59 protein-coding genes, 1 tRNA gene, 2 pseudogenes and 1 riboswitch (1 of these 63 only partly in view) are annotated in these 56,109 nt (G+C 45.5%); of the genes and pseudogenes, 33 read left to right on the top strand and 29 right to left on the bottom strand.

Features of this window, described 5'->3' with window-relative positions; all coding sequences use genetic code 11:
• Nucleotides 1-554 (top strand): hypothetical protein (locus tag ACQGQ5_RS04670; RefSeq protein ID WP_455735434.1); only part of this gene is annotated, 554 nt, incomplete at its 5' end.
• A 78-nt stretch (nt 555-632) separates the two neighbouring features.
• On the opposite strand, the gene ACQGQ5_RS04675 is transcribed toward ACQGQ5_RS04670, so the two are convergent.
• Both ACQGQ5_RS04675 and ACQGQ5_RS04680 read right to left on the bottom strand, forming a co-directional pair.
• The gene (locus tag ACQGQ5_RS04675) at nt 633-1,238 is read right to left on the bottom strand and encodes a hypothetical protein (protein WP_455735435.1); all 606 of its coding nucleotides are present in this window, start codon (nt 1,236-1,238) and stop codon (nt 633-635) included.
• 18 nt (nt 1,239-1,256) lie between these two features.
• Entirely contained in the window at nt 1,257-1,703 is a 447-nt protein-coding gene (locus tag ACQGQ5_RS04680) for a cell wall hydrolase (protein WP_275714745.1), read from the bottom strand.
• Between the two features lie 592 nt (nt 1,704-2,295).
• Between ACQGQ5_RS04680 and ACQGQ5_RS04685 the strand changes: the two genes are divergently transcribed.
• A tRNA-Ser gene (locus tag ACQGQ5_RS04685) sits at nt 2,296-2,384 on the top strand.
• Between the two features lie 160 nt (nt 2,385-2,544).
• On the opposite strand, the gene ACQGQ5_RS04690 is transcribed toward ACQGQ5_RS04685, so the two are convergent.
• The 6 genes from ACQGQ5_RS04690 to ACQGQ5_RS04715 all read right to left on the bottom strand — a co-directional run bounded on the left by ACQGQ5_RS04690 (nt 2,545) and on the right by ACQGQ5_RS04715 (nt 8,652).
• The gene (locus ACQGQ5_RS04690; RefSeq protein WP_040658479.1) at nt 2,545-3,792 is read right to left on the bottom strand and encodes a tyrosine-type recombinase/integrase; all 1,248 of its coding nucleotides are present in this window, start codon (nt 3,790-3,792) and stop codon (nt 2,545-2,547) included.
• Nucleotides 3,793-3,940: 148 nt separating this feature from the next.
• Nucleotides 3,941-4,159, bottom strand: coding sequence for a helix-turn-helix domain-containing protein (locus tag ACQGQ5_RS04695; RefSeq protein ID WP_040658478.1), 219 nt, complete (start codon nt 4,157-4,159; stop codon nt 3,941-3,943).
• Nucleotides 4,160-4,171: 12 nt separating this feature from the next.
• The gene (locus ACQGQ5_RS04700; protein WP_081579547.1) at nt 4,172-4,540 is read right to left on the bottom strand and encodes a type II toxin-antitoxin system PemK/MazF family toxin; all 369 of its coding nucleotides are present in this window, start codon (nt 4,538-4,540) and stop codon (nt 4,172-4,174) included.
• 647 nt (nt 4,541-5,187) lie between these two features.
• Nucleotides 5,188-5,607 carry a sigma-70 family RNA polymerase sigma factor gene (locus ACQGQ5_RS04705; RefSeq protein ID WP_455735436.1) on the bottom strand — a complete coding sequence of 140 codons (420 nt, stop codon included), beginning with the start codon at nt 5,605-5,607 and terminating at the stop codon, nt 5,188-5,190.
• Nucleotides 5,608-6,021: 414 nt separating this feature from the next.
• A riboswitch (cyclic di-GMP riboswitch) is annotated at nt 6,022-6,108 on the bottom strand.
• Between the two features lie 15 nt (nt 6,109-6,123).
• Nucleotides 6,124-6,291, bottom strand: a complete 168-nt coding sequence (locus ACQGQ5_RS04710; RefSeq protein ID WP_455735437.1) for a hypothetical protein — start codon at nt 6,289-6,291, stop codon at nt 6,124-6,126.
• Nucleotides 6,292-6,393: 102 nt separating this feature from the next.
• The gene (locus ACQGQ5_RS04715; RefSeq protein ID WP_455735658.1) at nt 6,394-8,652 is read right to left on the bottom strand and encodes an ATP-binding cassette domain-containing protein; all 2,259 of its coding nucleotides are present in this window, start codon (nt 8,650-8,652) and stop codon (nt 6,394-6,396) included.
• Nucleotides 8,653-8,750: 98 nt separating this feature from the next.
• Here ACQGQ5_RS04715 and ACQGQ5_RS04720 point away from each other — a divergent pair, with 98 nt between their 5' ends.
• Nucleotides 8,751-9,689, top strand: coding sequence for a helix-turn-helix transcriptional regulator (locus tag ACQGQ5_RS04720; RefSeq protein WP_455735438.1), 939 nt, complete (start codon nt 8,751-8,753; stop codon nt 9,687-9,689).
• 11 nt (nt 9,690-9,700) lie between these two features.
• On the opposite strand, the gene ACQGQ5_RS04725 is transcribed toward ACQGQ5_RS04720, so the two are convergent.
• Nucleotides 9,701-9,874, bottom strand: coding sequence for an amidoligase family protein (locus tag ACQGQ5_RS04725; RefSeq protein ID WP_455735439.1), 174 nt, complete (start codon nt 9,872-9,874; stop codon nt 9,701-9,703).
• 180 nt (nt 9,875-10,054) lie between these two features.
• Between ACQGQ5_RS04725 and ACQGQ5_RS04730 the strand changes: the two genes are divergently transcribed.
• From ACQGQ5_RS04730 to tet, 8 genes are all read left to right on the top strand, one after another.
• Nucleotides 10,055-10,252 (top strand): hypothetical protein, encoded by a 198-nt coding sequence (locus tag ACQGQ5_RS04730; protein ID WP_455735440.1) that lies wholly within the window; start codon nt 10,055-10,057, stop codon nt 10,250-10,252.
• Between the two features lie 22 nt (nt 10,253-10,274).
• On the top strand, nt 10,275-10,901 hold the full coding sequence (locus ACQGQ5_RS04735) for a hypothetical protein (protein ID WP_455735441.1): 627 nt from the start codon (nt 10,275-10,277) through the stop codon (nt 10,899-10,901).
• A 30-nt stretch (nt 10,902-10,931) separates the two neighbouring features.
• Nucleotides 10,932-12,698: a DUF262 domain-containing protein gene (locus tag ACQGQ5_RS04740; protein ID WP_455735442.1), complete on the top strand. Its 1,767-nt coding sequence runs from the start codon at nt 10,932-10,934 to the stop codon at nt 12,696-12,698.
• Nucleotides 12,699-12,716: 18 nt separating this feature from the next.
• Nucleotides 12,717-13,415: a hypothetical protein gene (locus ACQGQ5_RS04745; protein WP_455735443.1), complete on the top strand. Its 699-nt coding sequence runs from the start codon at nt 12,717-12,719 to the stop codon at nt 13,413-13,415.
• Between the two features lie 69 nt (nt 13,416-13,484).
• A complete protein-coding gene (locus ACQGQ5_RS04750) occupies nt 13,485-13,877 on the top strand; it encodes a hypothetical protein (protein ID WP_455735444.1) in 393 nt (130 codons plus the stop codon).
• Nucleotides 13,878-14,017: 140 nt separating this feature from the next.
• On the top strand, nt 14,018-15,079 hold the full coding sequence (locus ACQGQ5_RS04755; RefSeq protein ID WP_455735445.1) for a hypothetical protein: 1,062 nt from the start codon (nt 14,018-14,020) through the stop codon (nt 15,077-15,079).
• Between the two features lie 72 nt (nt 15,080-15,151).
• Complete coding sequence (locus tag ACQGQ5_RS04760; RefSeq protein WP_455735446.1) at nt 15,152-15,505, top strand: macro domain-containing protein; 354 nt, start codon at nt 15,152-15,154, stop codon at nt 15,503-15,505.
• 360 nt (nt 15,506-15,865) lie between these two features.
• Entirely contained in the window at nt 15,866-17,836 is a 1,971-nt protein-coding gene (gene tet / locus ACQGQ5_RS04765) for a tetracycline resistance ribosomal protection protein (RefSeq protein ID WP_455735447.1), read from the top strand.
• 24 nt (nt 17,837-17,860) lie between these two features.
• On the opposite strand, the pseudogene ACQGQ5_RS04770 reads toward tet, so the two are convergent.
• Nucleotides 17,861-18,204: pseudogene (locus tag ACQGQ5_RS04770) on the bottom strand (type IV secretory system conjugative DNA transfer family protein); the annotation flags it as partial.
• A 150-nt stretch (nt 18,205-18,354) separates the two neighbouring features.
• Here ACQGQ5_RS04770 and ACQGQ5_RS04775 point away from each other — a divergent pair.
• The 17 genes and pseudogenes from ACQGQ5_RS04775 (at nt 18,355) to phaZ (ending at nt 33,372) form a co-directional block, all read left to right on the top strand.
• Nucleotides 18,355-19,593, top strand: coding sequence for an MFS transporter (locus tag ACQGQ5_RS04775; protein ID WP_455735448.1), 1,239 nt, complete (start codon nt 18,355-18,357; stop codon nt 19,591-19,593).
• An 82-nt stretch (nt 19,594-19,675) separates the two neighbouring features.
• Nucleotides 19,676-20,020, top strand: a complete 345-nt coding sequence (locus ACQGQ5_RS04780) for a GIY-YIG nuclease family protein (protein ID WP_312644858.1) — start codon at nt 19,676-19,678, stop codon at nt 20,018-20,020.
• A complete protein-coding gene (locus tag ACQGQ5_RS04785) occupies nt 20,017-20,481 on the top strand; it encodes a DUF6530 family protein (protein ID WP_455735449.1) in 465 nt (154 codons plus the stop codon). Before ACQGQ5_RS04780 ends, ACQGQ5_RS04785 begins: the two co-directional genes overlap by 4 nt.
• Nucleotide 20,482: 1 nt before the next feature.
• Nucleotides 20,483-22,516, top strand: a complete 2,034-nt coding sequence (locus ACQGQ5_RS04790; RefSeq protein WP_455735450.1) for an AAA family ATPase — start codon at nt 20,483-20,485, stop codon at nt 22,514-22,516.
• Nucleotides 22,517-22,549: 33 nt separating this feature from the next.
• The gene (locus ACQGQ5_RS04795; protein ID WP_455735451.1) at nt 22,550-23,146 is read left to right on the top strand and encodes a helix-turn-helix domain-containing protein; all 597 of its coding nucleotides are present in this window, start codon (nt 22,550-22,552) and stop codon (nt 23,144-23,146) included.
• 607 nt (nt 23,147-23,753) lie between these two features.
• The gene (locus ACQGQ5_RS04800) at nt 23,754-23,960 is read left to right on the top strand and encodes a type II toxin-antitoxin system Phd/YefM family antitoxin (RefSeq protein ID WP_312644870.1); all 207 of its coding nucleotides are present in this window, start codon (nt 23,754-23,756) and stop codon (nt 23,958-23,960) included.
• A 212-nt stretch (nt 23,961-24,172) separates the two neighbouring features.
• Nucleotides 24,173-25,387: an MFS transporter gene (locus tag ACQGQ5_RS04805; protein ID WP_455735452.1), complete on the top strand. Its 1,215-nt coding sequence runs from the start codon at nt 24,173-24,175 to the stop codon at nt 25,385-25,387.
• Nucleotides 25,388-25,616: 229 nt separating this feature from the next.
• Complete coding sequence (locus ACQGQ5_RS04810) at nt 25,617-26,573, top strand: phosphotransferase (protein ID WP_455735453.1); 957 nt, start codon at nt 25,617-25,619, stop codon at nt 26,571-26,573.
• Nucleotides 26,574-26,664: 91 nt separating this feature from the next.
• The gene (locus ACQGQ5_RS04815; protein ID WP_081579546.1) at nt 26,665-27,663 is read left to right on the top strand and encodes a nucleotidyltransferase domain-containing protein; all 999 of its coding nucleotides are present in this window, start codon (nt 26,665-26,667) and stop codon (nt 27,661-27,663) included.
• A gap of 66 nt (nt 27,664-27,729) precedes the next feature.
• Nucleotides 27,730-28,203, top strand: coding sequence for a flavodoxin (locus ACQGQ5_RS04820; RefSeq protein ID WP_040658473.1), 474 nt, complete (start codon nt 27,730-27,732; stop codon nt 28,201-28,203).
• Nucleotides 28,204-28,229: 26 nt separating this feature from the next.
• Nucleotides 28,230-28,865, top strand: coding sequence for a Vat family streptogramin A O-acetyltransferase (locus ACQGQ5_RS04825; RefSeq protein WP_040658469.1), 636 nt, complete (start codon nt 28,230-28,232; stop codon nt 28,863-28,865).
• 49 nt (nt 28,866-28,914) lie between these two features.
• Nucleotides 28,915-29,280, top strand: coding sequence for a DUF4180 domain-containing protein (locus ACQGQ5_RS04830; RefSeq protein ID WP_040658467.1), 366 nt, complete (start codon nt 28,915-28,917; stop codon nt 29,278-29,280).
• A gap of 257 nt (nt 29,281-29,537) precedes the next feature.
• Nucleotides 29,538-30,767, top strand: a complete 1,230-nt coding sequence (gene mef(B) / locus ACQGQ5_RS04835) for a macrolide efflux MFS transporter Mef(B) (RefSeq protein WP_040658466.1) — start codon at nt 29,538-29,540, stop codon at nt 30,765-30,767.
• A 144-nt stretch (nt 30,768-30,911) separates the two neighbouring features.
• Complete coding sequence (locus ACQGQ5_RS04840; RefSeq protein ID WP_040658465.1) at nt 30,912-31,775, top strand: SDR family oxidoreductase; 864 nt, start codon at nt 30,912-30,914, stop codon at nt 31,773-31,775.
• A 48-nt stretch (nt 31,776-31,823) separates the two neighbouring features.
• A pseudogene (locus ACQGQ5_RS04845) lies at nt 31,824-31,991 on the top strand (CatA-like O-acetyltransferase); the annotation flags it as partial.
• A 4-nt stretch (nt 31,992-31,995) separates the two neighbouring features.
• Complete coding sequence (locus ACQGQ5_RS04850; RefSeq protein ID WP_243441733.1) at nt 31,996-32,466, top strand: GrpB family protein; 471 nt, start codon at nt 31,996-31,998, stop codon at nt 32,464-32,466.
• A 12-nt stretch (nt 32,467-32,478) separates the two neighbouring features.
• Nucleotides 32,479-33,372, top strand: a complete 894-nt coding sequence (gene phaZ / locus ACQGQ5_RS04855; protein ID WP_040658463.1) for an intracellular short-chain-length polyhydroxyalkanoate depolymerase — start codon at nt 32,479-32,481, stop codon at nt 33,370-33,372.
• 367 nt (nt 33,373-33,739) lie between these two features.
• Here the strand turns inward: phaZ and ACQGQ5_RS04860 are convergent, their stop codons facing one another.
• Both ACQGQ5_RS04860 and ACQGQ5_RS04865 read right to left on the bottom strand, forming a co-directional pair.
• Nucleotides 33,740-34,006 carry a helix-turn-helix domain-containing protein gene (locus ACQGQ5_RS04860; RefSeq protein ID WP_040658462.1) on the bottom strand — a complete coding sequence of 89 codons (267 nt, stop codon included), beginning with the start codon at nt 34,004-34,006 and terminating at the stop codon, nt 33,740-33,742.
• Nucleotides 34,007-34,017: 11 nt separating this feature from the next.
• Nucleotides 34,018-35,841 carry a VirD4-like conjugal transfer protein, CD1115 family gene (locus ACQGQ5_RS04865; protein WP_040658461.1) on the bottom strand — a complete coding sequence of 608 codons (1,824 nt, stop codon included), beginning with the start codon at nt 35,839-35,841 and terminating at the stop codon, nt 34,018-34,020.
• 153 nt (nt 35,842-35,994) lie between these two features.
• Between ACQGQ5_RS04865 and ACQGQ5_RS04870 the strand changes: the two genes are divergently transcribed.
• The gene (locus ACQGQ5_RS04870; RefSeq protein ID WP_040658460.1) at nt 35,995-36,507 is read left to right on the top strand and encodes a dihydrofolate reductase family protein; all 513 of its coding nucleotides are present in this window, start codon (nt 35,995-35,997) and stop codon (nt 36,505-36,507) included.
• Nucleotides 36,508-36,675: 168 nt separating this feature from the next.
• Here the strand turns inward: ACQGQ5_RS04870 and ACQGQ5_RS04875 are convergent, their stop codons facing one another.
• The 14 genes from ACQGQ5_RS04875 to ACQGQ5_RS04940 all read right to left on the bottom strand — a co-directional run bounded on the left by ACQGQ5_RS04875 (nt 36,676) and on the right by ACQGQ5_RS04940 (nt 51,818).
• Nucleotides 36,676-37,620 (bottom strand): DUF3991 and toprim domain-containing protein, encoded by a 945-nt coding sequence (locus tag ACQGQ5_RS04875; protein WP_455735454.1) that lies wholly within the window; start codon nt 37,618-37,620, stop codon nt 36,676-36,678.
• A gap of 147 nt (nt 37,621-37,767) precedes the next feature.
• The gene (mobP3, locus tag ACQGQ5_RS04880) at nt 37,768-40,662 is read right to left on the bottom strand and encodes a MobP3 family relaxase (protein ID WP_455735455.1); all 2,895 of its coding nucleotides are present in this window, start codon (nt 40,660-40,662) and stop codon (nt 37,768-37,770) included.
• Entirely contained in the window at nt 40,662-41,078 is a 417-nt protein-coding gene (locus ACQGQ5_RS04885) for a hypothetical protein (protein ID WP_312644922.1), read from the bottom strand. Before ACQGQ5_RS04885 ends, mobP3 begins: the two co-directional genes overlap by 1 nt.
• Before the next feature lie 390 nt (nt 41,079-41,468).
• On the bottom strand, nt 41,469-41,738 hold the full coding sequence (locus ACQGQ5_RS04890) for a DUF6103 family protein (RefSeq protein ID WP_455735456.1): 270 nt from the start codon (nt 41,736-41,738) through the stop codon (nt 41,469-41,471).
• Between the two features lie 69 nt (nt 41,739-41,807).
• Nucleotides 41,808-43,316, bottom strand: a complete 1,509-nt coding sequence (locus ACQGQ5_RS04895; protein ID WP_455735457.1) for a peptidoglycan DD-metalloendopeptidase family protein — start codon at nt 43,314-43,316, stop codon at nt 41,808-41,810.
• A 4-nt stretch (nt 43,317-43,320) separates the two neighbouring features.
• Nucleotides 43,321-43,824, bottom strand: a complete 504-nt coding sequence (locus tag ACQGQ5_RS04900) for a gamma-glutamylcyclotransferase family protein (protein WP_449290680.1) — start codon at nt 43,822-43,824, stop codon at nt 43,321-43,323.
• Between the two features lie 10 nt (nt 43,825-43,834).
• Nucleotides 43,835-44,872: an amidoligase family protein gene (locus tag ACQGQ5_RS04905; RefSeq protein ID WP_455735458.1), complete on the bottom strand. Its 1,038-nt coding sequence runs from the start codon at nt 44,870-44,872 to the stop codon at nt 43,835-43,837.
• 13 nt (nt 44,873-44,885) lie between these two features.
• Nucleotides 44,886-45,365 carry a hypothetical protein gene (locus ACQGQ5_RS04910; protein WP_449291312.1) on the bottom strand — a complete coding sequence of 160 codons (480 nt, stop codon included), beginning with the start codon at nt 45,363-45,365 and terminating at the stop codon, nt 44,886-44,888.
• A 20-nt stretch (nt 45,366-45,385) separates the two neighbouring features.
• Nucleotides 45,386-47,215 carry a VirB4 family type IV secretion system protein gene (locus ACQGQ5_RS04915; RefSeq protein ID WP_455735459.1) on the bottom strand — a complete coding sequence of 610 codons (1,830 nt, stop codon included), beginning with the start codon at nt 47,213-47,215 and terminating at the stop codon, nt 45,386-45,388.
• 84 nt (nt 47,216-47,299) lie between these two features.
• The gene (locus ACQGQ5_RS04920; protein ID WP_449291310.1) at nt 47,300-47,902 is read right to left on the bottom strand and encodes a hypothetical protein; all 603 of its coding nucleotides are present in this window, start codon (nt 47,900-47,902) and stop codon (nt 47,300-47,302) included.
• On the bottom strand, nt 47,890-48,147 hold the full coding sequence (locus tag ACQGQ5_RS04925) for a hypothetical protein (protein WP_455735460.1): 258 nt from the start codon (nt 48,145-48,147) through the stop codon (nt 47,890-47,892). The genes ACQGQ5_RS04920 and ACQGQ5_RS04925 overlap by 13 nt, the downstream gene beginning before the upstream one ends.
• A gap of 5 nt (nt 48,148-48,152) precedes the next feature.
• Nucleotides 48,153-50,510 (bottom strand): DNA cytosine methyltransferase, encoded by a 2,358-nt coding sequence (locus tag ACQGQ5_RS04930; RefSeq protein WP_455735461.1) that lies wholly within the window; start codon nt 50,508-50,510, stop codon nt 48,153-48,155.
• Nucleotides 50,510-50,893: a DUF7768 domain-containing protein gene (locus ACQGQ5_RS04935; protein ID WP_455735462.1), complete on the bottom strand. Its 384-nt coding sequence runs from the start codon at nt 50,891-50,893 to the stop codon at nt 50,510-50,512. Before ACQGQ5_RS04935 ends, ACQGQ5_RS04930 begins: the two co-directional genes overlap by 1 nt.
• Nucleotides 50,894-50,912: 19 nt before the next feature.
• Nucleotides 50,913-51,818, bottom strand: coding sequence for a conjugal transfer protein TrbL family protein (locus ACQGQ5_RS04940; protein WP_455735463.1), 906 nt, complete (start codon nt 51,816-51,818; stop codon nt 50,913-50,915).
• 197 nt (nt 51,819-52,015) lie between these two features.
• Here ACQGQ5_RS04940 and ACQGQ5_RS04945 point away from each other — a divergent pair, with 197 nt between their 5' ends.
• Nucleotides 52,016-52,183, top strand: a complete 168-nt coding sequence (locus ACQGQ5_RS04945) for a hypothetical protein (protein WP_455735464.1) — start codon at nt 52,016-52,018, stop codon at nt 52,181-52,183.
• Nucleotides 52,184-52,381: 198 nt separating this feature from the next.
• On the top strand, nt 52,382-52,825 hold the full coding sequence (locus tag ACQGQ5_RS04950; RefSeq protein WP_455735465.1) for a GNAT family N-acetyltransferase: 444 nt from the start codon (nt 52,382-52,384) through the stop codon (nt 52,823-52,825).
• A 127-nt stretch (nt 52,826-52,952) separates the two neighbouring features.
• Here ACQGQ5_RS04950 and ACQGQ5_RS04955 read toward each other — a convergent pair whose 3' ends face one another.
• Complete coding sequence (locus ACQGQ5_RS04955) at nt 52,953-53,885, bottom strand: helix-turn-helix transcriptional regulator (RefSeq protein ID WP_455735466.1); 933 nt, start codon at nt 53,883-53,885, stop codon at nt 52,953-52,955.
• A gap of 107 nt (nt 53,886-53,992) precedes the next feature.
• On the opposite strand from ACQGQ5_RS04955, the gene ACQGQ5_RS04960 reads away from it, so the two are divergent.
• Nucleotides 53,993-54,631 (top strand): type 1 glutamine amidotransferase family protein, encoded by a 639-nt coding sequence (locus ACQGQ5_RS04960; protein WP_455735467.1) that lies wholly within the window; start codon nt 53,993-53,995, stop codon nt 54,629-54,631.
• A gap of 317 nt (nt 54,632-54,948) precedes the next feature.
• Nucleotides 54,949-55,296: a hypothetical protein gene (locus tag ACQGQ5_RS04965; RefSeq protein WP_455735468.1), complete on the top strand. Its 348-nt coding sequence runs from the start codon at nt 54,949-54,951 to the stop codon at nt 55,294-55,296.
• Between the two features lie 110 nt (nt 55,297-55,406).
• Here the strand turns inward: ACQGQ5_RS04965 and ACQGQ5_RS04970 are convergent, their stop codons facing one another.
• Nucleotides 55,407-55,745, bottom strand: a complete 339-nt coding sequence (locus tag ACQGQ5_RS04970; protein WP_455735469.1) for a DUF3852 domain-containing protein — start codon at nt 55,743-55,745, stop codon at nt 55,407-55,409.
• 70 nt (nt 55,746-55,815) lie between these two features.
• Nucleotides 55,816-56,109 carry the 3' portion of a hypothetical protein gene (locus ACQGQ5_RS04975; protein ID WP_455735470.1) on the bottom strand. It continues 177 nt past the right edge of the window, so 294 of the gene's 471 nt are visible here — the last part of the coding sequence; its start codon lies off the right edge, out of view — the gene reads right to left on this strand; it ends in the stop codon at nt 55,816-55,818.

The raw sequence follows: 56,109 nt of genomic DNA on the forward strand, positions 1-56,109 counted from the left end.
TAACGGGCAGCAGCGTGTCCTACACCGTCACCGACAGCGACGGCGTATGGTTCTATTCAAACGCGGGCAGCGGCTGGCAGAAGACCTCCGCGGGGGGCGTCGCCCCCACCCCGCTGGAACAAATCGATATCCTGCGGCTTCTCGGCAGTGTTTCCGGGCAGAAATATGTACGGGAAACGGTATTGGATTCGCAGAAAGTACATAAAATAGAACTGACCTTCCAGAATGAAGTGCTGCGAAGTACGATTGAAAATATCGTCACCGCCACGGGCATGTCCCAGGGCTCCCGGACGGTCGTACAGACCCTGCTGGACAGCGCGCCCCCCATTTACGGCTACTGCTATGTCGACGAGGCTTCCAGCCAGATTGTGAGGGTGGAGCTTGACGCGACCGAAGCGGTCAACAGGATTTTTCAGAATATAGACGGAAGCGGTACCGCGGTGACTGTCTCCAAATGTGAGATCAGCGGAAATATCGAAGGCATCGGCAAGGCGCCCGCTGTGGAGCTGCCCGCCGACGCCTCGGCCGCCCGAACGGTGCAAGCCGCCGGTTAGAGCAATCGCCGGTTTCACTCCCTTTTACGGGCCCTGCGGCTTGCATGGGCCCGTGAAGGGAGACAAAACACTTCCGAATTAATAGTAGAATCTGATAAACTTGATATTGTAGAAATCGCACGCAAGAATATCGTCGGTCCGGGTCTCCCGGATCAGAATATAGTTGATACCGACCCCCAGCAGGGTACCGGTCCGGTCCGTCAGCGTATTGGTTCCCACCAAAAAAGTAACGAGTACCGGCCGGCCGATCTGCGTTCTTAAAAAACCGTTCAGATATTGCAGACTGTCCGGCGTAACCACGCTCGGGGGCATCCCGGTCTGAACCTGTGTCGCCGACGTTGTCGGCGCCTGGCCGCCCGCCGTCTGAGGGACCCCGTTTCCGGACTGCCGCATGATCCCTATGTCCGACTGCGGCGCCGGCATCTGCGGCATAACGGCACCGGTTTGCTGCCCGGTCCCTGTGCCTGTCACGGATTGCAGCATCCCCGTCTGCGGAAAAGTAGCCGCGGGAAACTGCTGGGCTGATTGCGCAGGCTGTTTTTGCTGTTGGATAGGATTCATATAATTGTAGCTCGCAACGCCTTCCATGACGGACGGCGTATTTTTCATGGTTTCCGCTGTGGGATAAAGCGCGGCCTGGCATGGGGGCATTTTGTAATCGCCGACCGCATTATTGTCCATCATTTTGATTCCTCCTTAGAATCATGTAGTCGCGTATACTGAGGTAGGAGAATAGTAGCAGTGCTGATTAATTCTGTTGAAAATCACGCCGGCTCCTCCCGGCGGGAAGTAAGGCGGACATTGGGGATTAAACGGGTTGAAGTAGAAAAGGGAGTTTCCGACACCGGAAAAAATGTTCCCCGCGATCGCCCAGTCCGCGATGGCATAGTGGACTTCCTCAGGGTCCATATTCCATACGTTCTGAGCATTGTAAGCGCCGGCAACTACCTCTTTCATGCAGGTAAACTGGCCCTGCTGTTCAATAATAGCGCGGATATCGCCGCCGTTGCTTACGCGGGCGAATTCCCCGTTGGGGACCTGTGCGCGGTTGACAATCACGGAAGCGACTGCGCGCATCCCGTTGTCTCCTTCTCCGCCCGCTTCGCATTTGATTAGTTTTGCTAAAAGTTCTCTTGTTGTTAATGGCATATTATCACCTGATTTTAGAAGTTGTCTAATGGCATAATATGTTCTTTACTGCTCTTCCGGCACAACATCCTACGCTGTGCCGGAATTTTTTACAGTCTTATGAAACTTGAAAAACACTTGACTTTTACGTCCCGAATCTATAAAATGTATAAGTGGCTCTACAGTAGCCGCCGGAATTCTGATCATCAGCATTCCTAAGGTGAGGTAAAATTGAATACGGAAGCGTATCGAAGTGGTCATAACGGCCCTGACTCGAAACGGGCTTGTCCAAATCCGTGACCAAAATCCGGAAAAGCCCGTGCTTCCAAGGCTTCCGCGCCGCAAAACTCAGGAATCCACGGCTCTATTCTAACACGTTTCTAACGCCTGTACCACCCTGAAAAACGGGGTAAAATTGAATATGGAGAGGTACCCAAGTGGTCGAAGGGTCCGCACTCGAAATCCACTCGGTCAGTTGCCTTGAAAATGCAGGAAACCCTTGAGTTTATGCGGTTTTGCGGGATTTCAAAAAATTAGCTTTTTAGCGATTTCTACGGTTTTTCTACACTTTGCCTTGACTTCTACGCGGGGCTTGGTGTATTAAAATAAATATGGAGGCGTATCGAAGTGGTCATAACGAGCCTGACTCGAAATCAGGTTGTCCTCACGGGCACGTGAGTTCGAATCTCACCGCCTCCGCCAGGGGCCTGTTTGCGGTCAATGTCCGCAACAGGCCCTCCATTTTTTTGCCTTTTCTACGCTCTCTTTTGAGGGCGTTTTTTTGTTTGTGTAGAAAACGGATATGCCTGAGCCCTTGCCCTATAAGGCTTTTCCGTATTCCCATAAGGCAGTCCGTAGAAAATTAGTTGATTGCTGCAAGTCCAGTAGGTTCTGCCACTCGGTTTCTTTCAAACATCCCATCCATAACCAATCCGGATTCGATCTGTGCGTGGAAGTCCAGGTGAGAATAAATGTCTGCTGTGGTCGAAAAGGTGCTATGCCCCAGCCATATCTGGATTTGTTTCATTGATATCCCATTTGCAAGCAGTAAGCTGGCGCAGGAATGTCTTAAATCGTGGAAACGGATTTTTTTGAGGTCGGTTTTTTCAAGCACCCAGCTAAAGTGATCCGTTACATAATTAGGGCGCATGAGCTTCCCTGTTTGGTCGAGGCAGATGTAGTCGAGATAATCCCGGCAGTAAGAGCGTTTGAATAGCTTTCTGTACATTTCCTGCTTTTCCTTTTCTGCAAGCAGTAGCTTTTCCACCGATGGCAGCAACGGAAGGGTGCGGAAGCTGGATTTGGTTTTCAGTACATCTTCCCCGACCGTTATGGTTTTGCCATCTACCGTGTCCTCAATCACCTTGTGCTTGATGGAGATGGTTTTTTGTTCGAGGTTGATCGCATCCCACTTTAATCCGAGAACTTCGCTTCGGCGTAAACCATAGTAAGCTGCCAGCTTCACACAAATCTCCAAGGGATCATCTGATATCGCATCAAACAGTGCCATCATTTCCTCTGCGGAATAAAACTGAGCCTGATATATATTCTTTTTTGGTCTGTCTACCCGGTCAGCAGGGTTACTGTCGATGATCTCCTTTTTCACCGCATTCTGTAGTGCTCTGCGGAGGACTGCGTGATAATGGATAACCGTGTTCGGTGTGTGGCCCTCATCAAAAATTGATTGATGGAAGTCCTGAATATGCTGTGGGGTAACCTCCCCCAAGGTGATGTCCAGCTCGATAAAGTACCGATTGATTCGACCATCCAGCATGGTTTGATAGCCTTTAAATGTTGTTTTGGCTATCGTCGGCTTTGCTTGAATCAGCCATTTTTGAAGGTAGTCGGTAAACAATACATCCGCTTGAGGATTTCGTTTGCCCTCGATCAGTTCTTTGGCTCGTTCCTCGGCTTCGCGACGCTCCTTTTCTTCCTGCTCCTGTTCATACTCCAACCGGATTTGGTCAAAGGCTTTCTTAGCTTTCCTGTCGCTGGTTCCCGCTACCGGCAGTCCGGTGGGAATCCACTTGGTTTTTCTTTTTCCGTCTACTTTGATATAAAGGACGGCGTAATAAGTATTGTTCTTTTGCTGTAGGCAGCCTGTTATCATTGTTATCCTCCTTTGAAATAACAGCGTATTTGCCTACCATTGACAACATCACAATACCACAGAAGGCATAGGATAGCTACTGTTTTACGCGGAAGCAATCCAACGGATTTTTCTACGGTTTTGGGTCAATAATAAGCAAAAAACCATATCAACCAATCTTGATATGGCACATTTCTTCACTCAGCAAATATTCAATGACGCATGCTTTGGGAATCTTATAGGTTCGTCCAATGCGAACACTATGTATCTCTTTTTCCGAAAGCAATTTATAAGCCAGTTTCCGGCTGATGCCGCCGAGCATTTCTCGTAATTGATTTACCTCGACTACGTCGGGGTATTTTTCAAACATGATTGTTTTGTTGTTCATAAAAATTCCCCCTCATAATAAAAGCGCCGGACTTAGTCCGACGCTGATAGAAAGTGCTTGGTTGATTTCTTCCATAGCCTGTTCATCCAACCTGCCGATCCAGCCCCGAAGCCGTGTCCGATCAATGGTGCGTATCTGCTCCAGAAGTGCAAAGGACTCTCTGGACAATCTGCCCGCTCCAGTAATAGTTGCATGGGTGGGCAGAGGTTTTTTGGGTCTGCCGGTGATGGCACAGACGATGGTGGTGGGACTGTGGCGGTTGCCTATGTCATTTTGCAATATAAGTACGGGACGGATGCCCCCTTGCTCACAGCCCACAACAGGGCTTAAATCGGCGTAGTAAATATCGCCGCGGCTGATTCCTTGTTTTATCATGTTCAAATTTTGCACCTCCTTGGTTTGAGTTTCCTCTGCTTTTCTTAATGGCACAAATATAGGGATCGCTCTACTGTGAGCTTTTCCGCTGGCAGAGCGATCCCCATCGCTTCTGACATTAAGTCTTTTTTCTGTAATAACGGTGCTTAATTCGACACTACTCCCCAAGCACTCTGTACAGAGCATATGGTGCTTTGCACAATAAAGGCGACGGCCTGAACTGCGGCTGGCTTCACCGCATCATGGGAATCTCACCCCCGCCAGGATCTCTGCCGGCTGCCCTCATTGCGTGATCCCCCGGTCAGGGGGGCTGTGACTGGACAGAAGTATCAATATAGGCTGACGGAGTCATTGCGAGACAGGCTGCCACAGCCTGTTTTCCGGTCGGATGGGTACCGCTCTGCACCTTATTTGGCCGTCTTTGATAGGAGCAGAAAGAAACGAGCGAACAAAAAAATAAGTGATTTCACTTTTCTTGCTGCCTGCCTACAGGTGGTCTTGGCGCATCCTCCGGGGTCGCTTTTCCCTTTCAGGGTCCGTCAGCTAATGTATTCAGGTCATCGGATATGAAATTTTCAAAGTACGATTGAGGGAATGGGAAAAACCCCCTCACTACTAATCCGGTTTCGTGAGGGGGTCTACAAAAAATATTTTTACTTTTCCATCATTTTTTTTAGCTTCAGCCGAATCTGACGGTCCCGATAGCTGATGGTCTGCTGCTTGATTCCGGTTTCTCTCTCCAGCTCCATCTGCGTTTTTCCTTGATAATACAGGGAAAAAATCAGATTCTGTTCCTCTTTGGAAAGTTGTGCTATGCATTGACGAAGCCGCTGTGACATGAGCTTGTCCACTACCATATCCTCCACACGGGGCGAAAGCAAATCAGGGATTGCATCCTCACCGTTGGTTTCCTCCGTATCCAAGGCACTATAATAAAACACGCCATGTGCTGTGTCTTTTTCCTCCAGATGTAGTTCACGGCGCTTCATGCGGTAATAGGTTAGATAGATTTCCTCGGTGACAGGGACGAGCTGCCCCTGCACCTTGATTCGATATTCCTTCTTTTCTGCCATATGGCTTGTCCTCCGTTTTCTGAGATTTTGATGGTGAGTCAAAATGTCAGAAGCGGAGGAGAACGGCAGTGCGGGTTCGACACGCTTATATATAAAACAACTCCCAAATCCCCTTTATTTGGAAAATTCAGTCGTTGTATGAGTTTTTTTGTCGAAAGAAAAAAGTCAGTACGTTGCCCTTGGCAAAATACTGACTTTTTTAGAACAGGCTTATAAAATTGTACGAGTGGAGGGTGATATGTACGGATTGCACCGTCTTTAGTTCCACCTCCTATAAAAGGGAATGCAGATAATGCCCATACGGATACCCCCCTTCACCACGGCGTATAGCGAAAGCCGGTATCCTGATACCCCAAAAAGCCATAAAAGATGGCAAGGGCCTGCCCTCTTGGGAGAGGGCAGACCCTTTGCGGTTTTGGCAGCCAGACTATCATAGCGCATAAGCGCCTTAGATCCTCAGCTTTGCGTCCCCGGCTTTTGCCGGGTTTGCCCTTGGCCGTATTTATTTTGTAGCTACTATTTTGTTTTTCTGGCGCCTGCGGAGTAGAAGTAATACCACTTGCCAACAATCTGGAGCCACTTGCCTGATACCAGAACACCGTCTGAGGTGAAATAGTATGTGGCATCGTCCTTTGTAAGCCAACCAGTCGCTACCTTACCGTTTTCGTTGGCAAAGACAAACATTATCGGTAGATATCCATTCGTCAAAAGCCTTGTCGTTTGGAGCTGTACCTGCGGTAATCGCCACAACAACGGTTCATAATTGTTCGTTTGCTACCCAAATATTTATCTTTGATCACCTAAATACCGTTTTAGGTAGATACCCGTAACGGACTGTTTGCAGTTAAGTAATTCTTGCGGGGTGCCTTCAAAAATAATTTTTCCGCCTTGCTCACCAGCTCCGGGACCTAAATCAATTAACCAATCCCCATGACAAATCATCTCCAAGTTGTGTTCAATCACAATTAAGGTACTGCCATGATTTAATAGTTCCTCAAATGCGGCCAACAAGGTTTGTATATCAGAAAAATGAAGTCCGGTTGTTGGTTCGTCAAATACATATACTTGTCCACGTTGCTCTAATTCAGCAGCTAATTTTAATCGTTGTAACTCACCTCCTGATAATGTGGTAAGTGGTTGTCCTAAACTTATATATCCCAATCCCACTTTTTTTAGCTGACTCAATCTGTTGGTAATGGACGGTTCTGAAAAAAAAGCAACTGCCTCATCAACATTTAAATTAAGTATTTCACTGATGTCTTTACCATGATATGAATATTTAAGCATTTGCTGAGTAAACCGTTTACCATTACAGACCTCACATACATCAGTGACGCTTTCCATAAAAGCTAAGTCCAGTTCAACTAAGCCAAGCCCTTTACAATTCGGACAGGCTCCTTTGGAATTAAAGCTGAAACATGAACTATTCACACGATTCTCTTTCGCAAATAACTCTCGGATATTATCAAAAATACCCGTAAATGTAGCAATATTTGATCGACGATTTGTTGTAATAGGTTTTTGATTTATAACAATGCAGTCGGGATAGTGTTTCGGCAATACTTTATTGAATAAGGTACTCTTTCCAGAACCCGCAACCCCTGTAACAATCGTCATGACACCTTTCGGTATTCGCACATTTACGTTGTGGAGATTAAACATGGAAGCATTTTTTATTTCCAGCCAACCACTTTCTTTTCTGTTTCTGTTTTCTATTTTGTGTTTTTGTAATATATATTTCGATGTTAATGTTGGCGTTGCATAAAAAGTTTTAATATCTCCTTGAAAAACAACTTCTCCACCGTTTTTTCCCGAACGTGGCCCCATTTCTATGATGTTATCTGAAATTTGAATAACATCGGGATCATGCTCCACAATCAAAATTGTGTTTCCCTTATCACGAAGTTTGACAAACAGTTTATTGATTTTGTGAATATCAGCCGGGTGAAGTCCTATGCTCGGCTCGTCAAAAATGTAAATCAGTCCGTTAAGGCTGCTCCCCAGTTGCCGAATCATTTTGATACGTTGGGATTCTCCACCTGACAAAGTTGATGTAGCCCGATTTAATGTCAAATATCCCAACCCTACATCTTTAGCAAAAGCGAGTTGCTGTAAAATAGCTTGTGTTACGGTGTCCACTTGGTGAGCATGAATGGTTTCTATAAAATCAATTAGTTCCATGATTGTCATATTGGTACAATCAGTAATATTTTTTTCATTGATTTTGCAGTTTGATACTTTAGGATTTAATCGGCTTCCATGACATACTGGGCAATCTTTTTCTATCACAATCCTATCTATATCCTTTTGATATAATTTTGCATCACGGCAGTTTTTTGATAAAAATGTTCTTTTGATACGCGGGATAACTCCCTCATACATAGAAGTGGGGGGCCATTCGCTTGTTGGGTTTTGAGGCTTGAATCCCGATTTATATAGTAAGGTATCTAATTCGTCTGGCGAATAATCTTTTAGCTTTTTATCATTGTCGAAAAGGCCAGTATGGATATAACGCTTCCAACGTACACCACCGGGGTAAAAGGTTGGAAATTGAATAGTACCCTCATTGAGAGACTTTTCCTTATCCAGTAACTGCTCAATATCAAAACCTTGTACTACACCGAGACCTTGACACTCTTTACACATTCCCTGCGGATTATTAAATGAAAAAACATCGGAATAGCCTACAAATGGAGTGCCTACCCTTGAAAATAAAAGCCGTAGCAGACTATAAATATCTGTAACTGTACCAACAGTAGACCGAACATTATCCCCAAGCCGTTTTTGATTGATAATGATAGAAACGGATAAATTTTGTATTGACTCTACATCAGGTTTTCCATAGTGGGGCAAGCGGCTCCTAATAAAGCTGGTGTATGTTTCATTCAACTGTCTTTGTGATTCCGCGGCGATAGTATCAAATACTAATGCCGATTTTCCAGAGCCGGAAACGCCGACAACGGATGTGATCTTGTTTTTATGGATAGTTACAGTTGCACTCTTTAAGTTCTTTTCTTTTGCTCCTGTAATAATAAGTTCATTCATCAAAATAACATGGCCTCCAATCTTGAATTATTCGTAAATGTATTATATAATAAAACCATGACAAAACCTGTCATGGTTTTATTAGAAAGAGGTAGAAAATGAGTAAAACAACGAAATTATTTGATTTGTTGCTTTATGTAAATACAAAACGATATTTTACAGCAAATGATGTTGCTGAAGAGTTTGATATTTCTGTCAGAACAGCACATAGATATTTGTTAGAATTAGAAGAAATGGGCGTACCTTTATATACAGAGCCGGGCAGAAATGGAGGGTATCGCATTATATCCAGCAGGGTCTTACCCCCAATCATTTTTAATGAAGATGAAGCACTTGCTATCTTTTTTTCATTTCAATCGCTCAAATACTTTAAGTCCCTGCCTTTTGAAGTAGATATTGAATCTGCGTCCAGAAAGCTATTTATGCAACTGCCAGAGGATGTAAAAAAGCAAGTGGAAAATTTAGAATCTACTTTGCTGTTTTGGAATCACAAACGAGATACGGATACACCACTTCTAAAAACAGCCATTCAAAAGGCATCTCAAAAAAAGACAATCGAAATAAAGTATCAATCAAAGAGAGAAATTACATTCAGAACAATAATCCCTATTGGCGTATACGCAAATCATGGAAAATGGTATATGCCTGCGTATGACTGTCAAATTGGAGAAATGCGTATATTTAGAGTAGACAGGGTTTTAGAGATTAACGATTCAGAAAAGGAGTTCTCTCCCCCCGATACAACGCTGTATGACATATTGCATTCGTATGTAATAAAGGAACCTATCCACATATATGTGAAACTTTCAGATGAAGGAATGATTGCCTGCAAAGACAATCCATATTTTGAAACAAGCATTTGCAATAATTCTGATGGTGTTGGTGGGTTTATCGACCAAACAATAGACCGTTCAGATTTTGATTATGTCAGTCATTTTTTTATGGGGTTAGGTATAGAAGCGGAAGTTATACTGCCTTTGGAAATGCGAGATAATATACGCAAGATGGCGCAGAATACACAAGAACAATATAAATAAATTACCTATGTTCACTCCATCTTAGCCACAATAATTTGTAGTTTACAAATATAATAGGCATCGTAGAAGCTGCCCTCATATTCTTTTGTCGTGCCGAAATGTTCGGCAATCACCTCGGCGGCGCGGCTTCGTGTAATCCCGGTCATTTCAATTTCAATCCCGAAATTCTGACCCTGTATCTCCATTTACCCACCGCCTTTACCACATCCTGTGCTGCAGGGTAAGGTCTTTTTCCTGTGACAGCCCCGCTGTTTCCGCAGCAGAGTTGATGAATCCACACAGCCGTTCCCTGCGCCAGGTATGTTTTTGATGTACTTGAACCGCATGACCCAAGCCGTAAGGATAATTACCCGAAAGCCGTTGGATTGGCTAAGTTTGCAGAGAAACACGGAGAGCATTTCGGACGTATTCAATTGATCCGCAAGGTAAAGGGTGCGGATAGGCGAGATCATTTCTATCGCTTGGATATGGGAAAACTGAGCGTGAGGAATAGGGTGCGCGGTGTGACATCTAATGCCGAACTCGACAGAATTTTTGATGAGGATGCAAAAACGGAGGAATAGGCTTCAAAAAGGAGGAAACATCGTGGCTAATTGTGAATATCGATATCCGGCGCTGACCGTAGAAAGAAAGCATGGTGACGAGTGTTTCCTGAACGGCGGCTGCTCCGCTCATCTTGTAGACTTTTGGAGATGGGCATACTCCGACCTAATGGGAAATACGGAGCGAGGCAAACTCGCCGAGTACATTGTTTCTCTGGCGATGCACTGTGCCGATGGTGTTAGTAAGGGTTGGAGAGCCTTTGACGTGTTGTCACCCGAAGGTATAAAGATTGAAGTGAAAACCTCAGCCTATTTACAGAGTTGGGCGCAAAAGAAAATCTCCGACATTCGTTTCAGCGTTCGGGAGACATTGGCTTGGGATTCAGCCACTAATGCTTATGCCGAAATCGCTATGCGCCAAGCGGACGTTTATGTGTTTTGTGTTGAAAACTGCAAAGAACAGAAAGCGGTAAACCCGCTTGACTTAGCACAGTGGGATTTTTACCCCATTGCCACAGGAATTCTGGACACTGCCGTTAGCAATCAAAAATCAATTGGGTTAAATGCGCTGTTGGCCCTTGGTGCAAAGAAGTGTTCTTTTGCCAAATTGCGAGACATAGTGATCGCATTGGCAGAGGCGCCTATTGCAAGAAAATCAGAAACTAAATAATAGACCAATAAGATTATTTGGAGGTACTCTATGGCTTTTCAAACTGCACTAACAATCAAGGAAACGATTGCTAACATTCATAGCAAAAAATATTTACTGCCGTCTATTCAACGGGAGTTTGTCTGGGATGTAGACCAAATAACCCAGCTATTTGACAGCCTTATGCTTGGCTATCCTATAGGCTCCTTTCTGTTTTGGGAGGTTAGCCCTGCTAACGTGAAGGAATTCGTTTTTTACGAATTTCTCCGCAATTATCACGAACGGGATTGTCGGCACAATCCGAAAGCAAGTATTATCGGCAGCGAGACCGTCACTGCTATCCTTGATGGCCAGCAACGATTGACCTCGCTTTATTTAGGGTTAATGGGGACATATGCCTATAAAAAGCCGTATATGCGATACGACAATCCCAAAGCGTACCCACTGAGAAAACTTTATCTGAACTTGCTGAAAAAATCGGATGATGATGACTGGTTTTATGATTTTGCATTCCTTACTTCTGATGAGTGTAAAAATGACGATAGCCACTACTGGTTTTTTGTCGGGGATATATTGGGTTTTGACAAGCTGTCCGATGCGATGAAGTACCTCCAGAAAGTCAACAGCTATCTTGTTAAAATCGGGCAAGGCTCATATGACGAGGATAAAGCTGAGTTTGCTACCGAAACACTTAGTAAGCTGTGGCAAGCGATTCACGCTGATGGAACGATTAGCTACTATCTTGAAAAGAGCGATAAGCTGGACAAAGTCCTTAATATCTTTATTCGTGTGAACAGCGGCGGAACACCGCTCAGTTACTCCGATCTTCTTCTTTCTATTGCTTCCGCGCAATGGGACGACCTGGATGCCCGGGAGGAAATCCACAGCGCCGTTGACGAGATAAATGCCATCGGCAGAGGGTTCAATGTCAACAAGGATTTTATACTCAAAGCCTGTTTGGTTCTGTGCGATTTCCCTGACATAGCATTCAAAATCGATAACTTTAATCACACTAATATGATGAAGATACAGTCGGAATGGTCGAATATTATGGCTGCCCTGCGAGAAGCGGTAACCCTTGCTGCCAGATTGGGTTTTAACAGAGATAACCTGACATCAAATAACCTGTTCATACCTATCGCCTATTATATTAAACACATAGGCTTACCGGCAAATTTTGCGGCATCGCCCAAAAATGCTGAAAACGTAAGGATAATTAAAAAATGGTTTGTAAGTGCCATGCTGAAGCGTGTATTCAGCTCCCAGCCAGATGGTGTCCTGCGTCCCATCAGGGAGATAATCGCTAAAAGTGATGGTTCGATCTTTCCGCTTGAACAGATTATCGAGCGGTTTAAGGGAACAAACAGAACGCATGAATTCACTGATGCTGACATTGAAAATCTGCTGTATCTCAAATATGGACAAGGTGATACGCTGACAGTAATGTCGGTTCTCTATCCTTGGGCGGACTTGCACAATCTATTTCATATTGATCACATTTTCCCCAAAGCAGAATTCACAGAGCGCAAGCTTCGCAAGATGGGAATTTCTTCAGATGGAATTTCGGATTTCTTGGAAAACTTCAATTACATAGGCAACCTTCAATTACTTGAGGGGCTGGACAATACATCAAAGACCAACAAGGATTTCAAGAAGTGGTTTGAGGATAATTTGCCTGCGGAAGAGGCAAAGACTGCATATCGTCAAAAACATCTGATACCCGATGGTGTTGATCTTGCGTTTACAAACTTCCCGGAATTTTTAGAAGCCCGTGAGGCTTTAATAATAGATAGGTTAAAAAAGGAACTGCAAAGATAGTATGTGAGAAAAGGATGGATGATGAAACTGAAAATTGAGGAGTTGTGGTATTCTACCTGCCAAGAAGATTGGCTGATTGCTGAGGATTGTTATTGGAATCAGGTTTCTGACGCCAATAGAAATCTGGAAAAATCGCTTGAGGCATTAAATCCAGATGATATAAATCAAATGAAGGTTGAGGCATTTTATGTCTTTCTCCACGATACTTACTTCGTCTGGAAATATACTGCAAAAAATCGGCTTGCAACCACTCGTATGCAGTTAAAGAGGCATTTGATTGATATCACGGCACTGGCTGAGATACAGAAAGAGTTGTTTTCTTTTGATAAGGCGCAAATTCGCACTGGACTTGAGGTCGCAAGCAGAATCCGAGGTTTGGGTATCGCCGGAGCGTCAGGATTACTTTCAGTTTTATTTCCTGATTATTTTGGAACTGTTGACCAGTTTGTAGTGAAGTCCTTGTTGTGTATCGACGAGTTAAATGAGCGTAAAAGCATTGTTCGGATGCGCCCAGAGGCACTGACGCTTGCAGATGGCGTAGTGCTTGAACAACTATTGCGTGCAAAGGCAGACGAATTGAATCGGATATTCCAGACTTGTACATGGACACCAAGGAAAATTGATAAAATCCTCTGGGCCTATCGTGAAAAGGGTGAAAATCTGCCCCATATCGATGAAAAGCCGAATCTGAAACGGCATAGCGAAAATCGGATTTAAGCTCGCTTTTGCTGGAAAGAGGAATATTAGAAAAAATTATTGCAGGATAAAGTAAAAGGAGTGCTAATCATGAAAATCGTATCAAATTTTAATGAGTTAATCACAAACAGCCAAACTTTAGATGGATACCTCCGTTCTCAAGTTGACCCGGAATATGATTTTGCTCTTAACTTAATCAAAAAAGGAACTTGCTTTGTTGCGGTGGGAGTTTCCGGTGCTTATAAATTTTATCCCAGTCGGTTCATTGGTTACGCTGACAATTCAATGGATGCTCATTTGAACAACGTGGAGAAAGACGGGAAAGAAACTAACCCGGCTATATCAAAAATTTTGGGCGCTAAACCTTTGATTAATTCCATCTTAAATCAGGAATATGCAAGATACTGCGAAGCATTGGGCTTTGTGCCACGAGATAAAGGCGCATTTGGAACCGAAAGAAAGTTCTGGGTAATAGAAAAATGATTAACAGGAGCCAACACTATGTACGACTTAGATAAAATACTGGATGAAGTGCGCACGAAGTACTATGCGTCGAAGATTTTACCGCGCCCTAATATCTTATGGTCTGATGAACATGGACAGCCATCAACGGCAAATACGATTTGTATAATAACCAGATCACTGTCAGCCGGGCATTTAATAGTAATGATATTTCTTATGAAGCCTTAGCGTCCGTCGTTTATCACGAAAGCCTGCACCAAGATTTTGCAGATCATGACCGCAAATTTATGCTGAGGGCAAATAGATTCCCTAACTACAAGACATATGCAAAAGAACTGGATGAATATCTTAGCGATTACTCACTTAACTTGAAATATGACAAAATAATAGCTGATTATTCAAAAGGTAAAAACGAGGTGGCTTTTGTTATCATTCCTTATCTGGAAGATTTTCAAAACGCCTTTACTTTTTATGATGGGAATATTTATATTGACACAGAAGCGCAGGTTTCAAATGTTTCAAAAAGCAACTTGACAATCTTTCTGATAGACAACGGGAAAAAATACCACATCGTTGCTTGGGCGGAGAATGCAGAGTTTTTTAAGGAGCAAAAGCAGATACTTCATGGCGATTTCGGAGGGCTTGACTTTTCTTATAGGATTTCGACTTTGAGGGACAATGTAAAAATTCTTTTTGATACAACGTGTACCTATGCGATTTGGAAAAATGCGTTTCCTGCTTCTTTAGAGACTGATAAGTTTTGCGTCTATAATATTGGAGCGGATCTAATACAAGAAGATATAAAATATATCAACTCATATTGCGAGGGCTTTTATGAATTGGGGATGGCTCCTTTCGCAATAGGGATAGCCGCTCCATATGAGCAGCTTCCGTACAAAGAATTATATGAGATAGCTGTCAATGAAGCTGGGTTTCGGGGAATATGGGCAGCAAATGCGCTTTGCAAAATAGATTTGAATTACGATACGCTCTTTAATAGAGCTGATGCTCTGAGGGATAGCGGACTTATTACATTGGCTTATAATGAAATGAAAAAGGCGTATTCCCTGGCAAATAAAAATCCTAACTGTACCGCAGAATTAATTAAATTATGTGCGATGGTGTCAGATTTCTCTCTCGGCAATCAGTTGATTAAAGAACTCTCCGGTTCAATTGCTGTAGATGAATATCTTGCCAACAGTATTGCCCACCTTCAGAAGTAAAGGCATCATATAATTCAGCGAAGTTAAAGAAGTAAATGAATAATCGCTGATGACAAAAGAGGAGGTGTGTTAATGCCATTTACTATTGTCCGCCAAGATATAACGAAGCTGAAAGTTGACGCCATCGTCAACGCAGTCAACACCGAATTGCAAATGGGCGGCGGGGTCTGCGGAGCGATATTTAAAGCGGCGGGAGCGACACAGCTTCAAGTTGCCTGCGATAAACTCGCACCGATTAAGACTGGTGAAGCCGTTATTACGCCGGGGTTTAACCTTTCGGCGAAGTTTGTCATTCATGCCGCGGGTCCGGTTTATCGACATTGGAATGAGGAGCAGAATGAGAAGTACCTCCGTGCCGCATACACGAATTCGCTGAAACGAGCCGTTGAAAATAATTGCGAAAGCATAGCCTTTCCACTGATTTAGCCACTTTGGTAGCGATGTTAGCGATAAGTGAACTTGACAAATCCAGTGTTCATAAGGTAACATAAGAAAAGCACTAAAAGGAGATTAATTACTATGCGGCAAGGTATTCTTAAATAACAATCAACTGAATGATGGTAGGTACGAATGATTTGGCCTTATTACATCTGTTGTAATGGGTTTGGTTTTTGTACCTTAATTTAAGAATACTTTCATATTTTATGGATCCGCCATGCTGTAGAATTCTCTTTCTAACAGCTTTTAATGTCGTACTCATAATTGTTATGATAGCAGTCCCCTGTGATGAAAGTATTTCAATCACAGGGGACTTTTATCTTTTAACGATTATATGAGGTGTGACTTATGAAAATAATGAATATTGGCATCTTGGCTCATGTAGATGCTGGAAAAACAACATTAACAGAAAGTATGCTCTATGCCAGCGGTACAATTGCTGAGTCCGGGCGTGTTGACAGGGGTTCAACGATTACAGATTCTATGGCACTTGAAAAGCAAAGGGGCATTACAATTCAGGCATCCATAGCATCTTATCAATGGAGCCATTTCAAAATCAATTTGATTGATACGCCTGGACATATCGATTTTTATTCAGAGGTAGAGCGCTCATTGAATGTGTTGGATGGCGCTATCTTGCTGATCTCTGCCAAAGACGGCATTCAGGCACAAACACGTATCCTTTTCGATGCAATACGAAAAAGGAAACTTCCTGCTTTGATTTTTATTAATAAGATCGATCAACCGGATATTGATCTTGATTCCCTCTATGAGGATATCAGAGCTAAATTGTCCTCTCATATCCTTATCATGCAGAGCATTACAAATGGAATCTCTCTTTTGCCCAAAACTCTGAATCCGTTGTCTGAAGAATTTAAAGACACGATTATTGAAACGGATGATGCTTTGCTAAAAAAATATGTCATGGATCAGCCTATTACGGCGGAGGAACTGTTAGAGAGCAGAAGAAAAAATATAAATGACGGTACTCTTTTGCCTGTTTATCACGGCAGCGCTCTGAAACATATTGGCACGAAAGAACTCATGGATGCGATTCTCATGGAATTCACTCCATTTATGTCCCCACCCAACTCTAATCTTGCTGCATTGGTATACAAAGTTGAAAGAGATGATAATCGAAACAAACGCACATATATGCGCATTTTTGGAGGTTCCATTAAATCACGTGACGTACTAACCCTGCAAGATCATTCTGACAATATAAAAATTAAAAAATTAGAGACCTCAAGCAATGGAAAAATGGTAGAAACCGAAAAAGTCGAATGCGGTGATATTGCTATTTTTCCAAATGAAATGCGACTAAAGATTGGGGACTCCATAGGAACAATTCCTGAAAGGAATTTGATTCTACACAACAATAATCTGATCATGCAGGCGAACATTTCCCCTGTCCTTTCTTCCGACAGAACTTTTCTGTTAGAAGCCTTATCGGAACTGGCGGAAACAGATCCTCTTTTGCAATATAAATTGGATTCCAGAAGCAACGATATTATTATGGAGTTCCTCGGAAAAGTACAAATGGAAGTCATCGTTTCTTTGCTACAAAACCGATACCATCTTCAGGTCAAAATCGAGAATGTAACAACTATTTATAAAGAACGGCCTTTGAAAAAGGCAGACTTTACTGCCCATATTGAGGTCACCCCTAATCCTTTTTGGGCATCCATAGGATTGTCAATCGAACCGCTTCCCATTGGAACTGGACTGCGCTATGAAAGCAAAGTGTCCTATGGATATTTAAATAAATCATTTCAGAACGCCGTTGAAGAAGGTGTTCGATATGGTTGTGAGCAGGGGTTATATGGATGGGAAGTAACAGATCTCAAAGTCTGTTTTGAATATGGCGTATACTACAGTCCGGTAAGTACCCCTGCTGACTTTCGGCATTTAGCTCCTATTGTATTTGAGCAAGCCCTAAAACAGTCAGGTACGGAGTTGTTAGAGCCCTGCCTGTCATTTGAGCTTTATGTCCCCCAAGATTGCAATGCGCGTGTTTACAATGATCTGAAAAAATTTCATGCAGATATTGTATCAATAAAGACACAGCACAACGAAATCGTAGTATCAGGAAAAATTCCGGCTCGCACATCACAATTTTATAAAGAGCAGCTTTCGGAGCTTACAAAAGGTCGCGGAGTCTTTTTAACAGAACGGGCAGGGTATCAGCAAAACACCGGTGAAATCTTTACTCAGGCCAGAAAACCGGATGATCGATTGGATAAAACTCGTCACTTGTTTGATAAGGCGTATGACGAGATAGGCAATGAGGGACATCAATCTGGCATGAAATTCATGTAGCCAAAGGAGGAGAGAGAAAGTGGATAACTTAAGGCTGACCATAAAATATTTAGTCAAGTCTTCCTCGGGAAGTACAATAATCAGCGCGGATTTTTCATTGCGAATTTCTCGGTATCAATGGTTGTTTCAATGCAGAGGATTTGCTCCATTTTCGAGTCAAGAAAGGCATTTAAATGGGACAACACGGTGGAGAGCACCGACACCATGGCCTGCTCCGCGGAGTTGAGAGCGGTTCCCGCAAACCAGCGGGCCTTGTGGTCGGGCGGTAGCTTTTCCATGAGGAGCTGGAACTGGCTTTTGCCCTTTACCTTGCTGGGGGTCAGCCAATCCCGCACCAGCTTGAGCACGCTGATGATATGGCGGCAGTACACCTTATGCCCATCTTTTTCGGTGGGCGGCAGATATTACGCAAACGGCTTAGTTCCCTCCGTAACCCTGTATCATTGAAATGGTCTACGGAGCGTGGATTGTTCTATATATCATATCCTTTTACAATAAGTAAGAGGAGGTAAATGATTATGGATAATTCAAAAATAACCATGACAACAGAACAAAAGTGGAAATTACCATTTTTTCTGATTGTTATTGGGCAGTCTATTTCACTAATTGGGAGTTCCGCTGTTCAGTTTGCATTAATTTGGTGGATTACCAGCGAAACAAATTCCGCATTGCTCTTGGGGTTATCTGGTATGGTAGCTTATGTTCCTGTAGTTTTATTCAGCCCAGCTGCCGGGGTTATAGCTGACCGGTATAATCGAAAGGTCATTTGTATTTGTGCTGACCTGTTTGTAGGACTGTCTGCCGCTGTATTTGCGCTTTTATTGTGGCTTTATGAGATGCCAATTTGGATTTCGTTGCTTGTACTTTTAATGCGAGCGATTGGGAATACATTCCATTGCCCGTCTATTCGTTCAATTATTCCGCAAATGGTTCCTGCGGAGCAGCTTGTACAGGCAAACAGCTGGAATCAGATGATGCAGTCTGGTTCCTATATACTTGGGCCTATTTTAGGTGCAGCCATGTATGCAGCTTTCCCCATAAATGCCATATTGCTTACTGATCTTACGGGAGCTATTGTGGCTTGTTGTTTATTAGGTGTAGTAAAAGTTCCGAAGCTGATAGCAAAAAACAAAGTAAAGCAAAGCTTTAAAGACGATTTCAAGGAAGGATTATCGGTGTACGCCGCAGATAGAAAACTGCTTGTTATCATTATAGCCGAAACTTTGTGTTTGATTTTCTATATGCCTTTGACAACTTTTTTCCCGCTAATGATCAGCAGCCATTTTCACGCGGGTGCATGGTATGCCAGTGCAGGGTCTTTGAGCTGTGCGCTGGGTATGATGGCAAGTGCCATACTACTTAGCAGCAGATTGAGAGTAAAGAACAAACTGAAAACGGCTTATGTTGGTCTTGGGATTATGGGAATTGCTGTTCTGTTCTGTGGCTTACTGCCATCATCGCTTATAGCGTGCTGGCTTTTCATTTTTGCCTGTGCTTTTATTGGCGGAGGTGGTAATATCCATACCATACCATTAACGGCTTATATGCACGAAACCATTTCGCGCGAAAAAATGGGCAGAGCATTTTCTTTGCTATCAGTAACTTCATCTGTGACAATGCCGATTGGACTTGCCATAGCAAGCCCGGTGGCCGAAATTATCGGTATTAGTAAGTGGTTTTTCATTTCAGGCATTGGGATTTGCCTTATTACTTCAATTGCACTGCTTTTCCAAAAAAAGATCAAATGGGACTTTTGAATAACCCGCGCTCTGTTTTGTCTACGGAGCGTGGATTATTTTTTAGAGCATATAAGTGTATACTAAAGTCGAGGTGAAAACAATGGATATAAAAAGAAAAAAAGAACTTTTGGAATCCTATAAAAACAGGCATCCGGAAATGGGTGTAATTTCTTACTGCTGTAAAGAAACCGGCGAAATATTCTTAGGTATTTCCAAAGATACAAAGGCGGATTTTAACGGCACTAATATGAAATTGTCAGCCAACTGGCACCCTAATAAAAAATTACAGGAACTTTGGAACAAATATGGCCCGGAAGGCTTTGAACTATCAGTTATCAAAGTGCTAAAGTATGATGACCCAAGCGAAGATCATACAGCAAAATTAGAAAGTTTAAGAGAGCAGTGTCTCGCTGCTAATCCAAATGCAAGGAGGATATGGCGATGAATGAAAAAATTGTTATGGTGTCGAACGATTATGACCTCATAGACGGTAGAAACGCTTATCAATCTGACATCAAAAGCTTAACATTAGGTGAACCTATGCTGGATGAAAATAAAAAAATGCAGATTGCCGCACAGATCTGGAAAACCGGTAAAGATGGCGAATTGTTTTTGGCACAGGAGCTACCTATCCATCAAGTATTTGACTTGATGATCTTTTTATCCAGAACATTGCTTTATTTTAAAGAGGCTTACCGGCTTCCGCTTTTATATGACCCGGAAAAACCCACAGTGGAACGAGTTGGGGTACAAGGTGGGGTATTACCTGTAGAAGTTTGTGTAGATAATCAAAACATCAATGAGGACATTAAAGCATTTGCCCAAAGTCTGAATGATTTAGGGGAATTGGTTGGAGAACGTAAGCGGGTCCTTAGCCGCATTTTAGAAGAATTGGAGTTATATTAATATGAAACAGACTTGTGTTTTGTCACCTGCCAGACAGCTGACAGAAGAGGAGCAATCCCTTGTCTGGCAAAAACCTCCTTCGCATATTGAAAGTGAAGCAGAAAAACGTATATATCAAGAAGTAGTAAGGAATTGGAACCGCGGTGAAATGAAAATCAGTACAGTTTTACTGGAGGGCGATGCAGGATCGGGGAAAACCCAGCTTGCCAAAGCCCTCTCTGCTGATTTTAACCTGCCTTATACGAAAATAACCTGTTTTGCAGATATGGATAAATCCGATGTGTTGGGCTCTATTTTACCGGTATTATCTGAAAAGGATAAATCAGATACGGTTGAATATTGCTATTATCCATCAGAAATTGTCCGCGCTTATGAAAATGGATGGCTCTTGGAGATTCAGGAACCGACAGTCATCCGGGACGCCGCTGTTTTAATGGCTCTAAATTCTGCACTGGAACCGGATGGTAGTCTAAACTTACCCACCCGTATCGCACATAGGCATCCGGATTTTATTGCTGTTATTACAACAAACCGCGGCTACAATGGCTACCGCCCTTTAAATGAGGCTTTGCGTGATAGAGTGCAACATGCAGAAAAACTGGATTTACCACCCAAAGAAGTTATGATGGAACGGGCCGAAGCTAAGACCGGTTATCGATCTGAAAATGTTCTTTCTCTTTTAGCCGAAACAATTATGCTGCTGGATGAAACAGCTCGGGCTAATGCAATTAAAGGTGTGGCTGGGATGCGCTCCTATATCTTTTGGGTTGATGCTGTCGCAAGTGGTGCACCAGTGCGAAGTACCCTATATCATAAGGTGCTCTATAAAATTACCACTGACCCACAGGAGCTTGCCATTTTAGAGCAGGCACTGGTAAGCCACGGTTTGACAGATAAGCTTGAAGAATTAGATATTATCTGTCATTCTCATCCGGATGGGGAGAATTCGGAAGTAATGGAACTTCATATTTCAGGAAACGGAGAATACTCTGCAGAAACAGATAAAGCTGATAAAAATGCAATCCGTCTGAGAAAATCAGCAGACAGTGAGGGGCATTCGGATACGAGCAGCGATAAGAATTCTGATGTGTCAAGCAATGATAATGGAGAAAATGGCACTCCAGTTTACCATGAGCTGGATAAACCCGTTTCAAATGAACAAAAAAGGGAATTTCGCAAACAATTAAACAAAGAAGCCCGGCAAAGTGTTCAAGGCAGCTGCCATGAAGATATTAAGCTTATTGTCCACCGCCCGGAAGCTGCCGCTCAGGACAGAGAAGAATATAACAGCATGATTGCAACTTTGATGCCAGTTATTCGGGAACTAATCCGAAAAACAAACCCGCTTTTAGAGCATGAAGTTTCCGCTGAATTTGCTAAATCTCAGCTTTATGGCACAAAATTCTGTGCGGATCAGGCTGCTTCTTTGGATTTCCGCGTATTTGCCCGCAAGCGCCCACCTGAGGAAGAACCCTCCCTTGCAGTTGCTCTCAGAATTGATGAATCAGCATCAATGTCAGCCTTTGGCCGTTTAGATGCAGCAAAACAGGCCGCAGTCGCTTTATATGAATTCTGCACCGGGTGCGGCATTCCGATCATGGTTTACGGGGATACAGCAGACCGCTCCAAGCTGGAGCAAATGTCCGTCTATGCCTATGTAGACTTTGAAAGCAAAGATGCAGATGAAAAATATGCTCTTATGAACATTCAGGCTCGCAGCAACAATCGGGATGGTATGGCACTACGGATTATTTCCGATAGGTTGTTTAAGGCACCGCAAAGAACCAAAGTAATAATCAGCATCAGCGACGGTCAGCCTAAGGCTATGCCCGATTATACAGGTGAAAAAGCAGCTCGTGATATGAAAGATACTTTGCAGGAATATAGGCGAAAAGGCATCCAGTTCCTTGCTGCAGCTATTGGGCAGGATAAAGAGGCTATCCGTGAACTTTACGGTGCTGAAAACACATTGGATATTACCGATTTGAAGCAGCTCCCGGCAAGATTGGTACAAGTAATCGCAAGGTTCCTGTAGTATGGTATACTAAGCAGAAATGGAGGTGGTGGCATGGATTGTGTGAAAATAGGCAATTTAATAGCCAAGCTGCGAAAAGAAAAAAACCTTACTCAGAAAAATATTGCAGATGCGTTGGGTATTCAAAATAAAACGGTTTCTAAATGGGAATGTGGTTTAGGGTGTCCTGATCTATCGCTGTGGCCGGAACTGTCTGCTATTTTGGGCGTTGATATGAAACCGATGATGGAGGGTGAAATTACATCAAACAAGCCAGATAGCGGCAACATTGATAAAATACGTTTTTATGTATGTCCTTCCTGCGGAAATATTCTGGTTAGCACAGGAAGTGCCTCTATTTTCTGTTGCGGAAGAAAATTAGAACGCATCCTCCCTACGGATGCGACTATTGCACCCAAAATCACAGTGGAGGAAATGGATACGGATTACTTTATCACCTTTGACCATCCAATGACCAAAGAACATTATATTTCCTTTATGGCCTTTGTTAAAAGTGACAGAGTATTTCTGAATCGCTTGTACCCGGAACAAAGTCCAAGTTGTAGGTTTCCTATAATTACTGGCGGTAAACTATATGTTTATTGTAATAAGCATGGATTGTTAGTATATGCAGATTACCTAACAAATTGAAAGACTCTGCAAGGAACAGCTGACATGGAGTGAGCAACTACCTCCGGTCATCGAAGAAATAATGCTTGGAAGCAAAACTAACTTGAGGATAACTCGTTCGCAACAAGTCGCCAGTTGATGAATGTGTACGGAAAGCCCGAAAAGCGGTATGAAGTCCGCAGCGAGGATAACGCCGTAGACGTATAGATTCACGATTGAGAGGTTCACTTTTAACCATTACCCACTATCTTTTAACGGTTACTCTGAAAAATGCACCGCTACCCTGAAATTTAACGATTACTTTTGTGTATCGGTCGAGGTGTTCCACACCAAGCCCCGAAATGCCCGATGTACTAAAACGCAAAAGGTCGTGAGAACCCAGTAATACTGGACTCTCACGGCTTTTTTATGAACACAAAAAACGGCAGCAGTGCTGACGTTACCGCCACACTACCGCCGCCTAAAACTCACACGCCATGTGAATCTTTTTTTACGAAGATTTTAAACCATTATATGCACTGAGTTGCAATTTGCTCATAAAAAGACATTGAAAAAGGCATTCCAATTGTAATTACTCTGTGATAAAATACTATATGTATGACTATGCACGATGAAGGAGGGGCTGAAAGTGCCAGACAAAAAACCGATAGAACCGATGGAACATCACAATATTGGTGATTTCTTGAAAGGTCAGTCATCCAAGATACTGACCGCAATAGCTGACGGAGATAAAACTGCATTCGTTCTCAAGAATGGCAAGCCCATCGTGGTTGTTATGTCTAACGAGCGCTACGCAAGGCTGCTTAAAGCCGGGATTGATATCAATGATTATTAATATGGAGGCCTTCAGAATGGCTAAAGAATGAATTACCGACGTTGTGATGGATGACGCCAGCATTAGTGTCAGCAAAGAAGTCGATCTTGTATTCTCTATTGCTAACAGTTTGAGGGGTCAGGTTAGATGTCAGAAGTTTACGAGTATCGGTTTTGATGTTTTTTTGATTTTTACAGGGTTGTGTGGTCAGGTTGGATAAGGAGAAAATACTTGTGAATCAATATAGTCAAAATAATTGGAAACGAAACTTTCTTACCATTGCCGGAGGGCAGACAGTGTCGCTGATAGGCAGTGCCGCTGTGCAGTTTTCTCTAATATGGTGGCTGGCAAGTGAAACGGGATCCCCTATTATGATGTCCATCGCGGGCGTGTTCGCCTTTTTACCTCAACTTATTCTCGGTCCTTTTGTGGGAGTATGGGTTGACCGACTTAGCCGTAAAACCGTCATCATAGCAGCAGACCTTTTCATTGGATTAGTAGCCCTTGTTTTTGCTCTGGTATTTTTGTTTGATACACCACCCTATTGGTCGGTTTGTGTGGTGCTGGGTATTAGAGCTATAGGCAATGTTTTTCACAGTCCAGCCATCCAGGCAGCGGTACCCATGCTGGTGCCGCAACAGGAGCTGGTGCGTGCCAACGGATGGAGTCAGTTTATGCAGTCGGGTGCTTTCCTGCTGGGGCCTGTACTTGGCGCAGCCATGTATGCTGCCCTACCCCTTTGGATCATTTTATTGTCTGATTTGGCAGGCGCGCTTGTAGCCAGTGCTACTGTGGCACTTGTAAAAATACTTGATCCGGAGAGGAAAACACAACAAATTCCGCATTTTTTCCATGAAATGAAGGAAGGTGCGGCAGCCATATGGCAGGATAGAAAGCTCTTTATCGTGACATCGGCCACCATGCTCGGCATGGTGTTTTACGCACCTTTATCCACCTACTATCCGCTTATGACAAGTGATTACTTCAAAGCTGACGCATGGCATGCGAGTATGGTCAACTTCGGTTACGCAGGCGGGATGATGCTCTGCGCGATAATCCTTGGAAAATTCGGTACCATCAAAAATAAATTTCCGGTTATCCATCTGGGACTTTTAGGTATGGGAACATCTTCGTTGCTCTGCGGTCTATTGCCTGCAGAGATGTTCTGGTTTTGGATATTTGCAGCATTATGCACACTACTTGGGGCAAGCAGTAACTTGTATAATATCCCCTATATCGCCTATATGCAGGAAACCATCCCGCCTGAACGAATGGGGCGTGCCTTTTCCTTGATTGGAAGCCTCAGCTCAGCTACTATGCCTTTGGGATTGCTCATAGCAGGCCCAATTACCGAAAATCGCGGAGTATCGTTGTGGTTTTTTGTATCCGGAATCGCGCTCCTTATACTTACGCTGATAAGTGCCCTGTTCGTTCTTCCACGAAAGTAGGATAAAGTAAAAGTCGATTGTTGTAACAATAAATTGGAATATAACGTTAGGATAAAACACTTTGCAGTATAGTATGAAAATGTGAATTTTTTCAACAATAAAAAGTTATTTGGGCAAGGAAATTTTATGAATAACAATGAAACAACAAGTAAAGAAAACCTATTTGGAACGGGTAAACTTATTAGGGATAAATAGAAACTTATCATACAATTAAAACGAGGTATTTACAATGTATAACAGTATGGAACAAATGCTTTATAATGAATATGGAATACAAGTGCAGTCATTACAGCAGATTCCTGCGGGCTGGTCAGCATCTGCATGGAAAGTTCATTCTGAGTGTGGCGATTATTTTTTGAAAGTTTATGACAAGCATAAGCCCTCCACAAGAAACTGGATTGCGCGAATCGACAGCTATATGCCGGTCGTTCTGTGGTTACATGAGAACACAAAACTTCAAAAGAAAATGACCGCACCGATTCTAACCAGAGATAGAACTTATAAAAAGGAAGATTCATCTTTTTTATACATGGTATTTCCCTTTATAGAAGGCTCAACCATATGCGATGAAAAATTGAAGCCGGAGCAAATACGGGAAGTTGCGCAAATAATTTCCGAACTGCATTTTCATGGTGCTGAAATACCTGCATCGACAAACAGCTTAATTGAAACCTTTGATGTTTCATTTTGTACGACTTTGTCCAATCGGCTTGGGAATATACATGCTTCCGCTTCCTTACAAGAGGTACTAAAACCCTATATGACATTACTTGCCCAAGCGACAGAAGCGCTTCAAAGCATGGGGCTCTTACTGCAAAATTCTAAAATGCGTTATGTCATGTGCCATACAGATCTTCACGGCTGGAATCTGATACAATCTAAAAACCTTATCCTTATTGATTGGGAGGGATTGAAGCTTGCACCTGTTGAAGCCGACCTCTTTTCATTTACCGGAACATTCTTTTTTGATTACGCATGGGAGGATTTCATGTCCATTTACCAAACCACACACAAGGACTATCAGATTAATGTCGAGGCGATGCGTTTTTACAGGCTGCGGCGCAGATTGGAAGATATCCATGAGTTTGTCGAAAGCATCCTGTTTGACAAGCTCACACAGGATGATATGAACCAATCACTTCGTTATCTCAAACAAGAATGTGAATTACTGCATGCCGTGTGTTGAAAAGAACAGCTTGCCTTACAAATGCCTGTTTATATGTAGGTTTTGTATGCCTAAAATTAACAATAAAAAAACCTTTGAGAAAGGAGATTTTATGAATAACAATGAAACAACAAGTAAAGAAAACCTATTTGATGTTTTAAATCTGTTAGAAGATTTAAATATAAAATATTGGATTGATGGTGGTTGGGGTGTTGATATCCTGACCGGAAAGCAAAATAGGGATCATAGAGATATAGACGTTGATTTCGATGGGGAATCTGAGGAAACCTTATTGGCTGAACTAAAAGATAAGGGATATAAAATCACGACTGATTGGAGTCCTGCACGCATTGAGCTGCATCACCCGGAACTTGGCTATATAGATATACACCCTTTAATAATAGATGAAGATGGAAGTGCCAGGCAGGCTGATCTGCAAGGCGGCTGGTATCATTTTGAAGCAAAATGGTTTTCTTCTTCAATATTTGAAGGTAGAGTGATTCCATGTATTTCGGCAGAGGCTCAGAAAATTTTTCATAGTGGATATGAATTGAGGGAAGTTGATCATATCGATCTGAAAAATCTTGAAGCGCTGAAGAGAGCAATCTATTTAATCACCGGGGTTATGGCGTCCGGAAAATCTACAGTCGCTCAATTACTTGCCTTAAAAATGGAAAAAGGAGTGCATCTGCGGGGCGATATATTTCGTAAAATGATTGTTGCCGGACGGGCTGACATGTCCGTACAGCCCTCCGAAGAAGCTATCCGACAACTGCATCTGCGTTACCGCTTGGCAGCTGAAACGGCAAAAACCTATTATGACAGCGGTTTTTCCGTTGTTTTGCAGGACAACTACTATGGTGAGGAACTGCTCCGCATGTTGAAGATGTTAGAGAATTACCCTGTTCATGTAATCGTATTGTGTCCAGATGTGGAGACTGTAAAAAAGCGTGAAAAGATGCGAGGAAAAACTGGCTATACCGGTTTTTCACTAGAAGCTCTGCATGCGGATTTCATGAGAAAAACCCCAAGAATCGGATTCTGGCTGGACAACTCAGAGCTGACGCCGGAACAATCCGCTCGGGATATTCTATTGCACTTCGGTGAATAACGGTGAATAAGTCACATTAGATTGAACACTATTGATAATTTTAATGTCCGAAAGGGAGTAACATAAATGAATAATATACTGATTGTTTATTATTCACTTTTTCATAATACGGCGAATTTAGCATTGGAAATAGCAGTACAGACAGGTGGAACATTAAGAGAATTGATTCCCGATACGAATTATTCCTTTGAATATAATACTGCTGCTAAAGAATTAAGGGATCAGATTTCTCGAGGCTTTTGTCCAAAATTAATATCTGGAAATGAACCAATAGACGGTTATGAAACAGTATTTATAGGATCACCCAACTGGTTCAAAACTTTAGCTCCGCCAGTTATGAGTTTCCTTAGACTGAATGATTTTACGGGTAAAACAATAATACCCTTTTGCACACACGGTGGTGGAGGATTCGGCCAAATTGCAAATGATATAGCAAAAGAGTGCCCGAAGTCAATAATACTACCCGGCATTGCTGTAAATGGCACTGTCATATCGGAAGAGGTCATGAATTGGCTTAAGATGATAGAATATGAATTATAAAATCCCATTTTAAGGAGGTATCTTATATGCAATATGGTCCCGACCCTAACGCCTTTTATCCAAATGAAACAATAAAAAGCGTATGCTATATCAAGAATGTTATAACTCGCTCCAATATCATCGTCGGCGATTACACGTATTACGACGACATTAACGGAGCGGGGCGGTTTGAAGAGCACGTTACGCATCATTATGAGTTTTTAGGCGACAAACTCATAATCGGAAAATTCTGCGCCATTGCCAAAGGTATCGAGTTTGTAATGAACGGTGCCAATCACAGGATGTGCAGTGTCACCACCTACCCATTTAACATCATGGGCCACGGTTGGGAAAAGGTGACACCGACGCTGGAAGAACTACCGTTCAAAGGCGATACCGTTGTCGGAAATGATGTGTGGATTGGGCAGAATGTCACGATTATGCCCGGAGTGCATATTGGGGATGGGGCGATCATTGCAGCTAATTCCGTTGTAACAAAGGACATACCACCTTATTATATCGCCGGAGGCAATCCAATCAGAATCATTCGGAAGCGGTTTGATGACAACCTCATCCGCTATCTGCTGAAGCTGAAATGGTGGGATTGGTCTGCTCAAAAGGTTTTCGAGAATCTTGAAATCCTATGCAGTGATGATCTGACAAAAATAAAGGAAATCAAGTAACCTATTATGATAACGCAATAAATCACACTTTTTAGGAGACAATTTAATCATGGATATAAAGAAGATTACGGCTAACGGCAATGAAATAGCTATTGTAAACAGCGATGAGGTTTGTATTTCAGATGTGCAGTCCGCACTGGATTTCATGATGTCTGTAAATTATGAAACAGGAAGCCATTCCATTATATTGAACAAAGATGCGGTGACCCCGGACTTTTTTGTTTTGAGTACGAAGATTGCCGGTGAGATTTTACAAAAGTTTATCAATTACCAATTTAAGTTTGCGATTGTTGGCGACTTTTCCGGCTATACAAGCAAGCCGCTGAAAGATTTTATATATGAAAGCAATAAAGGAAGAGATATCTTCTTTGTGTCTTCCGAAGAAGATGCTATTGAGAAATTGAGCAGAACATAATCCGTTTCATATCTTGAGATTGCAGTTAAAATATAGTATAATAATTCAAAGTAAAAGCGGGGTAGAAATATGTATTTGATATTCATGTAATTTAGTTTTTAAGCACTGCCCTTTTTAGGGTTTATTTGTTGTGCTTAAAGACATATTTACATGAGTATATCCTCGCTTTTGAAGATCTCCTTGTAAAATTATGCCTTTCTGCACGAACAACGCTTAGGCAGTTGTTCGTTTTTAATTTATATAAGGAGATTTCTATAATGAACAGAATAAAAAATTGGAAGAAACAATTTGTTGTAATATACACAGGACAGGCTTTTTCAATCTTGGGTTCTGCCGCAGTGCAGTTCGCTGTTATCTGGTGGCTGACCATCCAGACTGAATCCGCAATCACCTTGACGATTGCATCCTTAGTTGCCTTTCTCCCCAATATGTTAATCGGACCCTTTGCCGGTGTATGGATCGACCGATACAACCGCCGAACAGTAATGATTTTAGCTGACGGTCTGGTAGCTGTATCCAGCATCATCCTTGGTGCAGCATTTTTACTTGTGGAAACACCCCCTATTTGGTTTATCTACATTGTTTTATTTTTGCGTGGATTGGGGAATACCTTTCACGGTCCAGCTATGCAAGCGGCGATACCCATGTTTGTGCCAGCAGATATGTTGACCAAAGCAGGGGGCTGGGGAAATATGATCCAATCAATATCCAACATGATGGGGCCTGTGTTGGGTGCTGCGCTTATGTCATTTCTACCTATTTCCTCCATTATGATTGTGGATATACTGGGAGCCGCTTTTGCGATAGTTTGCCTCCTATTTGTTATAATTCCGGACATTCCGCAAACCAATGAGAAGATGAGTGTATTGTCTGACATGAAGCAGGGCTTTATCGCAATGAAAGCAAATAAGCCTTTAATGGCTGTGTTTTTCCCCATGCTGCTGATGACCATACTTTATATGCCCTTAGGTTCTCTGTTCCCTCTGCTGGTACGCAGCCACTTTATGGGCGAAGCATGGCACAATAGCATTGTGGAATTTGTCTTTGCAACCGGATTGCTTCTTTCATCTTTGGTTATTGGTGTATGGGGCGGCATGAAAAGGAGGTTTTTCATGGCATCCTTAGCTATTGGCTTAATGGGTCTGGCTACACTGATTAGCGGAGCGTTACCGACAAGCGGTTTTTGGATTTTTGCTATATGCTGCTTCTTCTTGGGTGCCTCTGGCACATTTATGAATGTTCCTGTTATGGCCTATGTTCAAGAAAGCATTGCACCTGAAATGATGGGCAAGGTGTTTTCCCTTTTGATGACAGCCATGACTCTTTCTATGCCGATAGGCTTACTTGTTGCGGGTCCGGTTGTTGAGGTTATAGGTGTAAACACATGGTTTTTCTGGTCAGGCGTCGTGCTGATGGCAGACGCTATTCTCTGCCGCCTTCTGACACGGCGCTATGACAAAGAAACTATGAGACCACAAGCGGATTGAAAAGAGGACGTAGTTGACGATAATTTATAGTGATGGGCTTCTTGGAGTGCAAAACAAAATGCTCAAAGTTGCTGGGTTCACAGCATTTAACAGTATTAATCTCAGGTTATAATAATCTTTCTATTATAGTAAAGGAGAATATCTATGACACCTAATAGCGAAAATAAACGAGTATGGTTTATTACCGGAGCAAGCAAGGGGCTTGGCTATGCTTTTACATGCGCCGCCTTGAAAGCCGGGGATAAAGTTGTTGCAGTCGCAAGGACGATTGATAATTTGGCGAAACTAAAAGAAACATATCCAGAAACCTTGCTGCCATTAAGCCTCGATGTTACAGATAGGGAGGCTGTTTTTTCTACGGTTGAAACAGCAGTTAAACATTTCGGCAGGCTTGATATTGTTGTTAATAATGCGGGTATCATGACTATGGGTATGATTGAAGAACTAAACGAATCCGATGCTCGGAAACTAATGGACACAAACTTTTTTGGAGCTCTTTGGGTCTGTCAGGCAGTGATGCCCTATTTGAGGTCGCAGCGTTCTGGACATATCATACAGATTACAAGCATTGGCGCTATTATCTCGGGTCCGATGTCTGGTATTTACAGTGCAAGTAAATTTGCGCTGGAAGGAATGAGTGAAGCCTTAGCAAAAGAAGCGGAACATTTCGGAGTGAAACTCACTATGGTGGAACCAGGAGGATACTGGACAGATTTATACACTTCGATGAGTTACAGCAATCCATTAGATTCATACGGTACACTTCGCGATGAGCTGGCGAAACAGTATTCCGAAGATTCGATCGATAGTGATCCTTCCTTGGCAGCGGAAGCCCTTATGAAATTAGTAGCCAGCAATAATCCGCCTTTGCGGCTTATCCTTGGTAGCATGGTTTACGATTTGGCACTGGATACCTTAAAAGCACGGATGGCTACTTGGGAAGAATGGGAAGCTCTTAGCCGTGCATCAGAAAAGGCTATTCCTGCACCGGAGAGATATGGAGTATAATACCAAACAGGGGTTTTGAGGCAAGGACGAAACTATACGGATGGCAGTTATTTGCGTCCGATTTTTACATTCGGCAAGTATTTTGAACAGGATGGAAAGACACTATTACCCCTTTCAGTGCAAGTCCACCATGCAGTTTGTGACGGTTTCCATGCAAGTCGTTTTATAGATGAGTTCCAGGAATTAGCGAATGACGATGGCCTATGGAGGCTGTAGGTAAATGAAGCTAACTATGAAACGAGGAAGTGATCATATGCCATCAAAACAAGATAGTAACAGCTCCATGCCTACAACCGATGAAGAACTGCAAAAGAACATGGTTGGAGAGCTGAAACCGCATAACGCCCCTATCACCCTTGCCGAATATGATCTAAGTTGGCCTGAACTCCCGGCATTGGAAGCAGCCGGCTACACGTTGCGGATTCGGGAGTCTGACTGGTTCGAGCATCGTCTGTTTAAAGGACCCGATACCGACATCAACCTGCATGTGTTCAGTTCGGGTACATCTGAGATTAATAGAATGTTGCGCTTTCGAGATTGGTTACGGTCCAATGAAACCGACCGGGAGAAATATGCGCAAGTCAAGCGAAGCTTGGCAGAAAATAAGTGGCGGCATGTTCAGCACTATGCGAATGCCAAAACATCAATAGTACAGGAAATCATGGAACGAGCGAATGGTAATAACACTTAAGGAGACTAATGAATGATTAATAATTTAGAGATAAAAAAGTTAAGGTTGGAAAATGGAGAAACATTGGCTTATAGAGAGGCCGGGAATGGGGATAACATTTTGATTCTGGTACATGGAAATATGTGCTCGGGACTACATTTGCTTCCCATAGCTGAAAGACTGCCTCCAAATTTTAAAGCCTATATCGTGGATTTGAGAGGATTTGGGGATAGCACTTATAATAATAGAATAGATTCTATAAAAGACCTTTCTGACGACCTATATGCATTTGTGAATTATTTAGGACTAAAGAATTTCACAATGCTAGGGTGGTCTGCTGGAGGAAGTGTGTGCTTGCAATTTGGTGCCGATTATCCAGATATAGTAAAAAAAATCGTACTGATAGAGTCTGTAGGTTACACTGGAAGTCCGCTGTTTAAAAAAGATGCTCAAGGAGAAATACTAATGGGGCAAACTTATGAAGACAGGACAGAAATGGCCAAAGATCCGGAAGTTGCTCCTTGCCTTCGTGCAATTGAAAATAAGGATTTTGACTCTATGAGTATTTTATGGAATAGAGCCATTTATTCAAATCGTAAACCCTTACCCGAAGATAATAAACTGTATATCAATGCAACCTTAAAACAGAGGAACTTGGTAGATATTTATTGGGCGTTGGCCTTATTTAACATGTCAAATAAACATAATGGATATTCAGCGGGTGATTGCAGAATAAATGAAATAGAGGCTCCGGTACTGAGCTTTTGGAGTGAAAAGGATATAATAATACCAGAAGCTACAGTAAGAGAAACTGTTGAAGCTTTGGGAGACAAAGCTGAGTTGATGATTATTAAAGATAGTGGACACTCTCCTTTAGTTGATTGCCCTGATTTGCTGATGAAAAAGATCAGCAATTTCATAATATAATTCGGCTCAGGCATATATGAAATTGCTAGAGCCTGTACCAAATTATTTATGGGGCTTGGTGTAGAAGTTGAAGTTATAAAGCCTTTGTAAATGCGGGAAAATATACGCAAGATGCAGAATATACAAGAACAATATAAATAAATTACCTATATTCACTCCATCTTGTCCACAATAATTTGTAGTTTACAAATATAGCGTTTCTTGTGTTACACAAGAATATATAAAGCAACACTTTATTCTTTTTCTGTAATAAAATTTGTTAGAGTGAGAGGTTCTGGTGGGTTCACGGTGAACCGCACCTGGGTTCAGCAGAAGAACGGAATACCTCCCTGGCGGGAAATCCGCCCTTTTGCTTTACCATCCCCTGCTATTTTCTTAAAATGAGACGGTTGGAGCTGTTGCTTCCATTCTCCCGGTAGCGCGGCTCCTTTTCGATCAGCTCAGCTCTGACCAGATCATGGATTGCGCGTTTAACGGTACTGCGGGAAAGCTGCAAGTCGGAGGCAATCGTTTTTACCGCAGGCCAGCAGTCCTTACCTTTTCCTGCCCGGTCACAAAGGTATAGATAGACAGCTCTCGCCCGATGGGGAAGCTCATCGGGCGAGGCTGTATAAATGTGGTTGAAGTAGCTCATGGGAACCTCCTTTACGTTTTGAGCACATTGCGGCGGCGCATGGTGTTTTCAGACGGTTCTGCCACCGGGGTATGAAGGGTTCCTCTTCCGGTGGTTGGTTCCAGCATCTCCCCGGTTTCTTCGTCCACCATAAGGCAGGTCGTGTGCTTGCGGACGATGTTTTCCTCCAGCATCTGCTTATCGGCGTAGACCACCTTTCGGTGCGCTTTTTCCTCCACGGTATAGGGCTCTCCGAAACGGATACCCCAATCAAGGAACAGCCGCAGCTTTGTCCTCATGGGATGGGTGCCGGTTTTCATCACAACAAAGTTACCCTTGGGAATGGATTTGAGTTCGTCAGGCGTCATGAGGGGACGCTCCATCATCTGCAAGGACTGGCTGGGATCATTCTTTCCCCTGCTTACGCTGCCGCTCATGACGGTGCGGCTGCCCAATGCCTTACTCAGCACTTCGGCGGTCTGACTGTTGGGAGCGAAGCCGCCGAAGATGGTGTCCTGGCAGTTGTCCACGATGATTTCCGAACCCTCTTTGCCGTAATTCTTTTCGAGCTGACCGAAGGACTGTATGATCGGTACCATCGCAAGCCGGCGTGAGCGTGAGGCACTGAAAATTAATTCGAGCGATTCAATGGCCGGAAGCGTTCCGAGCTCATCGCAGTAAAACATCACGCGGTTTTTCAGCTTGCCGCCGTTTTCATCCGCAACCGCGAGGATCTCCCGGTAGAGCTGCTGGATCATAAGACTGACCATAAAATACTTGGTCAAATCTTCTTCGGGGAGCACGATAAACAGTGCGGATTTTTCATTACAGAATTTCTCCGCATCAATAGCTGTTTCAAAGCAGAGTATCTGCTCCATTTCGGAGTCGAGAAAAGCATTCAGACGGGACAGCACGGTGGAGAGCACCGATGCCATGGCCTGCTCCGCAGAGTTGAGAGCGGCTCCTGCAAACCAGCGGGCCTTGTGGTCGGACGGGAGCTTATCCATGAGGAGCTGGAACTGACTTTTTCCCTTTACCTTGCTGGGGGCCAGCAAGTCCTGCACTAATTTGAACACACTGATGATATGACGGCAGTCTACCTTTTTCCCATCTATCTCAGTAGGAGGAAGATACTCGGCAATCAGCAGAATCACCGAGGACAGGAGTCCTTCAGCGGCATCATAAAAAAACTGATTTTGTCCGTAATTCTCCCCACTGGCGTTGATGATGGTTTTGGAGATAATCTTGGCGTATTTCTCTGCTTTCGCCTTTGCTACAAGGTTATTTTCGTCGGCAAGGTACGCATCCATGTAGGTGTTCACCAGATGGAGCATATTGTTGCCGTCTGAGCGGGTGGGGTTTCGAAGGTCGATGACCGCCACATGGTAGCCGTAGTGGTCGCGGGCAATGGCGCCGTAGTTGCGGTAAAGATCGCCTTTCGTGTCGGTGGTCAGAAAACTCATGCCGGAGGCACAGGCATACTCCAGATTCGGGTACAGGAAAAATGCCGTCTTGCCCACGCCGGATGCGCCGATCATAAGGCAGTGGATGTCGTCGGTATCCACCAGCGCCGTGACCTTGTTCTTCGCACCTATACTGCCGAGGATGATACCCTGATCTGAAACAGCGGGGCGGGTTTCTCCCTTCCGCCACAGCTCCGGCTGAAAGGGGATGTGCTTATAGATGCTTTTTATTTCCTGCTTGGTGGAAAACCGCGCCGTACCATGCTGTCCGTCACCCACCGTGCGGGACTTGATTCCGTTGAGGGTGTAATAATGGGCCAAAAGAGAAAGACCGCCGATGACGAGAAACATCACGGCGGCCGCAGCGATTAGGGTATAGACTTGAGATGACATGGAAGACTCCTTTCTTTTCGGTCAATTTGGTGGTAAAATGGTTAAACGGTTGTAGCTTGTTGAAGCATATAGAGCAGCAATAAATAAGAATTTGAAGTGTAGTTTTTTTATATGACATTTAAGCAAAGAAGAACTATTCAAAGGAGGTTTAAAATGAGTGTATTTTTTTATGGCTGCATTACTATGGATGGCTATCTTGCTGACAAAAATCATAACCTGGACTGGCTTTACCAAACTGGTGCAATAGAAGAAACCGGTTATGAAAACTTTTATAAAAGCATGGATATTACTATAATGGGCAAAAGAACATTTAATGAAATTAAAAACACAGGGAATATAGGCAGTCTTTATTCGACTACTAAAAATTACGTTTTTACACATGCTGAAAGATTATCAGTCAGCGAATTTATTCCTATAAATTGTGATGTTGTCAAATTTGTAAAACAAATAGAAAATGATAAAAATATTTGGATTATTGGAGGAAACACGATATTAGCCCCACTGTTAGATAATGACATGGTAGATAATATGACAATACAAATTGCCCCTGTGTTATTAGGGAAGGGAATACCGTTGTTTTCACAAAAAGAAGTATTGAGGCGATTTTATTTGAAAGAAGTTAAACAATACGGACAATTTGCAGAATTAATTTATAGTAAAATATAGTTTGTTACAGCTTTTCAAAATCCATTGCCTTTACCATAGTCTGGTCATATGAACTGCGATCTGGTGAGCAAGCCAAATTTTCATAATCAGCATAGCTGCCAAGTGCAACTTTTTCTGTAAGTGTCAGACTTTTTAGGAGCAGTCAATACTCTTGACTGCTCCTTTTTGCTATGCCATCCGCATTTCAAAGCCACTCGACTTTTGCTGTATCGCTTCTATCAAATCGTCATTCCAGTCCTTCCCCTGTGAAGTGAGCCGCTCGGATGTATACCCCTGTTCCGCAAGCTGCTGTTTCAGCCGTTCGCTTGCTTTGTGTCCGGCTTCATCGTTATCCAAGCATAGCGAGACCTGCCGGAGCTGCGGGTACTGTTCCAGCATCCACAGCATTGCCTGATCGCCGACGCCGCAGAGGGACACATAGCTGTGCCGCTGCCAGTCCTGTGGGTGCAGGGTGATAAACGACAGCATATCCACCGGCGCTTCAAAAACATACAGATGCTCACTTTCGCCAAGCCAGTGAAAGCTGTGCCGGGGATCGCAGCCGTCCACATTTCCTTTAAACGCCTGCCCCAAGGTGTAAATTCCGCGCTTGTGCGCATGACGGGCAACTCCGTTTTCATCCAAGCCCACAAACACGGCGTTATGGTATTCCTTCATGCCATCCTTCGATTTTTCGCAGCTTTCATAGAGGAGCTTCTTCTTTGCAAAGAAGCTGACCACCTCCCGGCCGATGTGCCGGGTTTTTACCAGATAGGCATAGGCTCGGCGCATATCCGTATGCGCCGGTGGGAGCGCAAAGGGCTTTTTCGGCTCCTGCTTCTTTTCCTGCGCCGGTCTGTAAATCTCGCCCTGCTCACCGCCCAGCAGTAGAGTGACGGCTTCGGGATAAGAGCATTCGTAGAACTTCCGCACGAAATCAATGGCATACCCGCCGCTCTCTGCGGAGTGATCGTACCACTCGTTTCCCCGGACAGTGATACTGCGGTCAGAAGCCAGCCGCTTATCCCGACCGCTGGAGATCAGCTTCTCGCCCTGCCGCTGGAGAAAGTCCACAAGGTCCACATTATTGGCACGGTATTTCTGGTCATCCGTAAAATGCACATATACACCCATGGGCGTACCTCCTATCTATGGCGAGTGCCGATTCTATGAAAAAAAGCCGCCCTTTTTACAGGACGGCATTGGCTTTGGAGCAATTTTCCCTTGATGGGTGGCTGTTTGATTTTCTTTTTCTGTTTCTTCACGGTTATCCTCCAATCGTTATAATGACATGGTTTGCTCATGGTCATCCCTCGCATGGCCCTGCGCCTGCTTTTTCTCACGAAGCTTGCGGAGGAGCTTGCGGTCGGTTCGCTGACCGGGCGGTTTCAGCGGCGGAGCGTTGTCCGCAAAAACACGGCTCATGTGATGCAGGAGCCGTGTTCCCGCCAGCAGGACAGAGGGGTCTTTGAAATCGTCCATATGGTCGAGGAAAAACTGAGCGTAAATGTTGCCCTGCTCTGCCGATAAGGTAAACCAGCGGACAGCAGTTTCCTTGTCCTTCGGAACATCCTTTCCCATCAGATACAGCTTGCCGAGGGTGTATTGCGCATACTGATTTCCCTGTTCAGCGGCAGCCGTCAGAAATTGCAGGGCAGTCTGAATATCCTTTGGCATATCCTCGCCCATAAGATAAATCTTGCCCAGCCGGTACTGTGCAAACTGATTACCCTGACCGGCAGACCGTTTCAGGTATTCCAGAGCTTTGGGGACATCCTTCGGAACATCCTCCCCCTTGAAGTAGAGGACGCCGAGGGCATATTCAGCAAATTGGTTCTTTCTGTCGGCGGCAAAGGTCAGCCAGAGAATGGCGGACTCCACATCCTTCAGCACGCCCTCACCGCCAAGATACAGCTTGCCGAGCCGGTATGCAGCAAAGTCATTGTCCTGTTCTGCCGACATTGTATAGAGCCGTACCGCCTCGGCAGTATTCTGCGGAACATGCTGTCCCTTTTCGTAGAGCTTGCCGAGAAAATATGCGGCATAGGGATTCTCAGCAGCCACCGCTTCCCGGAGATAGCCGAGGGCTTTCTCCACCTCCTGCGGCTGTGCCTTTTCATCCGAGAGGATGAGCTTGGCAAGCTGGTAGCAGGCAAAGGGGTTTCCTACGGATGCCGCCTTTTCATAGTATTCCTTTGCCCTGGCTTCATCCTTGTCTGTACCAATGCCATTCAGAAGCATCCAGCCCAAACGGTACTGGAGCTTATCGTCATGGCCCTGTTCCTCCAGAGACACAAAGCCGAGAAAGGCTTCCTTGAAGCGGCGGTCAGAATCCTGCTGATTTTTCACACAGCCGATTCCGTCCCGCGACATTTTACCAAGCTCGAAGCTGGCATAGGGAAAGCTCTGATTGGCCGAGCGGGTATAGAGGGCAAAGGCAGATTCATGATCCTGATCCATGCCTTTGCCATGGTAATACAGGCCGCCAAGGGAATACAGGCCGCCAAGGGAATACTGTGCGTACTTGTAATTCTCATTCGCAGACAGGGTGAGCCAATCCGCCGCCTGCAGATAGTCCTGCTCTGTGCCAAGTCCGGCGGCATACATTTTGCCGATACGGTACTCGGTGTACTTCCAAGGCTTTTCTTCCTCGGCAGCATGGAAAACAGCAAGGGCCTTTTCGTACCAGCGATATGCTTCATCGGCGTCCGCTTCGCATCCAAGACCATCGGCGGACATTCGACCAAGGTCATAGAGTGCAAGGGGATTATCTTCATCCGCTTCTGCGAGGAAAAGTTCACGAGCCTTGTGAAAGTCCTGCGAGATTCCAGCATCCTCATCGCCGTACAAATATTGCTTTGCCTGTTTGTAGCCATCCGTCCACCATGAGGCGGAGGATTCCTTATCGGCAGAGGCTTCATCGATGGAGGACCGTTCCCCGAAATCATCTGCCGGTTCCTGATCTTCTTCATCCGCCATGTCAGAGAGGGGCATCTCCAGATCGTTCTCCGGCTCCGGCAGGGATGTTTCTACAGATGCCGGTTCCTCAAAGGTCATGTTCCCAATCATTAGGGCTTCCTGAATGACCATGTTGCGGATGGGCTTAAAATCATCACAGCGGGAAAGAGGAGGCCGCTCGGACGGAGTTTCTGTGTAGATGGATTCGATCCTGCCCCTGACTTCCCACCACAGGCGGTAGGCTTTCGAGACACGACTGTCCTTGGCAAGCTCATCCACAATTTCGTCCACCACATTTTTCAGGTCTGCTTTCAGATAGCCGTACTGCTTTTTGCCGCTGACCGTTTGCAGACGTTCGGCAAGGTGCGTGAGGAGCTGCTCCATGCGCTCGCTGACCAAAACGCCGCCATTCATCTGACGGATCAGTTCTCCCATGGCTTCGGCCACCTGTTCCTTCAGGTCATCCCGCCGCTGGGTCTTTTCCCCGTAAAGCGGGATGAGCTCCTGACGGAAAATCTCATTTGCCAGAGAGGACTTCATTTTTTTGATGCCCTGTTTCGTGAGATAGCCCTCTCTTGGATCGGTGCTATAGCAGACCATGTGGATATGAGGGTGGTGGGACTCGTTGTGGAAAGCGGCGTACCATTTCAGATGGTCAGGGTGGATTTTTAAATTCTCCGCAAGCTCCACGGCTTTTTCGGAAAGCAGAGCCTTCCACGTAGGGGCATTGTCATAACCCAACCGTGCGGCATCCTCACGACGGAGAGAAATAATCGGGGTCCACACATTTCCGGTGTGACTGGATACTTCATCAGCAACCTGTGATAAGACCAGCGGCTCACCCCCGGCCGTGAACAGACCATGGCTGTCAAACTTTTCGACACGGGGACGGTTTGCAATGTAGTCCAGATATTTCTCCCGGCTGCCGATTTTATCAAGGCTTTGTTCCAGTGCAATGGTGATAAATTCGGAGGCGTTTCCCCGGTTGGGGTTTTTGAGGTAATCCTCATACTCAAATAAATCCCGGGCATCAGGAAACTCCCGGAGTATCTGTGCAATCAATTCCTTTTGTTTTTTTGTGGAGTGCCAGAGCTTATGACCGCTTTCCATTTTTTCTACACCGTCACGGGTGGCAATATATTTGACGAGGTTGTTCAGATGAGCGGCAGTCTTTTCTCCTCCTTTGAGGTAGGGGCACTTGAGAATGATGCGGGCCATTATTCTTCCGTCTCAGGGCTGCTCTGGAAATCCACCGCATCGTCCAGACGGATTTTTCCTCTGGTCCGTTTTACCTCGGCAACGCACCGGCCGCGGAGCCGGTGCAGTTCCTCATCGGTAATCTCCAACGTAGTTGCCAGCAGATGCATCATCATGCTGATTTCCACAGAAAGCCGAAACAGATTGTTTGCCACCCGGTTTTCGGTCTTTTGCAGTGTGCCCTGGATGGATGCAAGCAGAGCTTTTGAGAGGTAGGAGGAGATGTCCTCCGTCCCAAGGTAGCCCATGTAAAAGCTGAGTGCCTTTTCAATAAACTCGCTGCGGCTCTTGCAGTTGTCCTTTGGCAGCCAGCCATCCAGCCGTTCCATGGTTTCGGGGTACAGCCAGACCGCTGTCCGTTCCTTATTATTTTTCATATGAAATCCGACCTTTCTTGGGTGTCGACCTATGAGGTGACCGTGCAAATTCCTTTGTTTCTTCACGTTTTCGTGGATTCCGACCACCTCGGCTGTGACAAAGCCGTAATCCGACCACCTCATAGGAAGGTGCGAAAAACGCCCAGCACTGCTGGGCGAAGTGGGCGGCGGTAGGGCGCTTGCGACCACCCGCCTTTATCCTGCTCTTTTTTCGACCGCAGAGGGTGCATGAGATTTCGGTATCTTTGGCTGAGAGCCGGTTTCCTGACACCTCCGCACAAAGCCCTCATAATCGGTTTTAGTCGGTGCTGTGGGTAAACCTGTCGCCCAGCCCTGCAAAAGCCCACACAGGGGCGGACAGGGGGCAACGCTGGTGGACGGGTGCGAGTCTTAAGGTGTTGCATTTACCGAATCGCTATCGACAGCGGTTGATGCTTTGTTTTTCTCTTTCTGTTTTTTAACTGAAGTTGTAGCAGCAGGGGTATCATCGCACCCCTCGTCAATGTATTCCCGGACGGAAGCAGGAACGTATTTTTCATAGAGCTTTTGTAATGAGTCGCCAAGCTCCTGTTCCAAGTCCGCATCTTTCTTCTCCATGTAGCGTTTGACTGCACGGAGTTTTTCGGCATCCATTTGTATGGTGATGGCTTCTTTTTTCATATTGAGTGTCCTCCCTTTGATTTTTTATGGGTGTTAGCGCCGCAAAACAGAAAGAAAAAATCAGCCGGTTTACGGCAAATAGTTTCTCGGATTCTTCTGCACACCGCCCACTCTCACCTCGAAGTGCAGATGGTTACCGGTGCTTCGCCCGGTGGAACCCACCTTTGCAATGGTTTCCCCGGCCTTGACCGTCTGTCCCTCACGGACGAGGATTTGGGAGCAGTGTCCGTATAAGGTGACCATTCCATTTCCGTGGTCAATGGTCAGATAATAACCATAGCCCGTGCTTCCATAGATCACCGTTTTCACCGTTCCCGCCTTTGCCGAGCGGATAGTGGTACCCTTGGAGGCGCCAAGGTCAAGGCCGGTATGTCCCGCCCATTCCCCTGTGAGGGGGTCTGTCCTGCCGCCGAATTCGGAGGTCACCATGGAGCGCCATCCATTCCCCAGCGGTGAAACAAATCCGCTGGCAGAGGATTTTTGTGTGTCTGCATAGGGCCTGCCGTACAGAACCTGTTTGCCGGAATCGAATAAATCCCGGTAGACGACCTGTCCTCTGGAGGACGAAGCGTCCACCACCTTGCCGTCCCCGGCGTAGATTCCCACATGAGTGATATTCATAAAACGGCCGTTGGGCTTGTGGCTCCAGAACACCAAATCACCGGGAGCAAGGCTTGATTTAGGAATGGTCAGCCCATTGTCCACACAATATTTGCCCTGCGCCGCAGCCGTACCGGGGAGGTTTACCCCCAGTTTTTTGTACACCCACTGTACAAGATAGCTGCAGTCGGTGTAACTTCCTTGTCCGCGCAGCTCTTGGGAGTAGGGATCTCCAAGGCGGGAAAGACCGAGGCGGACAGCTTCAGCGCCCACCTCACCTACAGGCAAGTCAGAAAAGAAACCGCCAAGCTGGTCTGGAGTCCAATTCTCCCACATGGTGGAATCGTCATCCTCGGCGGGCGCACCGATGCCGTATAAAGCACGGTAATAGATTTCGTTGGCATTGGCTTGATCGTCATAAGTGATGGCCCTGCCGAACAGTGACCTGATGTTGTTGTAGATGGCAGGCAGAGAGGAAATGGGAACAGCCACGGTATAAGTTTCCTCCGAGGTTGTTCCGTCATCGTTTTCCACGGTACGGGTGCGTTCCTCGTAAGTGACGAAGCAGTCCACATATCGCCGGTGTTCCAAGCGGGAGGGAGACTCCGCACCGAAAAACAGAGAATAAAAAATAGCCTTGACTCGGTAATCGTCAAGGCTGTGGCCGTCCTCCATCTCTGTGTTCACTGTGGATATGGCACCGTCTATTAGGGTGAAGCTCTGCCGCATATCCCCGATGTGCCCTCTGTAATCCGCAGGCATACTCCCTGGAATCACACCGCCATGAAAGCACAGCTCTACGGCTGTGTTGTTGTGGTTTGTGGTGCCGGAGAGCAGGGAGCAGACCAGTACGATAACTAAAATGAGCGGGGACAGGACGGCGGCAATGATCCAGCCGATGGTTTTTCGGATTCGTTCATCCGAGAGTGCGGCAGCGGCGGCTTTTGCAATAGCTGTAATGGTAGCGGGATCTGCCATGCCATCACCACCATTTCAAGCCGCCAAAGCCGAACAGGTTTTGCTGTTCCGGTTCCGGCTCACCTTCCATGAGCTGCTCGGTATAATCGATTGCCTGCTCCAAAACAGCGGTATCAAACCCCGCGGTTTCGTAGCCGTCATGGATGGTATTATAATAATAATCGGAGGGATAGCCCAGCCGGTGTCCCGGAGTCATGACATAGACCATGGCTGAAACAGTCTTTCCGTCCAGCGGGAGTTCTATGGTTTCTTTGTCGTAAAATCGGGGAAACCCTTCATAAATGTCGAGAGCCGCCTCATCCTTCGGGGTGATCTTCCACAGCAAAACAGGGACAGAAGAGCCCTCACAAGGTTCAATGGTAGCCACCGCACCGTGCCTGCCGCCCCGAAACACAAGGGCATAATCCTTGATCTCGGAAGCCCCAACCACCTTGGCGGTGGGGCATCTTTGCGCCATCTGCGGCAGATTGAGGTTACTGCCATAGGCAATATACAGTTTGTTTTTCATACGATCTCCTTTACATTGACATAGTAAAAGCGGAGGACTGTTCATCCTCCGCTTCCATTACAGTTTCCGGCATAGCTTCTTCCGGTGGCCTCTGCTCCTGTAACCGCTCCGCTTCACGCTTCTGCCGCAGCCGTTCTTTTTGCCTTTGGGCCTGTGCCGGGTCTTTCCATGCGATGCAGCCCTCCAAGTGATCCAGCAGATGCTTGCGGGCCGTTTTAAATTCATCCCCAATCATACCGAGGCGCAAAAGCCACACCCGGAAGGTATATTTTTCATTGGTGGATTGCGTTTTTGCCGGGCTTGCCGACCGCTGGTTGAGTGCCTGTGCAGTCATGGCCAGACAGAACTGTACATACGCTTTTATTTTTCCTGCATGGAGGTCACCGTTGAAAGCACGGAATTCCACCGTGCCTTTCTGGAACACGCTGTGCAGATTCAGGCAGTGGTAGCGGCTGTGGTGATAATGCTCACGGCTGCCATCATTGCCGTTGTACCAGATACGTTTCAGTTGGTCGAGGGTAGTGGGTTTCTGCCGATTAATCCGCTCTAAAAAGGCAGGGTCAATCTTTTGGCAGTAGCTGTTTTCCCTGCCCCTGGAAACCTTTAATGCCTTATAAATCATATCCTCCTTGGCCGCCATGATATTGACCAGATTGCGGAGTTTTGGAGCATCAAAGGGGGCGGCATTGATGTGGATATGGATACCGCAGGAGGAATTCACAAATGCTCCGGCTTCCCGGAGCTTACGAATCAATTCCTGCACAGTTTCGATATCCTGGTACTGGCAGATGGGACTGACCAGCTCCACGCTGTAATTCCTGTCGGCGCTGATTTTTCTGCGGCCGTCTTTCTTTTGGCAGTCAATACTGCCGTCACTCATGACCTTCCATTTGCGCCGCTGGCTGTCACAGGCATAATAGGCATCGTAGAAGCTGCCCTCATATTCTTTTGTCGTGCCGAAATGTTCGGCAATCACCTCGGCGGCGCGGCTTCGTGTAATCCCGGTCATTTCAATTTCAATCCCGAAATTCTGACCTTGTATCTCCATTTACCCACCGCCTTTACCACATCCTGTGCTGCAGGGTAAGGTCTTTTTCCTGTGACAGCCCCGCTGTTTGGGCAGCAGAGTTGATAAATCCACACAGCCGTTCCCTGCGCCAAGTATCAATCAGGTACTGTCCGCATTCCTCATTGAGCGCATTGATTTTCAAAACCGTATCCCGTACACACTCGGAGATAGCGGCAGGATCACCTTCTGCGGATATGAGGTCATCGATGTATTCATCCAGAAGCTTTCCCATGAGGGACACATCCTCCGGCGTATAATGGTAGCCTCGGGCGTAAGGGTTGGGGTATTCCTTTCCGTCCATACAGCACCGAAGATGCCCCAAAATAGCAGGGCGTTCTTCGTGGTCCGCTTTTTGGTACTTCTCCATAAAAGCTAAAATATCCGCTTCCCGGTTCGGAGTGTAGCGGATAAAAGACAGCATATCATCGAGGATACCCGCCTTGTTTTCTTTCTGATTTTGAACTCTGTCCATGACTTTTTCTCCCTTCTTCATCATCTGCCACCCGCCTTTCCGAACAGCTTTTCCTTGTAGGCAGGGGCATGGACCGCAAGGTTATACCGCTCAATACCGCACTTATACAGGCACACACCACGCTGGGGAAAGCGGATTAGGTTGTATTCGGATTCCTCTAACTGCAGGCTGTCGATATAAAACTGCTTGTCGATGTTTCCGGCGTTGAAGAGGAAAGCATGGGTCGGGATAGAGAACAGCGGTTTCGTCAGCTCTCGGATGCCTTCGATATTGAAGTCCTCCAAATTCTGAGATGCCAGAATAACAGCCGACTCCTTCTTGCGCACACGCTTCATGAAATTTCGGATATACTCAATCGCAGTCAGATTGGACAGGAACAGATACAGCTCGTCAATCGAGGCGGCAGTGTTCCCCTCGGTCAGCAGTTTGTCGCTCATGAAGGAAAGCACATTGAACAGCAGGGCGTTCTTGACATTCTTACTGGCCTGCAGCAGCCCCTTGACGCCAAATACAATAAAGCGGTCGGAGGTCACATTGGTGTGGCCGTTGAAGAATTTACTCTCAGCACCCATACACATGGAGTGGAGCCCCAGCAGAATTTCCTGCAGCAGTTCCTGTGGGTAGAGCTGATATTTGGTTTTGTCATATTCCCTGAACTCATCATCAATGAGAGCGTAAAGGTCAGATAGGATGGGATAGTCTGTGACTGCAAGGCTCCTGAAATCGGTGTGGTCGCTGATGCCGAACTTTTCGTACAGCTTGCCCAGCATGATTTCAATGGCGTCAATATGGCGGTCGGAGAAATCCTTATAACAGCGGAAAAAATCCTTGAGAAAGGAAATGTGCTGGCTGAGTTTGGTGGACTGGCGGAATGCCTGGGGCGCATCGGTATCCTCCGGGCTGCCTCCTTCATCCCATGTTTTAGGCTCCAGAGGATTGATTCGGTATTGCCCGCTCATCAGGTCGATGAAACAGCCGAAGTTCTCCGCGAGGTCAATGTATTCATGTTCCGGATCAAGGCACAGGACGGCCTTGCCCGATTCGAGAATGTTGCAGAGGATGAGCTTGAGAAGATAGCTCTTGCCCTGGCCGGAGTTGCCGAGGATCAAAATGTTCGCATTCGTCTTGTCATCGTCACGCTTATCAAAGTCCACAATGATATTTGAGCCAAATTTATCCCGGCCAAGATAGAAACCGTGGGGGTCGGTCTTGCCTGAGTAATTGAACGGATAGAGGTTTGCCACCGAACTGGCGGGCAAAACCCGTTCAAACTGGCTGCCGAACACATTTCGTCCTGCAGGGCCGACCGATAGAAAGCCCTCTCGCTGGCGAAGCATGAGCCGGTCCACATTGAGCTTTGAGCGGACCAGCTCGGTCAGAACATCGGTCTGGAGGAGTTTTAAATCGTCCAAATTGTTCGCTGAAAGCTCAAGAAACACAGCGCAGTGGAGGAGCGGCTCACGGTTTCGGTGCATGGAGGATACCAGTGTGACCACATCCTGCAAGTTGCTTTCGGCGGTGACTGTCTGCTGGAGGTCATTGGTGCTGCTCTTATCCATGCGATTTTTGTTGGCGGCGTTGTGAATGATTCTCTTTTCCTCGGCCGCCGTTACCTGTCTGGTGTAGATGCGCAGGGTCACGCCGTCCTTTTCCCCAAGATGGCGCAGGATAGCCTGCTCATCGGTTGCGGTAGGGTACTCACGGAGAGCCCAGACACACCGATAGGTGTTGCCGCATATAAAATAATCCGTATTGAACTTGACGATGCCCGGTGCGATCATGTCAAGGAAATCCTTGATTTTCGGCTCTACAGTTGAAATATCAGCCTTTGTTTTTCTGATTTTAGGCATGAAAAAATACCTCCTGTCCAGCCGAGGGAGGTTCCATGCCTTTGGTCGCAAGGTATCTCCCTACGGCCGTTGATTGAATTTTACTTATTCTCCGAGAATTACCCAGCGTTCCCCATCATAATCCTCGTACATTTCAGTGGTGACATTTTGTTCATAGTAGACTCCAAGCAGGCGCTTGATATCGGTTTCACCGGCTCTGCGCGCAGTAAATCCCTGATCCTTGAGGCTCTTTTCGATGCGGGAGAGGTAGGGTCCTACGTCCTTTTCTTTTTCTCCACGCAGGCGGATGATGATTAAAAATTCCCGCGCTGTTGCCATCTGCACTTGCATACGGTCAAGGGCGGTCGTGTCCTGTGCCAGCAGCTTTCGGATGACAGGGTTTTGCTCGGCATCCATCCTGGCTTTCAGATAGCTCTTGTTGTCCTCAAAGTTCTCACGGCTGTTAAGGCACAGCATTTCAATATCGGAGATGCCCTTAAGCACATTCATAAGGGCATAAATCCTTGCCCCAATGCTGGAATCGGACAGGACGCTGATGTTGGTGGGTTTAACAATAAAAAATACCAGATCACCGTGGGGAGTTACAAGGCTGTAGCCTGTGATGTCCTCGATGCCGATGAGCTGGCGGGTGGAGGCTTTCTCCCTTGCCTCCTGTTTCCTTTTTCTGTTCATATTCATGCCCTCCATTCATAGGATTGTTGCTTGCCGAAGAAGAAAGAGGCGGCATAGCGGATAAAATCGAGGATACTCACGTCCTCAAAACGTATGGATAAAAAGGCATAGAGCGCCGTCAGGACGATGGGCGGAAGCCAGCCGAGCTGGGAAAGGGCAAAGACAGAAATCAGGCATCCGATGCCGATGATTCCGATGTCCCGCAGTTCCCACAGCCACAGGGTAGCCTTTGATTTCAAGTTGTCAGGGTACATATACATGGGAGCTATTCCTCCTGTTCCTCATGGATTTTTTGCAAAAAATATGCGATACCCCGGAGGACAAAGTCCACGCACGGTATCGCTACGCTGTTGCCAAGTGCCTTATATCTGGCACTGTCCGATGCCCCCGGTATCAGCGTCCAGCCATCGGGGAAGCCTTGGAGCCGCTCACATTCCAGAGGGGTAAGCCTGCGGATGAGGTTGCGCCCATTCTCTTTTACAAGATTTTCGCTTCCGCCTCCGTTGTCACCTCCCTGGGCACGCAGGGTAGTACAGCCCTCTGCATAGTTGCCATATTGTGATTGGCCGAATATTTCAGGCTGACAAATGAGATCAGTGGCATCCTTATGCTGCCTTGCACTTTGTGTGGCTACCACATCATTTTCAGAAAACTCATCGCCCCGTTGGCGGCTGAATACCGCATGGCGGTCGCTGGTGGTAATGGTATAGCTGATATCCGGCTGACAGCCCAATCCGTTCCCGCCGTTTTCCGGCTCTCGGTCGATGGTGTTACCGGCAATGCAGATGGTTTCCTGCAAAATGGGACTTCCCACGAGCGGGACATTGTTGCCGCCGGTACCGTAAGTCGATGTTACGGTAGGGGCTACCTCCAAAGGTCCGTTATATCTGCAATCCTTGGCGTGGTTATCAAACAGCACCGGCTGGTTGTTTCCGCTCATGCCCGCGCTGGCCGTAATGGTTGGGCAGACGCCGACGCCGATTTCTGCGCCGCCCTGCTGGGTCGCCATGACCAGTGGCTGATGCCCATGCTCCTGGGCGCGGAGCGTACCTGTGATGTCCTCGGTGCAGTGCATCTGGCTGCCGCCCTGATCGTTAAGGCAGAGCACCGATGGAGCAGTACCCGTTTTAATAGTGGGTGAACACTCTGCCTGATAACCGATTCCTCTGGCTTCGGCACTGGCATTGCCGCAGAATCCTGCGGTAAGCACACAGGGATAGCCCTGTCCGGCCTGACCGCCGCCGCTGGTGATGGAGGTATGAACCTCCGGAGTGAGAAAGCAGTCCCCGTCACCCTTGCTGACAACTCCTGCCGCAAACAGAAGTCCTGCCGGGTTTCTTCCGCCGCCGCCGTCCGCTCCGGCAAGAGTGGGTGCCACACCCTCCGGCGTGAACACACGGCTTTGCTGGGTATCCCAGCCATTCAGACAGTTCGGCTGGGATACAAGGGGAGGATGGCCTCCCATGCCTGCACGGAGAGTAGGCGTTACTTCTTCAGTGATATCCATGCGTTCTCCGCCATGATCGTTTAAACATATCAGCGGTTGCTGGGTGACAAACGTCTGCATTTGCATATTGCGGGTTGCCAGCAGGGCGCCTGATATTCCATTGAGGTCAATCACCTCATCCCTTTGGTTGACATGAAAGGTGCTGATTTTTTCAGAATCTGCCACAAAGGTCTGCTGTTTCATGCCGGGTTGTGCGCCCAAGGCTCCGGCTACATCGTGGAGGTCCCGTACTTCATCACGCTGGTTGGCAGCAAAGGCTATCGCTGTTTTTTCTTCTGTCTGTATATATCCATGCCCGCCGCCTTCGCCGCTATAGAGAGCGGGCCATGTTCCGGTTTCCTCAAAGATGCGGCGGCTCTGTACATCCCATGGAGTCAGGCAAGCTCCGCCTGTATCGTCAGTGCCTCCTTGAGCTGGGGCGGCAGCTCCTTGCCCCTGGCTTCCGCTCTCCGCAATATCCCCAAACAGGCCGTCTTGCTTAAATAGTATTTCGGGTGCGGTTGTGCCTCCAAAATCTGCGACAAGGAAGATGCGACGGCGGCGCTGGGCGACTCCCCAGAATTGAGCGTCCAAGACACGCCAAGCCAAGCTGAATTCAGTTCCCAATATGACAGCCCCAGCAGATTCCCAGCGCCCGGACTCAGGTCGAGGCACATCACAGGCACTGTACTTAATGCGGACGATCTCCTCGATGACCGCCCTGAAATCCTCGCCGTCTGCGGAGCTGAAGGCTCCGGGGACATTCTCCCAAACGAGGTATCGAGGTCGAACAAGGTGAGCTGGTACGTTTCGCTGTTCATCTGATTTTCTCATTTCCTTCGTGATCCGAGTCTGCTCCATGAATAGACCGGAGCGTTCCCCGGCAAGTCCGGCACGTTGCCCAGCCACACTCAGGTCCTGGCATGGGCTGCCCCCGCAGATGACATCCACAGGAGCCAGTGCCGCTCCGTCAAGTTTTGTGATATCCCCGACATGGAGCATTTCAGGGAATCGGATTTTTGTCACTTCAATGGGAAAGGATTCGATTTCACTTGCCCATAAGGGGGTGATGCCGTTGCGGACAGCGGCAAGCGGGAAGCCTCCGATCCCATCGAAGAGGCTCCCCATCGTCATCATCAGACCATCCTCATAGCCTGTTCGGGAGCCTCGGCCGGTGCATTGTTTTTTACTCTGCCTATGGCAAAGCCATTTTCCTGTTCCGTTACCCGGCGTACCGGGATTCCGAGCCTGCCTGCTTCCTCGATTTCAAGGTGCATTCCCAGCGAGAGATGGTCGCCGTAACACCATAACTCGTCACAACGGGACAACATGGCGATTCCCATGTCAAGCCCAAGCTGACGCTGTTCCGGCTGATGTTCGTCCAGAATGGTGGGGTATAGCAAATGGGGCGCAAAAAAAGCGTGCCCCTCGTTCATCACATGGCGGCACGCTTTCTTGGCAAACGCGGTATTCTTTTCGATGTCCCCGGCGTAGGGGGACGCCATATAAATCAATTTCATGGTCTTTTTCCTTTCTGCGTTATTTCGGTGCAACCGCCTGCACCACAGTTCGGGTGGTATTCACAGCGGCCTGCGCCGTGTACACGGCACTCATCACATTGGCCTTTGTGCTGGTGTCCAGCCCAAAAGCTCCAGCGATTCTTGGCACTTCCCCTGCGGAAAGCATCAGCCCAAGCCCCAGCAGGGCGTGGGTTCTCAGGACCATAAGCCCTGCGGCAAGGATGGTTGCCTGCAAAAATGTGGTGAGGCACAGACCGATGATCTGCTTGCACCACTGTGTAAATCCGTCAATGTAACCGCGGGGAACGGAAAACATATACAGGCTGCCTACGGCAATCTGGATCAGCAAAATGCCCCCACGTTTTAAATTGGCAAAAAACACTTTAATGACCGAGTATCCCATCATGATAATCAGGAAAAGCATCATGATAGGGTTTGTGATGCCCGACAGCCCTCCAAATACGCCGGAGCCCATGGCACCGCCGATATCTGTGGAACTGCCAAGCTCTGCAATGATGTTTCCCGCAAGGTCGCCGAAACTGCTGCCGTAGCCGGTGATTCCTGCCGTGAGGCTGCTCTGGAGATTAACCGAGAGTTTGAACAGCTCCACCGGTAAGATGGTAAAAAGGGACACCGCCATAAATCCTTTGATGGCGTTTAAGGCGGCGTCCTTTATGCTGCCTCGGCCGTGCTGGTACTCAATGCCGGTTTCAAACACCGACACCACAAGCCCGGTCCCATACAGAGCCCAAGCCAGATAAGAGAAAAACAGGACGATGGACTGTACCCAGTTCATCTCAAATAGTTCCACGCCCATGTCGCCCATCTGTGCAAAAAAATCGGCAAGAAAGCCGACCACTTGTCCGTAGAACCATTCGATAATCTGATCCATCACGGTTCCAAGGACAAAGTCCCATATAAACATTTGAAAGTTCACCTCCTTCGAGACATAAAAAATCACACCGTAGCAAGGCACACGGTGTGTTCATTCATCTCGGTTAATAAATTTCGAGCAATGATTTTTATTTGAGTAAAGCTCAAAAACAACTTGACAATCAGCTCTTTCAGAGTTTCAATACCACACAACGGTGGCCGCCGAAATAATCTTAGGAGGTCAATTGCATGGCAGACTACAAAAAAATGTACGATTCGCTGTTCAATGATGTGACGGACGCGATATCGCTGCTTCAGCGCGCACAGCAAAAAACGGAGGAGTTTTTTATCTCTGGAGATGATGGCATCGTATTGCAGATTAGAAAAGAATCCGGGCCTGAGGGCGAAAAAGAATAGCGGAATCATTTTGTAAAGTAAGGAGAGTGGCACGAGCTGCTCTCCTTACTTTTCTGATGTAAACACCATCATGAATGATCGGAACACCTTACTACATCCCCAAAATCGTCCAGAGTATCCTTGCAAAAGGATGCTGGAAGAACCATAATGCATATGGTATGATAACGACAAACAGGAATTTGAAAGGAACTTTTAAATATGAAACTGATTGAAGTTAACGAAATAAACCCAATACTAACAGAGCAATTACTTGAGGTTTGGGATAAATCGGTTAGAGAAACACATTTGTTTTTATCTGATTCGGAGATTAAAAATATTGCGAAGTATATTCCACAAGCTTTGAACTCAATAGCTCATTTGATTGTTGCAGTTAATGGTGAAAATAAGCCTGTTGCATTTATGGGAATTGAAGAAAGAAAATTGGAAATGCTTTTTATTTCCCATCAATATAGAGGAATAGGATTAGGAAAACAGCTTTTGCAATATGGTATTGAAAACTATTTTATAAATGAATTAGGAGTTAATGAACAAAATCCACAAGCAAAAGGCTTTTATGAACACATGGGATTTCAGGTTTATAAGAGAACTGACATAGACGAGCAAGGAAATCCTTACCCGATTTTATATATGAGATTAGTTTAACAAGCTCCAATTTGTAGAGCAATCCGAACCCTGACTAAGGGATTCGGATTGTTCTTTTCATCACATCCCCAAAATAGCCCAGTCAATCCTTGCATAAGGACGATGAGTCGGTGCAATTTACTATATTTTATTTTTCATATAAGATAGCAATATCGTGTATTCTACGCTTCATTTCTGCACGGATGTGTAACGGCTCTAAGCACTCACATTTATTTCCAAAACTAAGAAGAATATCAAAATAGTAATCGTTTTCTATAAAAGGGAAATATACAATGTAATGCTCATCGCCATCGGGAGTCAATTCTTCATAAGCACAATAATCAAGAACCCTATCTATTACAGCTTTATGAATACGGATTTTAATTTTAGTTTGTATTGTTTCTAAAACATCAGAAAATTCCAAAATCGGATTCTGATAATCTCGTGGTATAAAAGTTTCCACTTGCATTTGAAGGTTTGATATGCGAGATAGTTTGAATAAGCGATAATCGCTTCTCATATGGCAGTACCCTTGAAAGTACCAATGGCTGTTTTTGAGTACAAGCTGGTACGGCTCTACTACTCGTTCAGTTTTATTTCCGCGGTGAGCGGAGTATTGGAACGAAACCAATCTGCTTTCCTGTAATGCTGTTTTGATTGTTTCCAAATACAGTCCTATATTTCTGTTGCCCATCCAAGGGCTTAAATCGACGTGAATTTGATTTGCTTTTAATTCTATATCTTTCGCTTTATCGGCAGGAATAAAGCTCTTGACCTTTGCAAGGGCATTTACCAATTCATCGCCTCGCACTGTGTTTGAAAGACTGGAAAGTCCCATTAATAGAGCAGATAGATCAGCGTTTGAAAAAACCTTTTTATCAAGTTTATAGTTTTCCATAATTTCAAAACCGCCACCCACTCCCGATGTGGAGCGAACGGGAATGCCTGCCATATTGATTGTATCTATGTCACGGTAAATTGTGCGAGGTGAAACTTCAAACATATCCGCTAACTCCTGTGCGCCTATTCGTTCTTTATCAAGAAGTATCATAATCATACTAACAAGTCTGTCTATTTTCATTGAATCAATATTCTCCTTTTGTAATTGTTGCCACACTGTTGTCAACAATAGTATGATACAATAAAAAAGCAAACAAAACAATATTACATACCAAGTGGAGGAAACTTATGATTACAATGTATGTTTATGTTCTCGATACTTTAGCCGACTGGGAATTGGGATATGTTACTTCGGAGCTGAATTCCGGTCGCTTTTTCAAAAAAGATGCACAGCGTATATCTCTTAAAACGGTTAGTCACTCTAATGAGCCAATCCGTACAATGGGTGGACTGACCATTGTGCCAGATTGCTTGATTGACGATATGGTTGTGAGTGAAACAAGTGCATTGCTATTGCCGGGTGCAAATACTTGGAGCGACCCTAAGCATGGAGCGATTATCGAAAAAGCAAGGGAATTCCTTTCTGCAGGTGCCGTGGTGGGTGCAATCTGTGGCTCCACTGCTGCACTTGCCAATATTGGGATTTTGGATAATCGTCGACATACCAGTAATGGGGCTGGATTTCTTGAAATGTTTTCTCCCTGCTATAAAGGACAGAGTTTTTATATAGACGAGTCCTCTGTAGCAGATAACAACCTCATTACTGCAGGTTCTACCGGAGGGTTGTTGTGGGCAAAACAAATCATTGAGTATTTAGGTGTATTTCAGTCAGAAACACTGGAAGCCTGGTATCTCTATTTTAGCACCGGTAAGCCTGAACATTTCTTTGCCCTGATGCAAACTTTGCCATCTAACAATGAAAATTGATACAGCTTTTCCTTAAGCAGAATGCCATTCGTATAAAAATTGAGGACAGCCTTGCTGATAGTGCAAGACTGTCCTCATTATATTTTCACCATCACATCCCGAGTATAGTCCAGAGTATCCTTGCATAAGGGTGGTGAACGGACTTTTTTCATAGTATCTGTGTCCTTTCCATTGTTCATATTTGTTTGATTGAAAGTTCCGATTTACTATGGTAAACTCACTTTATATATCTACCGTGTAAAACTTTTGTGAAACGGTAGCATGGGAAATTAACGCTCGGTGAGCAAGTTTATATAATGTGCGAGGTGGTGCAATAAATGTTTAATGAAATTTGTATCTATGAGGCAAAGATTGAAAAGCAAGAGGAAATTGAGCAACTTATGAAAGAGGTTGCCGCCTTTTATATGGAGCAAGATGGTATTATTGAAGTTAGATATATCAAACGCACCCACCGCCAAACAGATTTTAATGCCGTTAAAGAAGGGGCATTGCCTGTTCGCCTCACACGTAATGTAGGCAAAGTCACTTATGTTTTACATTGGACTGTTAGAGATGAAGAAACTCACGCAAGGGTGTCAAAGTTAGGGTTAGAGCATTTTTACAAGCGGTGGAACAGATGCTTAACCACTATGCCAAAAATTATTTTGGGTGAAAACATTGTGTAAGGGTATGAGCACACCCTCTGTTAGTGTTTAACTTCACCTACACAATAAAATCTGACTTATCACGAAATTGAGCCGTTGCATCTAACTTGACGCGACGGCTCTTGCTTTGTCTACATGCCAAGAATAGTCCAGATGTAAGTCGGGGCCGTAAGGGTGAACACCAAACAGGCGAACAAAATCGCCGGAGCCGCCCACTCAAACTGGCCATGCTTGCGATAGTCGAAGTATGCCATCCCTAATTTTGCAAAGAAAAACACCGCCAGAATGAGGTCAATTGCGGGAAATACCACCTTGTTGACCACCGTCTTAATCTGCCCGGAGGCATCGTTCCATGTGCCCTCAATAGCTCCCGCAACATCGCCATTTGCCGCAAATGCAGTTGTGCTAAATAACATGGTTGCCATGAGGACGAGGATAAGCATAAGAGCAATTTTCTTATACCTTTTCATAAAAACCACCTTTCTAAAAGTTAAGAAAAGGCCGCAGAATTGCTCCTGCAACCTTGTTCTTTTTCTGTATTTATAGTTTCATTGTCATATCCATGCCCTGAGCCTGTTCCTCCAGGAGCGAGGACACTTCGATTCCCTGGAGGTTCTGATAAAATTTCAGGTCACCGCGGAAGCCTTTCTTCAATAAACTGAATTCTTCAGCCTCCGCAAGTATTTCAGGAGGACAGCCGGGTGGCATCTCCTGATTCCATCTCACCCATTCCCCATTTTGATACCGTTGCTCCAGCTTTAGGATGATGTAATCCTCTGGTACAAAAGCGGGGTATCTCTGTAAAAATCCCCGTGTATCAACGTAGGGATGTCC

The sequence above is a fragment of the Caproiciproducens sp. genome, assembly GCF_053840905.1.

What these genes read in the sequence shown, in the direction of transcription:
- ACQGQ5_RS04915 (WP_455735459.1), bottom strand. Translation starts at nt 47,215, where the DNA reads ATGCCTAAAATCAGAAAAACAAAGGCTGATATTTCAACTGTAGAGCCG.
- ACQGQ5_RS04820 (WP_040658473.1), top strand. Translation starts at nt 27,730, where the DNA reads ATGAATAATATACTGATTGTTTATTATTCACTTTTTCATAATACGGCG.
- ACQGQ5_RS04870 (WP_040658460.1), top strand. Translation starts at nt 35,995, where the DNA reads ATGAGTGTATTTTTTTATGGCTGCATTACTATGGATGGCTATCTTGCT.
- ACQGQ5_RS04905 (WP_455735458.1), bottom strand. Translation starts at nt 44,872, where the DNA reads ATGGAGATACAAGGTCAGAATTTCGGGATTGAAATTGAAATGACCGGG.
- ACQGQ5_RS04690 (WP_040658479.1), bottom strand. Translation starts at nt 3,792, where the DNA reads ATGATAACAGGCTGCCTACAGCAAAAGAACAATACTTATTACGCCGTC.
- ACQGQ5_RS04935 (WP_455735462.1), bottom strand. Translation starts at nt 50,893, where the DNA reads ATGAAATTGATTTATATGGCGTCCCCCTACGCCGGGGACATCGAAAAG.
- ACQGQ5_RS04950 (WP_455735465.1), top strand. Translation starts at nt 52,382, where the DNA reads ATGAAACTGATTGAAGTTAACGAAATAAACCCAATACTAACAGAGCAA.
- ACQGQ5_RS04695 (WP_040658478.1), bottom strand. Translation starts at nt 4,159, where the DNA reads ATGAACAACAAAACAATCATGTTTGAAAAATACCCCGACGTAGTCGAG.
- ACQGQ5_RS04900 (WP_449290680.1), bottom strand. Translation starts at nt 43,824, where the DNA reads ATGAAAAACAAACTGTATATTGCCTATGGCAGTAACCTCAATCTGCCG.
- ACQGQ5_RS04725 (WP_455735439.1), bottom strand. Translation starts at nt 9,874, where the DNA reads ATGGAGATACAGGGTCAGAATTTCGGGATTGAAATTGAAATGACCGGG.
- ACQGQ5_RS04720 (WP_455735438.1), top strand. Translation starts at nt 8,751, where the DNA reads ATGAGTAAAACAACGAAATTATTTGATTTGTTGCTTTATGTAAATACA.
- ACQGQ5_RS04760 (WP_455735446.1), top strand. Translation starts at nt 15,152, where the DNA reads ATGCCATTTACTATTGTCCGCCAAGATATAACGAAGCTGAAAGTTGAC.
- ACQGQ5_RS04910 (WP_449291312.1), bottom strand. Translation starts at nt 45,365, where the DNA reads ATGGACAGAGTTCAAAATCAGAAAGAAAACAAGGCGGGTATCCTCGAT.
- ACQGQ5_RS04745 (WP_455735443.1), top strand. Translation starts at nt 12,717, where the DNA reads ATGATGAAACTGAAAATTGAGGAGTTGTGGTATTCTACCTGCCAAGAA.
- tet (WP_455735447.1), top strand. Translation starts at nt 15,866, where the DNA reads ATGAAAATAATGAATATTGGCATCTTGGCTCATGTAGATGCTGGAAAA.
- ACQGQ5_RS04825 (WP_040658469.1), top strand. Translation starts at nt 28,230, where the DNA reads ATGCAATATGGTCCCGACCCTAACGCCTTTTATCCAAATGAAACAATA.
- ACQGQ5_RS04945 (WP_455735464.1), top strand. Translation starts at nt 52,016, where the DNA reads ATGGCAGACTACAAAAAAATGTACGATTCGCTGTTCAATGATGTGACG.
- ACQGQ5_RS04940 (WP_455735463.1), bottom strand. Translation starts at nt 51,818, where the DNA reads ATGTTTATATGGGACTTTGTCCTTGGAACCGTGATGGATCAGATTATC.
- ACQGQ5_RS04790 (WP_455735450.1), top strand. Translation starts at nt 20,483, where the DNA reads ATGAAACAGACTTGTGTTTTGTCACCTGCCAGACAGCTGACAGAAGAG.
- phaZ (WP_040658463.1), top strand. Translation starts at nt 32,479, where the DNA reads ATGATTAATAATTTAGAGATAAAAAAGTTAAGGTTGGAAAATGGAGAA.
- ACQGQ5_RS04885 (WP_312644922.1), bottom strand. Translation starts at nt 41,078, where the DNA reads ATGAAAAATAATAAGGAACGGACAGCGGTCTGGCTGTACCCCGAAACC.
- ACQGQ5_RS04860 (WP_040658462.1), bottom strand. Translation starts at nt 34,006, where the DNA reads ATGAGCTACTTCAACCACATTTATACAGCCTCGCCCGATGAGCTTCCC.
- ACQGQ5_RS04895 (WP_455735457.1), bottom strand. Translation starts at nt 43,316, where the DNA reads ATGGCAGATCCCGCTACCATTACAGCTATTGCAAAAGCCGCCGCTGCC.
- ACQGQ5_RS04705 (WP_455735436.1), bottom strand. Translation starts at nt 5,607, where the DNA reads ATGGCAGAAAAGAAGGAATATCGAATCAAGGTGCAGGGGCAGCTCGTC.
- ACQGQ5_RS04675 (WP_455735435.1), bottom strand. Translation starts at nt 1,238, where the DNA reads ATGATGGACAATAATGCGGTCGGCGATTACAAAATGCCCCCATGCCAG.
- ACQGQ5_RS04840 (WP_040658465.1), top strand. Translation starts at nt 30,912, where the DNA reads ATGACACCTAATAGCGAAAATAAACGAGTATGGTTTATTACCGGAGCA.
- ACQGQ5_RS04795 (WP_455735451.1), top strand. Translation starts at nt 22,550, where the DNA reads ATGGATTGTGTGAAAATAGGCAATTTAATAGCCAAGCTGCGAAAAGAA.
- ACQGQ5_RS04920 (WP_449291310.1), bottom strand. Translation starts at nt 47,902, where the DNA reads ATGGAGGGCATGAATATGAACAGAAAAAGGAAACAGGAGGCAAGGGAG.
- ACQGQ5_RS04815 (WP_081579546.1), top strand. Translation starts at nt 26,665, where the DNA reads ATGAATAACAATGAAACAACAAGTAAAGAAAACCTATTTGATGTTTTA.
- ACQGQ5_RS04850 (WP_243441733.1), top strand. Translation starts at nt 31,996, where the DNA reads ATGAAGCTAACTATGAAACGAGGAAGTGATCATATGCCATCAAAACAA.
- ACQGQ5_RS04830 (WP_040658467.1), top strand. Translation starts at nt 28,915, where the DNA reads ATGGATATAAAGAAGATTACGGCTAACGGCAATGAAATAGCTATTGTA.
- ACQGQ5_RS04710 (WP_455735437.1), bottom strand. Translation starts at nt 6,291, where the DNA reads ATGTTTGTCTTTGCCAACGAAAACGGTAAGGTAGCGACTGGTTGGCTT.
- ACQGQ5_RS04740 (WP_455735442.1), top strand. Translation starts at nt 10,932, where the DNA reads ATGGCTTTTCAAACTGCACTAACAATCAAGGAAACGATTGCTAACATT.
- ACQGQ5_RS04875 (WP_455735454.1), bottom strand. Translation starts at nt 37,620, where the DNA reads ATGGGTGTATATGTGCATTTTACGGATGACCAGAAATACCGTGCCAAT.
- ACQGQ5_RS04775 (WP_455735448.1), top strand. Translation starts at nt 18,355, where the DNA reads ATGGATAATTCAAAAATAACCATGACAACAGAACAAAAGTGGAAATTA.
- mobP3 (WP_455735455.1), bottom strand. Translation starts at nt 40,662, where the DNA reads ATGGCCCGCATCATTCTCAAGTGCCCCTACCTCAAAGGAGGAGAAAAG.
- ACQGQ5_RS04965 (WP_455735468.1), top strand. Translation starts at nt 54,949, where the DNA reads ATGTTTAATGAAATTTGTATCTATGAGGCAAAGATTGAAAAGCAAGAG.
- ACQGQ5_RS04930 (WP_455735461.1), bottom strand. Translation starts at nt 50,510, where the DNA reads ATGATGACGATGGGGAGCCTCTTCGATGGGATCGGAGGCTTCCCGCTT.
- ACQGQ5_RS04715 (WP_455735658.1), bottom strand. Translation starts at nt 8,652, where the DNA reads ATGAATGAACTTATTATTACAGGAGCAAAAGAAAAGAACTTAAAGAGT.
- ACQGQ5_RS04750 (WP_455735444.1), top strand. Translation starts at nt 13,485, where the DNA reads ATGAAAATCGTATCAAATTTTAATGAGTTAATCACAAACAGCCAAACT.
- ACQGQ5_RS04960 (WP_455735467.1), top strand. Translation starts at nt 53,993, where the DNA reads ATGATTACAATGTATGTTTATGTTCTCGATACTTTAGCCGACTGGGAA.
- ACQGQ5_RS04680 (WP_275714745.1), bottom strand. Translation starts at nt 1,703, where the DNA reads ATGCCATTAACAACAAGAGAACTTTTAGCAAAACTAATCAAATGCGAA.
- ACQGQ5_RS04970 (WP_455735469.1), bottom strand. Translation starts at nt 55,745, where the DNA reads ATGAAAAGGTATAAGAAAATTGCTCTTATGCTTATCCTCGTCCTCATG.
- ACQGQ5_RS04865 (WP_040658461.1), bottom strand. Translation starts at nt 35,841, where the DNA reads ATGTCATCTCAAGTCTATACCCTAATCGCTGCGGCCGCCGTGATGTTT.
- ACQGQ5_RS04925 (WP_455735460.1), bottom strand. Translation starts at nt 48,147, where the DNA reads ATGTATATGTACCCTGACAACTTGAAATCAAAGGCTACCCTGTGGCTG.
- ACQGQ5_RS04810 (WP_455735453.1), top strand. Translation starts at nt 25,617, where the DNA reads ATGTATAACAGTATGGAACAAATGCTTTATAATGAATATGGAATACAA.
- ACQGQ5_RS04785 (WP_455735449.1), top strand. Translation starts at nt 20,017, where the DNA reads ATGAATGAAAAAATTGTTATGGTGTCGAACGATTATGACCTCATAGAC.
- ACQGQ5_RS04955 (WP_455735466.1), bottom strand. Translation starts at nt 53,885, where the DNA reads ATGAAAATAGACAGACTTGTTAGTATGATTATGATACTTCTTGATAAA.
- ACQGQ5_RS04780 (WP_312644858.1), top strand. Translation starts at nt 19,676, where the DNA reads ATGGATATAAAAAGAAAAAAAGAACTTTTGGAATCCTATAAAAACAGG.
- ACQGQ5_RS04890 (WP_455735456.1), bottom strand. Translation starts at nt 41,738, where the DNA reads ATGAAAAAAGAAGCCATCACCATACAAATGGATGCCGAAAAACTCCGT.